The following is a 54928-nucleotide window of genomic DNA, read 5'->3' on the forward strand; positions in this document are numbered from 1 at the left end:
GCCGGCTTCGACGGCCACCACGACCCTTCACCGGTCAGGCCTCCAGGTCGTCCGCCACCACACGCAGCACCTGGGCGACCCTGCCCGCCTCGCGTTTGTCGGGGTGCCGGCCCCGACGGTAGTTGTTGGAGACGTTCTCCAGGAGTTTGATGAGGTCCTCGGTGATGACCACCATCTCGTCGGGCTTCTTGCGCCGCGCCTTGGTCACGGAGTGCTGGGTCTCGAGCAATCGCACCTGCAGCGCTTGGGCACCCTTGCGCCCCTCGGCCACACCGAACTCGACCCGTTGGCCGGGACGCAGCGAGGTGGTGTCGGGGGGCAGGGACGTGGAATGGACGAAGACCTCACCGCCGTCGTCCCGGGTGAGAAAGCCGAAACCCTTGTCGCCGTCGTACCACTTGACCTTGCCGGTGGGCACGGTAGAGACCTCATGCTTTCACTGGCGGGCGACGCGAGGGCGTGGAAAACGGTGTCGTCCACCTTTCCCCCGCCCCGGCGACCCCTGGTTTCCATAGTCGGGGTCAAGGCTAGTACCCGGGCGCTTCCCAAGGCGAGAGGGAATTGTGCGTGGCCGGGTCGGGGAGAGGAAGTAGGGGCCGCATACGAGAACGAGGCCCGGATGTGGCTCACCCGGGCCTCGTTGGTGTCGACGTCGCCCCCGTCACCGCTGGGTGCGGAGTGTGGGACGGGACTCGGCGGAGTCGGGGACTCCGTCGACGGTTCGGTGCCCGAGCTGGAGGCCGGACCACCTGACACGACCGTCCTGTGGCGAGAACGGCGGTATACCGATCTGACTACCCGAGTCGTCGACCGTGGAAGCTCCGTAACGGGCCGACCGGAAAAGGTATTTCCCAGGATTTGCCAAGCGATGACCAGCGTGACCGGCGTGACCAGCGGGGACGGGTCCGGGACGATGGCTCCCGGCTCGGTCGGTCGGTCGCTCGGTCCGGGTCAGTCTCCGGACCGGTCGGCGGCCCGAGCGGAGCGGGCCGCCTTGGGAAAGAGGTAGAGCACGCATACGAGGGAGGCGATGCCCAGGGCCGGAACCCCGGTCGAGGGCAGGGCCTGCTGGATGTAGAGGTCGATGAACTTCGCGTCACCGTCCCACAGGGCCACCCCGACCACACAGGCCAGGAGCGGAAGCCCCACCCCGATCCACTTGTCGCGGGCCCCCCACACGTGACTGAGCAGGAGGAGCGCGGCTCCGAGGACCCACACGAAGGCCGCGTCCCACCACACGCCCGCGAGCACGAACACACCGAGCGCGATCGCTTCGGGGGTGTGGTGGCGGACCAGGAGGAGGCCGTTGCGCATCGTCCCGGACCTGCGGTGCCTGGTCCGACCGTCCATTCGCAACTCGGTCTGAGCGGGGCCCTCCAGCAGGGACATGAAGCCTTGGCTGGGGCCACCACGCCAGGGCGGTGGGGGCCGATCCGCGTGCCTGGGTTTGGCCGGGATCATCTCGTCGTCCTCCAGGTCGAAGGCCTCCCCGGTCAACTCCTCCCGTACGAGGTGTTCTGGGGCTCCGAAGCCACGGAGGATCCGCCGCACGGTGTCGACGTCGTCACCGGCCGCATCTCTGCGCTCGTCGATACGCGCGCGCAGAGCCGTCAGATAGGCGGTCCGTTCCTTCGCCGAGACACGACCGTACAGCGCGAGTCCGACCTCGGAGAGATAGTCGAGTACCAATTGTTCCGAGCGCTGGGTCATGGCCCCATATTGGCCCACATTGACCTGCCTTTTAACCCCTCCCCACCGATTTTCGGCCGGTGAATTCTCACTGGAATCGGCCTGAAGTGGTGTGATCACGGTGTCGTGGGAGCCTGTTGGTGAGGCGGTGCGATCCAAGGAGCAAGATCGCTTAGCGTTGAAACCGATGACGCACAACGCACGGCCCGAGTCCTCAAGCGACAGCCCCGACGGTTCGACGTCGGGGCGTCCCCCCACGTTCACGTCCTGGCTGCGATCCCGCTCCGACGAGGAACTCACCGCCCTCCTGCGTGGCCGGCCCGACCTGGGTCGCCCGATCCCGGTGGACATCGGTGCGCTGGCCCACCGTGCGACCTCGCGCAACGCGACGCTGCGCGCCCTGGAACGGCTGGACCGGTTCACGCTCCAGGTATTGGAGTCCGTGGTCGCCCTGGGCGACGACCGACTCTCGGAACCGGTCGGTGCGCTCCCTTCCGACCTCGCGCACGGGCTCGGGTTCACCCCCGCCGGAGTGCTCGGAACGGAACCTCTCGACGCCGCCCTGGACGCCCTACGGTCCTTGGCCCTGATCTGGCCCGACCAGGGCCGGCTGCGCCCGGTACAGGTCCTGCGCGAACTACTGCCGCACCCCGCACGCTTGGGTCCGCCCGCGCGGGTTCCGTTGGCGGCCCTGCCGCACGGGACGGTCGAACGTCTGGCCGACGACCTGGTCCCCCACTCCACCGCCGGGTCGGCGGTGGAGTCGGTCGCCACCGTCCTATCCGACCCCGACCGGGTACGCGCCCTCGTCGAACAGGTCGACGCCTCCGCCCATCGGCTACTGGACAGTCTCACCTGGGGGCCGCCCAACGGCACCGTCACGGACGCCCGACGAGAGGTCTCCCTCGCCACGGCGTCCTCGCCGGTGGATTCCCTCATCGCCCGTGGCCTGCTCCTGCCCACCGGCGACGACACGTTGACGCTGCCGCGCGAGGTCGGGCTGTTCCTGCGGTCGGGGACGCTGTTCCAGGACGTCGGCAGCTCCCCACCCGGCTTCGATGGGCGTTCCGTCGATCCCGACACGATCTCCCGAGCCGCCGCGGGACAGGCCTTCGTGGTGCTGCGCGCCGTCGAGGAACTCTTGGAACGCTGGTCCCAGGAGCCCGCCGCGGTGCTGCGCAACGGGGGGTTGGGCGTGCGCGACCTGCGCCGCGCCGCTCAGGCCATGGACACCGACGACACGACCGCCGCCCTGTTCCTGGAGACGGCCCGCGCCGCCGGACTGCTCGCCACCGATGACCGACTGTCCGGGGAGTGGCTGCCCACCCGCGAGTACGACCTGTGGCGGGAGAGCCCTCCGGAACGTCGCTGGTCGCGTTTGGTGCGGGCCTGGGTGGATTCGGACCGGGTTCCGTCCCTGGCCGGGGCGCAGGACTCCGGTGGACGCTCGTACAACGTGCTCGGCCCGGGACTCGCACGCCCGGCCGCGCCGCAGGTCCGTCATGACGTGCTGAGCGAACTCGCGTCGGCGGTTCCGGGGACCGCCCCGGAGACCGACTCCCTGAAGGCCCGTCTGGCCTGGCGGTATCCCCGCCGCCAGACGCCCCTGTACACCGAACTGGTCGATGCGACGGTGGCCGAGGCGGCCGTCCTGGGCCTGACCGCGATGGGCGCACTCGCCGCCCACACCCGCCCCTGGCTCTCCGGCGACGAGGACGCCTCCTCGGCGCTCCTGGCCACCGAGTTGCCCCAGCCGCTGGACTACGTGCTGGTGCAGGGCGACATGACCGCGGTGGCCCCGGGGCCGTTGGTGACCCAACTGGCGCGCGAACTCGCCTTGACCGCGGACGTGGAGTCCACCGGCGGTGCCACGGTCTACCGATTCACCGAGTCCTCCGTGCGCCGGGCACTGGACGCCGGACGCGGGGTCGCCGACCTCACCGCGATGTTGGAACGCCACTCACGTACGCCTCTGCCCCAGGCACTGCGTTACCTGATCTCGGACGTGGGGCGCAGGCACGGCAGGCTGCGCGCCGGGTCCGCCGCCAGCTATCTGCGTTGCGACGAGCCCGCCCTGCTCACCGAACTGGTCGGTGACCGTCGGGCCACCGACCTGGACCTGGTGCTCTTGGCCCCCACCGTCGTGGTCAGCGGGCTCACCCGTGCCGCCCTGATGGAGCGCCTGGACCGACTCGGTTACCACCCGGTCGCAGAGAGGGGCGATGGGACCATCAGGTTGAGCCGGCCCGAGGTACGCCGCGCCGAACCGGACGTGCTCCCCGTCTCCGAACACTCCAGCGATCCGGAACTCGCCCGCGCCGCCGTCCGCGCGCTGCGCGCCGGGGACGAGGCCACCAACGTCGCACGGGTTCCGGTGGAGTTGCCCGAGAGCGACAGCCCGGCGGCGCGCGCGAACGCGCTCGCCGAAGTGCTCGAACGGGTCCTGGCCGACGAGCGGCGGGTGTGGATCGGCTATACCGACACCGACGGCCGTCAGGTCAGCCGGATCGTGGTGCCCACCCGTGTGGACGGGGGTTTCCTCACCGCCTACGACACCACCCGTGACGCCGTGCACCGGTTCGCGCTCCACCGGGTCACCGGTGTCGCCGAACTCTCCCCCGACTCCTGACCCCTCACCCCGCTCACACCCCGAACGACACGGACTAGAGTGGCCCTGTCGACCACCAACGGCGAGAGACACCCCGAATGAGCAACGCTTCGCTGCCCCCCGGAGCCTCTTCTCCCCGTGACCGGGGAAGGGAGGACCGCGAACCCGTGGGACGGGACCGGGCGCCCGAAAGGGAACGCGACGAGGACCGCTCCACGTCCTCCTCGCCCGTCGCGGGCGGAGGCGCCAACAGTTCCACCATGGCGCTGATCCTGCACCTGGTGACGGCGTTGTGCTGCGCCAACTGGATCTTCGGCATCGCGGGGATCACCTTCGCGGTCCGAGCCGCGCACGCCCGGGACCGGGGTCGCCCGGACCAGGCCGAGGTCCTGACCCGCTACTCCTGGTACTGCCTGGGCGCCGCGGCGGTGATGTTCTTCGTGATGGCGGTGTTGACGTTCGTCATGTTCACGCAGGCGGGCGACTGGATCCAGGGCATCGTCGATGTGACGCAGTACTGACCGCCGGTTGGCGGAACCGAGGACCTCCGTTCCGCGTCCGAACCCATGGTGGCGGGTATGCGAGCAAGGGATCGGACCCGACATTTCCGTCTTTGGACAGGGAGGCGCGGTAGGCCTTGCGCAGCGATCGGAGCGATCCTCGAGCCTTCTGGGAACGAGGGCAGGGCACATCCCACGTGGCGGCCACACGCCGACGCCCCATGCGTACCGTGGGCGCCGCACCCACGGGGACCCCCTCCCCACCGACGGCGCCCCCCGCCGCCACCGGCTCGCCGAACGTCTCGGAGCCGCGCTCGGCCCCGGCGGTCCCGGGCCCTTCCGGCCCCCCGGCCAGGGTCGGCGGAGCCGTCGCCGCGCTGGTCGTCGCCGGGCTCACCCTGATCGTCCCGGCACTCGGTCTCTCGCTCGGGTTGTGGTTCTTCGTACTCGTCGCCAACGTCCCAGGCGTCATCCTCGGGATCATGGCCCTGTGGAGGATCCCCGACGCGGTCCAGGTGGAGAGGTACATCCGCTTCACCTGGGCCTGTAACTTCGCTTACGTGGCGCTGTCCGTGGTCTTCGTGGTCCCCGTGATCGTCTTCGCGGCCCTGGCCATGCTCCTCGGATTCTGACCGCCCTCTCCCCCGGCTCCCGACGTGGAGCCCGAACACCTAAGGCACGGCATGTACGACGACAGGAACCCGGGACCGCCGGAAGGCGACAACACGGGTGGTTACTCCGCTCCCGACCCGTACGGCGGGCCAGGGTACGGACCGGGTTACGGGCCGCCCCCGCCCGGCCCCTACCAGGCCCCTTACCAGGATCCCTACACGGCACAGCAGCCCGCCTACCCGCCCCCACCGCCGCAGGCGTACCCGGTCTACCCGATGTATCCGGCGCCGCTGTCGAAGGGCGGTGCGATCGGTGCGCTGGTCACGTCGATCCTCCTCGTGATCTCCTGCTATGGGATCTTCGCCGCGATCGGACTCATCTTCTCGATCATGGCGGTCAGTGAGACGGTCGACCAGGAGAAGGTCTCCCGTTTCACCCGCTACGCCTGGATCGCCAACGGCGTGGTCATAGGTCTCCTGGTGCTGTTCTTCGGATTCGTCATCACCATGATCGCCATCGATTCCTGACGGGCATGTTCGGGCGGCGTCCGGTGTTGCACCGGAGGCCACCCCTCTCACCGCGCTTCGGAAGGTCCCTGCGTGTCCTGTTTGATCGTCCAGTCCGACAAGACCCTCCTCCTCGAAATCGACCACGAACAGGCCGGCGAGTGCCGCCGGGCCATCGCCCCGTTCGCGGAGCTGGAGCGTGCTCCCGAGCACGTGCACACCTACCGGATCACCCCGCTGGCCCTGTGGAACGCGCGGGCCGCCGGGCATGACGCCGAGCAGGTCGTGGACGCCCTCATCCGGTTCTCCAAGTTCCCGGTACCGCACTCGCTGCTCGTGGACATCGCCGAGACGATGGGAAGGTACGGGCGGCTGAAGCTGGTGGGAGACCCCCGGAACGGTCTGCTCCTGGAGTCCTCCGACCGCGCGGTCCTGGAGGAGGTCGTCCGGGCCAAGAAGCTCAAGGGAATGCTGGGCGAACGCCTGAGCGAGGACTCCGTCTCGGTGCACCCGAGCGAGCGCGGCAACCTCAAGCAGGCACTGCTGAAGATCGGTTGGCCCGCCGAGGACCTGGCCGGATACGTCGACGGTGAGAAGCACCCGATCGACCTGGCCGACGGCGACTGGGACCTGCGCGGCTACCAGCGAGAGGCCGCCGAGAGCTTCCACGCCGGCGGGTCCGGCGTGGTGGTGCTGCCATGCGGCGCGGGCAAGACGATCGTGGGCGCGGCGGCCATGGCGATGACCGGCAAGACCACGCTCATCCTGGTGACGAACACGGTCTCGGTGCACCAGTGGAAGTCGGAGCTGCTGCGCCGCACCTCCCTCACCGAGGACGAGATCGGCGAGTACTCGGGCACCAAGAAGGAGATCCGGCCGGTCACCATCGCCACCTACCAGGTGATGGCCTCGCGCAGGAAGGGCGTGTACACGCACCTGGAACTGTTCGACGCGCGCGACTGGGGCCTGGTCGTCTACGACGAGGTGCACCTGCTGCCCGCGCCGATCTTCCGGATGACCGCCGACCTACAGGCCCGGCGGCGCCTCGGACTGACCGCGACCCTGGTCCGTGAGGACGGCCGCGAGGGTGACGTGTTCTCCCTGATCGGACCCAAGCGCTACGACGCCCCCTGGAAGGACATGGAGAACCAGGGGTGGATCGCCCCGGCGGACTGCGTGGAGGTCCGGGTGGACCTGACCGAGTCCGAGCGGCTGGCGTACGCGACCGCCGAACCGGAGGACCGGTACCGGTTCTGCGCCTCCACGGAGTCCAAGACCTCGGTCGTGCGCGAGATCGTGGACCGCCACCCCGAGGACCAGGTGCTGGTGATCGGTTCCTACATCGACCAGTTGGACGAACTCGGGGAACGGTTGGGCGCCCCGGTGATCAAGGGCGAGACACGCAACAAGGAACGCGAGAGGCTGTACGACGCGTTCCGCTCCGGTGAGCTGCGCACCCTGGTGGTGTCCAAGGTCGCGAACTTCTCGATCGACCTGCCCGAGGCGGGTGTGGCGGTACAGGTGTCGGGTTCCTTCGGTTCCCGGCAGGAGGAGGCCCAGCGGCTGGGCCGGGTCCTGCGCCCCAAGACGGATGGCCGGACCGCCCGTTTCTACGCGGTGGTCGCCCGCGACACCCTGGACCAGGACTACGCCGCCCACCGGCAGCGGTTCCTGGCCGAGCAGGGGTACGCCTACCGGATCGCCGACGCCGGGGACCTGCTCGCCGGCGAGGAGATCTGACCACGCCGCCGGCGAAGCGGAGGCGCAAAACTACAGGGAGGGCAGGCCGCCCATCACGTAGGTTCCCACGGCGATCCCCCAGGCCACGAGGGAGTAGCTGAGGGTCCGGGTGCGCAGCAGTCGGTCCCCGCGCACGGAGGGCGCCGTGAAGGCGGCCACCAGCAGGGCCAGGCCGAGCAGTGCGGGGATCACCGAGGCCAGCGCGAAGAGCTGGGTCTGGGCGGCGCACGCGGAGTAGCCGGCACTGCCGGGATCACCACAGAACACGTCGTCCCCCGATCGGATCGTTCAAGCGAGCGTATTCCTTCGACCGTACCGTTTCGGCGATGCCGGATCGCCGCCGACTCCGACCGGGTCCCGCCCTCATCAGGCGATCCGTGTGGAACCCGGGCCTGCGGTGACCCGGACCACCTCCAGGGGTTTACACGGAAGGCCCTCGTGTCCAATCATGAGTGCGACCCCACCCCCCACGGAGGTATGCGACATGGCCACGACGACCCCCGACAGACCCCGGCGCGACGGCTTCCACTCACTGCGCGGCGGCGGCCTGAACTGGGACTCGCTCCCCCTCAAGCTGTTCGTCAAGGGCAACGCGAAGTTCTGGAACCCGTCCGACATCGACCTGGAACAGGACGCCGAGGACTGGAAGAAGCTCGACGACGAGGCCAGGACCCGGATCCTGCGGCTGTGCTCACTCTTCGTGGCCGGCGAGGAGGCCGTCACCGAGGACATTCAGCCGTTCCTGCGCGCCATGGCCGCGGAGGGCCGTCTGGGCGACGAGATGTACCTGACCCAGTTCGCGTTCGAGGAGGCCAAGCACGTCCAGGCCTTCCGCCTGTGGTTGGACGCGCTCGGAGTCCACGACGACCTGCACGGGTTCGTCGACAAGAACCCCGGCTACCGTGCGCTGTTCTATGAGGAGCTCCCCCGCTCCCTGGAGGCGCTCCTGGACGACCCGAGCCCGCGCAACCAGGTGCGCGCCTCGGTCACCTACAACCACATCATCGAGGGTTCCCTCGCGCTGACCGGCTACTACGCCTGGAACCACGTGTGCACCGTGCGCGGAATCTTCCCGGGGATGCGGCGGATCATCCGCCGGATCGGCGACGACGAGCGCCGCCACATGGCCTGGGGGACCTTCACCTGTCGGCGCCACGTGGCCGCCGACGACCGCAACTGGGACGTGGTGAGCGAACGTCTCGAAGAACTGTTGCCCCACGTGCTGGGCACCGTCGAACAAGGTGAGGTCCCTTCCCAGGACCCCGAGACACAGCGGTACGAACTGCCTCCCGGCAAGCTGCTCGACTACGCCTCCGACCGGGCGACCCGACGATTGGGCGCCATCGAGTCCGCCCGGGGAGTGCCGGTGGCCCGAATCGACCTGGACGCCTCCCCCGAGGCCCTGGAGGAACGTTTCGGTGAAGAGGACCGCGCCGCCATGGCCGCCCTGGAGGGGTGAACGGTCCGGGCCGCGCGAAGCGAGTGGACCCGGGCCGGGGCCGAGGCCGGGCCCGCCGGGTCACTTGCCTTCCTTCAGGACCAGGTCGATGACGATGGCGGCGGCCACCACCAGCGTGCCCAGGGGCTGGGGCAGCGAAGGATAGCGCTGGTGCAGCGCGTAGCTGTCGGCCGCGGTGAACATCTCTCCCAGGTCGGGCATACGACGGTCCACACGGGCGATCTCGTGGTCGGCGTGGTCCTTGATCCGAAAGTCCATACCGATGAAGTCGCCCTCGATACCGCCGACCACTCGCTTCCAGGGGTCCATCAGGGTGAACTTGGAGCCGAAGAACTTCAGGTCCTGTTCGATGGTCCCCACCGACCGGCCGTCCGGCAGGTTCACGCTGGTGGAGGCGGTCATCCAGGACCAGTGCTTCTGGATGACGAGCCCGGTCCGTCCGTACATGTCGTTGACGTGCACGCGCCGTTCGAACCCCCCGGTGTTGCGGGACAGGGCCCGGAGCACCTGCATGCCGCCGTCGGCTCCCTGTTCGCGCACCTGCGCGATGGGGCGGCCGTAGGCGTCGTACACCTCGTAGTCGGAGACGTCGACCATGAAGCGCTTGGGTTGGCGTACCACCAGGGGATTCGCGTTGAAAATGTCCATGGGCAGGGATCCTAGACGTCGTCCTCGACGCGCCAGAGTTCGCGTCGGCCCCTTTCGGCCTCCAACGCGATCCGGCCGAACGGCTCCCGATACCACTCTCCGCCGTCCCGGTGGTCGGCGTAGAGCACCTCGCCCTCGCGGGACATCACGTACATCGAGTCGACCAGACGATGGGTCTCCAGGAACTCGATGCTGTTGGGAACCCCGAGGTAGAAGCGGTCATGGTGGGTCTTCGGCAACCATCGACCGAAACCCTGGTCGCGGGTGGCGCGGGCGTGCCGGTCCACGATCGCGAAACCGCTGTTGGAGGAATGCGTGGCCACGAACGCCACCTCGACCCGGTAACCGGCCTCCTTGAAGCCCGACACCCAGGAGGCGGCCCAGTCGGCGCGACCCAAGGGGTGGCTGCACACGACGTCGTAGCGACCACGACGAACGTGTTCCACGGCCCGCCGGTGCAAGGCGCCCACCTGCTTGGACACGGATGCGGTGGCGACCTTGTCGTCGGCGCCCATCGCCCATTCGTAGTCGGGGGACAGACGCAGCAGGTCGTCCCCGTCGTAGCCGACGGTGCCCTCCGGCAGGACCGGTAGGAGCAGGCGTTGGAGCGTGGACTTGCCCGATCCCGGCTGGCCGCCGAACAGCAGCAGTCGCGGATGCTCGCGCGGGGTCCCGGTGAGCCGGTCCCGCAGGGCCAGGTCGAACAGGGAATCAAGCGTTTCCTCGGACAGCTCACGCAGGTCGTCCGGGGTGGAACCGGCGGGTCCTCGCACCGGTGCGCCGCGCAGCTCGGCGATGGCACCGGGCAGGACGGCACAGGCCCGGTCGACCTCCTCGGACGTCAGGAACGGCAGGCGTGCTTCCTCCGCCAGGAGAAGGGCTGCGCGTTCGACCAGTCCCGGATCGTCCTCTTCCCGGGCCAGGCAGGCGCCGATGGCCGCGCTGTAGAGGTTGTAGGCGCGTTCGCCGGCCTGACGTCGCTCGGTGGCCTGGGGTGGGACACCACCACTGGAGCTCTCCGAGAGCAGCGGGGCGACCCGCGTCAGGGGGGTCCCACCGGTGGGGTCGGGGCCGAGTCCGGGTTCGGTTCCGGTGCTGGAGGGGGTCATGTACGTCCGATCTCTGCCGTGGCACGCCTCCGTCGGACGCGCGAGTGGACTACCGCCGGCACCCCGGATTTTAGTGCTTCGCGTCACCTCGGGTCGGCGAACGGCCCGGTTCCCGTCCGGCCTAAAGTGGCCACATGTCTTCGACCTCCTCCACCGCCGAAGCGCCCGTCGTCATCGAGGCGCTCTCCTGGGTCCACGTACGTGACGGGCGCCTGTTGTGCGTTCGCCCTGAGGACCGGGACCGGCTGTACCTGCCCGGCGGCAAGCGAGAGCCGGGTGAGACGGATGAGCAGGCAGTGGCGCGCGAGGCGTTGGAGGAGGTCGGCGCGGTACTGCGCCCAGGAACGTTCGAACGTGTGGCGGTGATCGACCAGGAGGCGCACGGTCAGGCACCAGGGACACGCGTGGAACTGGTGTGCTACACCGCCGAATACGACGGGGAACTCGTCGCCGACAACGAGATCACCGAACTGGAGTGGATCGGCCACGCCGAACGCGAGCGGTGCGCCCCCGCCGTCCGCGACCTGGTGGGGCTGCTCCACGCCCGCGGTCTGGTCACCTGACCGACTCCTCCACGGGGTCGGGGGCCCTCTTCGGCCAGGAACCGGTGTCGCGAAGGAGCAGCATCGCGACGGTCACCCCGAGCACGAACGGGAGCAGGAAGACGGTCCCCACCAGCGCGATCCGGATCCACGTTCCCGCCTCCCCACGGCTCGAACTCGCCTTGACACGTTCTCGCCATGTACCGGGTGGTCCATGTGCACCATTGGTCCCATGAGCGAAATGCGGGTGGAGACCATCCGTCAGGTACGCGATCACATCGCCGATGTCGTCGACCGAGCGGATCGTGAGGACTCACCGACGGTGATCACCAGACGAGGAAAAGAGGTGGCAGCGGTCGTACCCATCGACCTCCTGCGTCGATACCAGCAATTCGAAGAGCAGGAAATCATGCGCATGGTCCGGGAACGCATGGGCAACCCTGCGCAGGGGACCCCGATGGAAGAAGTCATGGCGCAGATCTTGGAAGGTCCCGGTGAACCACCGGACGATCTTTCGACCGGAAGCCCGTTCGGAACTTCGCGAACTTCCACGCAATATGGCCATGGTGGTGTTCCGTAAGCTCACTGAACCAGAGCATGACCCCCTCGGTCACGGAACCACGGCATTGGTCGGAAACCCCGAGGTACGTCGTCTCAGGGTGGGCGACTATCGGATCATCTACACGGTGGAAGACCGAAAACTCGTCATATGGGTGGCGCACGTCGGGCACCGCTCCACGGTGTACGACTGATCTCGCGCGGGCCCCTCATCCGGTACGCGAGAAAATCGGTGGCCGTCTCCGGCCCCCCTGGTGAGAGTCCCTGAACGTGCGCCACTTGCCTCAGCCCCGGGCACCCCCGAGCACCGCTCGGCCGACCACTACCTGCTCTGGCCGGCCCGGCGGGAGTAGGGCTCCCTGCCGTGGCACGCCTGGCACGGCGACGCCTAGGTTCGCGAACTCACGAAGGCCACTGCTCCGGACGAGGGAACCGGGAGGTGTCGATCTCCAGGTCGAAGGGTTCCGGAAGCCGGATCTTCTCGCCGAAGTCCACGGTGGTGGCGTGGTTGTAGCGACCGTTTCCAGGTTGTTCGTACAACGTGACGGAAGGTCCGGTCTCGTCCCAGGCGTCGACCAGCAGGTAGAGCGGAACAGGAGCGTGCGCGTAGCCCCACAGCTTCTTCTTACGGTCGATGTCCATGCTGCTCTTGGAGACGATCTCGACCACCAGTTCAGCCTCGTCGGCCGGGTTGGGAGTCTGTCCAGGATCGAGAACGACCGATTCCGGCATCACCACCAAATCCGGAACGTAGAGCCGCTCAACGACCGGCAACTGAATGCCCAATGTCTGATAGAGCCCCCAATCGTCGGGCACCGCACGGAGCAGCGCGCGGTTCACTCGATCCGCGATGATGTTGTGGGGGTCAGATGGGGGCGCCACGAGCAAGACTCCGTTGTCGTCAACGATCTCAGCCCGCCAGCCGTCGGGCACGTCCAGTTCCTTCCAGGTGCTCAGGGCGTGGTCCCATCGCGACATCCCCGTCGCCGGAACGGTCTCCGTCATCGTCAGACTCATTTCCTCGCACCTCCGGACAGGAACCTAGCGCCTTGCGCGCCTGTCCACCCGACACTTCGCACAATAACCCTGACGGGCACGGAAAAACATTGGACGGGCCCGTCGGAGCGAAGGACACTGCTCGGATGGCCTCCCCGGCGGTTCCTCCCATGCACCGCGATCTCGACTTCAACGGCCCCCTCTCAGACGAGCGGGCCGCGCGTCTGATCCACTCGCTCGGCCCCTTGAAAGGGCACCATGTCGTGGACCTGGGCTGTGGTTGGGCCGAACTCCTCCTGCGCACCCTGTCCACCGAGCCCACGGCCACCGGGTTCGGCATCGACCTCGGGGAGGAGAACATCCGGCATGGTCGGGTCGGAGCCACGGCCCGGGGGTTGGCCGACCGGGTGGAGCTGGAGGTCGGGGACGCCGGCGAGTGGCGGGGCGAACCCTGCGACGTCGTGTTCAACGTGGGTGCCACCCATGTGTGGGGTGGTGACCCCGTCACGCACACCGGGAACGCGCTCACCGCCCTGGCCGACCTGACGCGTTCGGGCGGCCGGGCGCTGTTCGGTGAGTGCTACTGGAAGCGTCCGCCCACCGAGGAGGAGATCACCGCGATGGCGGTGGTCCCCCGTGACCAGTACCGGTCATTGCCCGACCTGGTCGACTTCGCGCTCTCCCATGGTTTCCGGCTGTACTCCCTGTCGGAGGCCACGGTGGACGAGTGGGACCACTTCGAGAACGGCAACGCGTGGAGCGTGGAGGACTGGATCCGGGACAACCCCCGCTCCCCCGACTTCGAGGAGGTCATCCGGCGCACCGACACCCACCGGCGACTCCGTCTGCATGGTCGGGATGTGCTCGGCTTCGCCTACCTGCCCCTGCTGCGGGCCTGAGAAGGCTCGTCCACAGGTGCCCCGGGCGCCGGTTGCGCACGCGTCCCGGCACACGCATGCTCGTTTCCAGGGGAGCCGACCGGCTCCCGGTGAGGAAGCCTATGGACACGCGTGCACTCGTCGACGACGCCCGACGGTCGGGGATCGAGGGGTTCTCGGCGGGCGCGATCGTCCACCGGGACTCCGGTCGGGAGATCCTCCTGCTGCGCCGTCGCGACGACGAGACCTCCTTCCCCGGAGCGGAGAGCCTGCCCTCGGGTGGGGTGGAACCGGGCGAGACCCTCCTCGGCGGGTTGGCCCGAGAGCTGCGAGAGGAGATCGGAACACCCGTGGGCGCCACGCTCCGGTTGGAGCCCTTCGTGACCTGGTTCGACTACGACTCACGGCACGGCGAGCGCAAACGCCAGTTCACGTTCGCGCGGCCACATGACGGCACGCCCGTGCGGTTGTCGCAGGAGCACACGGACTTTCGGTGGTTCCCGGCCGAGAAGCACCCCGACAGCGATCTCACCCCGCAGGTGAAGGAGGCGGTCCGGGAGTGGCTCGATCACCGCGACACCCTCACCGAAGGCCCCCGCGAACGGCGAAACCGGGCGGCCCCGTGAAGGGCCGCCCGGTCGTCGCGGGCGAGGTCGCGTATCCGGACCTCGGACTCCTGAACCGCTTAGAAGTCCATGCCGCCCATGCCACCGGTCGGGTCGCCGGCGGGAGCCGCGGCCTTCTCCGGCTTCTCGGCGATGACGGCCTCGGTCGTCAGGAACAGACCGGCGATCGAGGACGCGTTCTGCAGAGCGGAACGGGTGACCTTGGTCGGGTCGATGACGCCGTCCTTGAACAGGTCGGTGTACTCACCGGAAGCGGCGTTCAGACCGAAGCCGGGCTCCAGGTTCTTGACCTTCTCGGCCACGACGCCGCCCTCGAGGCCGGCGTTGATCGCGATCTGCTTGAGCGGCTCGGCGATGGCGCGGCGGACGATGTCGGCGCCGATGGCCTCGTCACCCTCCAGCTCGAGCTTCTCGAAGGCGGGGACGCTGGCCTGCAGCAGCGCGACGCCACCGCCGGGCAGGATGCCCTCCTCGACCGCGGCCTTGGCGTTGCGGACGGCGTCCTCGATGCGGTGCTTGCGCTCCTTGAGCTCCACCTCGGTGGCGGCACCGGCCTTGATGACGGCCACGCCGCCGGCCAGACGGGCGAGACGCTCCTGGAGCTTCTCGCGGTCGTAGTCGGAGTCGGTGCGCTCGATCTCGTTGCGGATCTCGTTCACGCGACCGGCGATGGCGGTGGCGTCACCGGCACCGTCGACGATGGTGGTCTCGTCCTTGGTGACGACGACCTTGCGGGCGCGGCCCAGCATGTCGAGCTCGGTGCTCTCCAGCTTGAGGCCGACCTCCTCGGTGACGACCTGGCCGCCGGTCAGGACGGCGATGTCGCCGAGCTGAGCCTTGCGACGGTCACCGAAGCCCGGAGCCTTGACGGCGACGGACTTGAAGGTGCCGCGGATCTTGTTGACCACCAGGGTCTGCAGGGCGCCGTCGGCGACGTCCTCGGCGATGACCATCAGCGGACGACCGGCCTGCAGGACCTTCTCGACAACGGGCAGGAACTCGTTGTTGTTGGAGATCTTGGAGTTGACGATGAGGATGTAGGGGTCCTCGAGGACCGTCTCCATGCGCTCAAGGTCGGTGGCGAAGTAGGGCGAGATGTAACCCTTGTCGAAGCGCATGCCCTCGGCGAGCTCCAGCTCGAGCCCGAAGGTCTGCCCCTCCTCGACGGTGATGACGCCTTCCTTGCCGACCTTGTCCATGGCCTCGGCGATGCTCTCGCCGATCTGGGCGTCGCCGGCGGAGATCGAGGCGGTGGAGGCGATCTGCTCCTTGGTCTCGACCTCCTTGGAGAGGTTGCCGAGCTCCTCGTTGATGCGAGCCACGGCGGCCTCGATGCCGCGCTTGAGGCCGACCGGGTTGGCACCGGCGGCGACGTTGCGCAGACCCTCGCGTACGAGGGCCTGGGCCAGGACGGTGGCGGTGGTCGTACCGTCACCGGCGACGTCGTCCGTCTTCTTGGCGACCTCCTTGACCAGCTCGGCCCCGATCTTCTCCCAGGGGTCCTCGAGCTCGATCTCCTTGGCGATGGAGACACCGTCGTTGGTGATCGTGGGGGCGCCCCACTTCTTCTCCAGGACGACGTTGCGGCCCTTCGGGCCGAGGGTGACCTTCACGGCGTCCGCGAGCTGGTTCATGCCACGCTCGAGGCCGCGACGGGCCTCCTCGTCGAACGCGATCAGTTTGGCTGCCATTGAGTTCTTGTCCTCCCGTGACCGGGCTGATACGCGATGGGACGAGGCGTGCGCCCGCGACGGACGACCGTGGTCGATCCGGCAACCCTGCTGCCGGAGGCCCACGATCTCGCAGCCTCGATCCGATTAGCACTCGGCCATGCTGAGTGCTAACCACTCATATTTTTAGCACTCGACCATGGAGAGTGCAAACGATGTGGTCACGATTTCCACGACCCCGAAAACAGCCATCACCTGCTATGACATGCACGAACCAGGGCATTTGAGCGTTGGGCGAACAGAAGACGAACCCGTGATCCAGGCTCCGGACGACCCTCGACGAGGAATGAGATGAGGGGGCGGGCGCTCGGTGCGTCCGCCCCCTCATCGTTCGTACGGTCAGCAGCCCCCGGCGACCGCGGGGATGATCGACACCTGCTGCCCGGCCTTGACCTCGGTCTGTAGACCCTTCTCGAAACGCACGTCCTCGTCACCGACGTAGACGTTCACGAAACGACGTACCTTGCCGTTGTCGTCGAGGATGCGGGCCCGGATACCCGGGTGGTTGGCCTCCAGGTCGTCGAGGATCTCCGCGAGGGTGGCGCCCTCGGCGGTGACCTCGGAGGCTTCGTCGGTGTAGGTGCGCAGGATGGTGGGGACGCGGACGCTGGCGCTCATGTGCGGATCTCCTGGTGAGTGCGATGGTGGGTGGTGGCGCGTGGCCGGACGAGTCAGACCAGGCCCTGGGCCTTGAACGCGTCCAGGGAGGGCTTGATGGTGGCGGTGACACCGGAGTCGACGGCGTTGAGGGTCTTGAGCCCGTCACCGGTGTTGACGATGACGGTCTCGGCCTCGGGGTCGATCCTGCCCTCGCGAACCAGCTTGTGCAGGACGCCGGTGGTCACGCCGCCCGCGGTCTCGGCGAAGACGCCCTCGGTACGGGCCAACAGCTTGATGGCGTCGACGATCTCGTCGTCGCCCACGTGCTCGACCGAACCACCGGTGCGCTCGGCGATGTCCAGGACGTACGGCCCGTCCGCCGGGTTGCCGATGGCCAGGGACTTGGCGATCGTGTCCGGCTTGACCGGCTGGATGACGTCGTGGCCGTTCTCCCACGCCTTGGCGACCGGGGAGCAGCCCGTGGCCTGCGCACCGAACACCTTGTAGGGGCGGTCCTCGACCAGTCCGACCTTGATGAGTTCCTGGAAGCCCTTGTCGATCTTGGTGAGCTGGGAGCCGGAGGCGATCGGTACGACGATCTGCTCGGGCAGCCGCCAGCCGAGCTGCTCGGCGATCTCGTAGGCCAGCGTCTTGGAACCCTCGGCGTAGTAGGGCCGCAGGTTGACGTTGGTGAAGCCCCAGCTCTCACCGGCCTCGTCCCCGATGAGTTCGGAGCAGAAGCGGTTGACGTCGTCGTAGTTGCCGTCGATGGCCACGACCTTGCCGCCGTAGACGGCGGCCATGACGACCTTGCCCTCCTCCAGTCCGGCGGGGATGAACACGCACGACTCGAAGCCGGCCCGCGCGGCCGCGGCACCGACCGCGCCGGCGAGGTTCCCGGTGGAGGAACAGGACAGGGTGGTGAACCCGAAGGTGCGAGCGGCCTCCACCGCGATCGCGACCACGCGGTCCTTGAAGGAGTGCGTGGGGTTGGCGGAGTCGTCCTTGACGTGCAGGGACTTCAGCCCGAGTTCGGCGGCGAGGCGGTCGGCCCTGACCAGGGGCGTGAAGCCGGGGTTCATGTTGGGCAGCTCGGCCACGTTCGTGGGGACCGGCAGCAGGGAGCGGTAGCGCCAGATGTTCTTGGGGCCGCTCTCGATCTCCTCGCGGGTGACGTTCCCGAAGTCGTAGGCGATCTCCAGGGGGCCGAAACAGAACTGGCAGGCGAAGCTCGGCGACAGTTCGTAACGTTCGCCGCACTCTCGACAGGAGAGGGCGGTCCCGGGACCGAAGGCGCGGACAGCGGTGGGTTCAGCGGCGGCGATCGCCATGGCGAGGTGTCTCCCCTCATCTTCCCTGGTGGCCACCTTGGCCCCAGGCCGGAGTTGGCACCTGCCTCGACCGGTACGCGATGGTGCGTCCACATGTCGAGATGGTTGCCGGGGCTTCGTAGGGCCGGTCCCTCCACCCCTCTGGATGAGCAATATGAAGTTGTGGCGTCTCCCCTCGGGGAACGCACCGTCACTGTAACCGACGTCCTGACCGGTTTTCCATGCCGGGTGATCCGGATTACACCAGCCGTCTCAGTATGCGATACATGATGAGACGGCCCTGATCGGTGTCGTCCGGCGCGCGTCCCGTGCCGGTGGAGCGTGACGACCCTCCCCGTTGACCAGGGGTGGGTTTGGGGCCCGGGTGCTCCGGCGAGACCTAGGGTGCGCCCCCGGATCGCCGGGGGTGCATCCACGACTTCCCCACATTCCCACCGCGGCACTCGTTCGCGCACTTGAGAGGACCTCACACGTGGACAAGGCACAGATCCTCATCGCCTCCAACAGAGGACCGGTCTCCTTCTCCACGACGGCCGAGGGCTCACTGGAGCACCGCAGGGGCGGCGGTGGACTGGTGTCGGGGATGAGTTCGGTGGCGACCGAGATCGACGCCCTGTGGGTGTGCGCGGGCCTGTCCGACACCGACCGGCGCGCCGCGGCCGAGGCCCCACAGGCCCGTCTGGACCGGGCGCACGACCTCGACGGCATGCGCGTCCACATGCTGGACATTCCGGAGGAGACCCTGACCGGTGCCTACACCGAAGTGGCCAACTCGATCCTGTGGTTCGTACAGCACATGTTGTACGACACCCCGAACAAGCCCTCCTTCGGCTCGGACTTCCGCAGGCGTTGGGAGGACTACTCCGCCTACAACAACGCCTTCGCCGAGGCCCTGGTGAGCGGGGCCGCGGACAACGCCCGCGTGGCCGTGCAGGACTACCACCTGGCCCTGGTGCCGCGTATTCTGCGGACCCGCCGCCCCGACCTGCGGATCGCGCACTTCTCGCACACCCCTTGGGCTCCCCCGGAGTACTTCCGGATGCTGCCGACCCATGTGGCCCGGGAACTGCTGGAGGGCATGCTCGGCGCCGATCGGCTCGGTTTCCACAGCCCTCGATGGGCCGAGGCCTTCCTACGTTGCTGCGCCGAGATCCTGCGCGCCGACGTCGATCTCGGGCAGCGCACGGTGGAGTACGGAGGCCGCGTGGTCGAGGTGGGTGTGCACGCCTTGGGCGCGGACGCCGAGGGGCTGCGGGAGAGCGCTTCGGAACCGGCCGTGGCCGAGCGCCGGCGGACACTGATCGACCTGGTCGGCGACACCAAGCTGATCGTTCGGGTGGACCGCACCGAGTTGTCCAAGAACATCGTGCGCGGTCTGGAGGCCTACAGGGAACTCCTGAGGGCGCACCCGGAGTGGCGTGGACGGGTCACCCACCTGGCGTTCGCCTACCCCAGTCGGGGCGACGTGCCCGAGTACCGGACCTACACCGATTCGGTGCTGCGGACGGCCAAGGAGATCAACGAGGAGTTCGCCACTCCCGAGTGGACGCCGGTGGTGCTGGAGGTCAACGACGACTACCCGCGGTCGCTGGCCTCGTTCCAGATCGCGGACGTGCTACTGGTCAATCCGATCCGGGACGGAATGAACCTGGTCGCCAAGGAGGGCCCGGTGCTCTCCGAGCGCGACTCCGTCCTGGTGCTGTCCCGAGAGGCGGGCGCGGCCGACGAGTTGGGCGAGGACGCACTGCTGGTCAACCCCTATGACACGGTGGAGACCGCGGAGGCGCTGCACGAGGCGTTGACGATGCCGGAGGCGGAGCGGAGCAAGCGTCGGGAGCGACTGGCGGAGGCGGCGGTGGCGTCGCCGCCTCGGCGCTGGTTCCAGGACCAGATCCGTTCCCTGGGCTGAGCGGCGCCGAGGTCAGTTCGGACTCCGGGACGCCTTCCAGGCCTCGGCCTCGGCCATGAGTTCGGTGATGATCTCCGTCTTGGCGCCGGTGTAGTCCTGGAGACGTTCCCATTCGCGCTCGCCCAATTCGCGCTTGACGGCGGCGTAGCGTTCGCGCGCGCCGGCGTCGGCGATCAGGTGGTCGCGGAACAGGCTCATGCGTTCGAGCGCCGGGCACCCCCTCGTACCGACGTAGAGGCTCACGTTGACGCGTGAGCCCTTGAGGAGTCGGTGGTCGTGCTCGCCCTCGAAGCGGGCGAGGACGCCGTATCCGATCTCCTCCAGTTCCGGCAGGTAGGCGGGCTCGTCCGTGGGGTCGGCCACTCCCAGACGGATGTCGATGCAGGCCTTGGCGTCCAGGCCGGGCACGGCGGTGGACCCGACGTGCTCGATCGCCAGGACACGATCGCCGAGGACCTGACGGATGCGGTCGGCCTCCCGTTGGAACAGGTAGGGCCACTTGGGGTCGTAGGGGACGACGTTGACCCGCCCGTTGACCAGGTTGTGGTTGTGCGGATCGGTCCGGGTGGCGCCGCGCGAGGGCAGGGACGGGGATTCCAGGGAGGACATTTTCAAAGCCTTGCCGTCCGCGCTGTGGGAGTCAAGGGCCTTCGCGTGGCTTACATATGCACGCGCATTTACGACGTGACCATGTGTCGACCTGCGGTGACGTTCGGCGATGGCGCTTTCCGTCGGTTTTTCCCTGGTACCGGGAACCGACTTTAACCACACCCATCGAAGGCACTCGGACGGTCACCCGAAAGTCCTGGATGCGACGTCGAACGACCCCGGGCGACCACTCGTCTCATTCGGGAACGGAGACCAGCAGGATGAGGGAACCCTCCAGTTCCGGAGTCGACCGAAGGTGGCCGTGGTCTCGATCCCATGTGCCATCGTCCAGGGCGCGGGACAGGTCCGCGTGGAAGCGTTCGTGGACCTCCTCCGAGACGAAGCTCCACGCCGAGCAGGCCTGTCGGGCCGTGGAATCCAGCAGCGTCTCCGGCCGCCCGTAGTAGGCCTCGTTGAAACCGTCCGAGCAGTCGAAGGGGATCGGTACCCGGGTGACCGTGGTGCGTCCGCCCAGCCCCCCCCGGCCAGGTCGGACGTGGTCGGGTAGCGCCGCGCCTCGGTGTCCAGGACCTGCGGGGCGTATTCGTACAGCCAGAAACGGCGCACCAGGTCCGGGTCGCAGGTGAGCACCGCGACCGGCCCATCGGTGACCCGTCGCAACTCGGCCAGTCCGGCCGGGAGATCCGACCACTGGTGGACGCTGAACGTGGTCATGGCGGCTTCGAAGGAACCGTCGGGGAAGGGCAGGGACTCGGCGGTGGCGTTCACCGCTTCTGGGAGGTCGGCGGGCCTGCGGGCCCGCATGCTGGACGAGGGTTCCACCGGGGTGACCTTCCGGTCCGCCGGCTCGTAGGAACCCGCCCCGGCCCCGACGTTGAGCACGGTGCGCGCGTCGCCCAAGGCCGCGTGTACGAAGGAGGCGATCCGGGGGTCGGGCCGACGGTGGTCGGTGTAGGTCCTGGCGATCACGCCGTAGTCGGCGTCACCCGCGCTTCCGTCGGCCTTACGCGCCATGCGGCTTCTCCCGTCGTGGAAGGGGTGGGGGTCGACGCCACTCTAGACCGTGTCCCCTTCCCGCCCCCAGGGGTTTTCCACAGGCTCCGAATCGCCCCTGTTCCAGGGTCCGCATGGCGCCGTAACCTCGTATTCGAGGGACTCTGGGCCCCGTCCACCTCGTGCTGCCCACGCCCCACTTCGAACACACGAAAGGGGGCGCTCCCCACCCGGGAACGCCCCCGCACCACACGTCATCGACCTTCTCGACCAGTGACCTTCTGGACCAGCGGCCTTCTCGACCAGTGACCTTCTCGACTACTTGACCTTGCGTCGGCGGCCGCCCTTCCTGCGCCGGGACGGGCGTTCCTCGGCCTTGGCCTGCTCGGCCCGGGCCGCCGCCAACTCCGCGTCCTCGGCCTCCCGCTCGGCCTTCACCCCGTACGGGTCGGCACTGCTGCGACGCACCCACAGCACCAGCACGAGCACGACGATCACGAACACCACACCGACCAGGGCGAACCAGATCCACACCGGGACACCCTCGTCCTCCTCCTGGACCAGGTTCTCGTCGATGAGGGGGACACCCTCGGCCGTACCGGACGCCTGGGCCACCGCATCGCCCACCTGCAACGACGGCAGGCCGTCGGGACCCGGCTGAGCCCCATCGACCAGGGCTTCGCGCACCTGGGCCGGGCTCAGTTGCGGGTACTCGGCGGACAGCAGCGCGGCCGCTCCGGCGACGACGGCGGCCGCGTAGGGCGTCCCGGTCACGTCGGCCTGGCGCAGCTCCTGGCCGGCGGTCCGTAGTTCGGCGCCGGGCGCCACGAGGTCGATCTCGGAGGCGTCGGGCGAGTTCGGGACGAGCGCGCCGTCCTCGTCCACCCCCGCCACCGTCAGGACGTTCTCGTCCGTGTCCCCACCCGCGGGCCCCACCACCAGGGCGCCCCCACTGGCGGCGGCCGCGATGGCCTCGGTCAGGTCCTCGTCGCCGCCGACCTCATCGGGCAGCAGGACGACCTGAACGTCCTCGTCCACGGCGTGACGAATGGCACCGGCCAGGTCGTCCTCGGTGGGCAGCACCAGGACGTTCGCTTCGGGAGCGACCCCCAGTACACCACCGTCGGCGTCCATGCCGTGGCCGTGCGCCGCCACCAGGCCGGCCGCCGCGGTCCCCTGCTCGTCGTCGGCCCCGTTGGAACCGAATCCGTCGTCGATCTCCACGTTGTCGCGCAGGTCGGGGTGTTCCTCATCGACCGACACCCCGGGCAACGCCACGGTGATGCCCTGCCCCTGGGTCTCCTCCCAAACGTCCTGTGCCCCGATGGACGTCAAGGCCCACTGGTCGGGACGGAAGTCGGGGATCTCCGAGGAGGCGGCGGGCGCCGCCGTCAACCCCAGTACGACCAAGGACGCGCAGGTCCCGGCCGTGGCGCCCAACAGATGGCGCGAATGTGTCCTGCTACGGCTGTTGCCCCCGAGCACGTCAGGCTCCCTCGAACGTTGCGGTCGGCGTTCTGCCGGGCCCTCCCCGGACCCTCGCGATTCTGTCACGGGCACAGGTGCCAGGCTTGGACAAGTGACCACCCGGGTAGGGAAGGCAACTGTGGCCCTGGTGCCACTCCTGAGTTTTCCGCTCCTCATCCGGCATGTCGAGTCGCTAGCATGAGACGCGCCGATCCGGACAAACCAATTACCCGTCCAGGGGGTGTCCCATGCCGAATATCGGTCCGTCCAAGGGCGGTCAGTCGGCCCTCGCCGAACGCGAACAGCGCATCCTCGCCTTCGAACGCCAGTGGTGGAAGTTCGAGGGCTCCAAGGAACAGGCGATCCGCGATGAGTTCGGGTTCTCCGCGACCCGGTACTACCAACTGCTCAACGGTCTGGTCGAGCGCCCGGAAGCGCTCGCCTTCGACCCCATGACCGTCAAGCGTCTGCGCCGTCTGCGCGCCGACCGTCGACGACAACGCAACGCCCGCCGCCTCGGCATTCAGATCTGACCCACCGGTTCCCGGTTCCACCGACATCCGGCCACCGGTCCGGCACGTGCGCCAGGGACGATCCCCGCATCCGCGCGAAGCCGAACTTGCGCGCCCTCCCCTCGGCGGAGACCACACGTCCACGCCAAGGCCCGCGCCGCGCGGCCCATCGACGACTACGACGAGGTCTTCCGCATGTCCCCAACCGAGCCCGGTACCCCGCCCGCACCCGGCAGCGAGGCCGGACGCGCCGGCCTGCGGGCGCTGCTCGACGAGCCCTCCACCGCGCTGACCGGCTTCGACTTCGACGGCACACTCGCGCCCATCGTCGCCGACCCCCGCGCCTCCACACCCCAACCCGGGGTCGTGGAGGCACTGGCCGCGCTGGCCGCACTGGTCGGAACCGTCGCGGTGATCACCGGCCGCCCCGCCGCCACCGCGGTGCGTCTGGGCGGTCTGGACCGGGTGCCCGACATCGTCGTCCTCGGCCATTACGGGGCCGAACGCTGGGCGGACGGCCGTGTGGTCGCCGCGGATCCGCCGCCGGGGGTGGCCCTGGTTCGCGCCGAACTCCCCGCGCTGGTCGACGCATCCGGGGCTCCAGCGGGTACCTGGATCGAGGACAAGGGCCGTTCGCTGGCCGTGCACACCCGCCGCGCCGACGACCCCGACCGGGCGTTGGAAATGTTGTCCGGACCACTGGCCGACCTGGCCGAACGCGCCGACCTCAAACTGGAGCCCGGGAGGATGGTGATCGAGCTCCGTCCACAAGGTGTGGACAAGGGCGCGGCCCTCACCTCGCTTGCGGAGGAAAAGGCCGCACGTTCGATCCTCTACGCCGGTGACGACCTCGGTGACCTGCCGGCCTTCGCGGCCGTCACGGCCCTGCGCGAACGCGGGACACCCGGGCTCACCGTTTGTTCGTCCTCCGACGAGGTCACGGCGGTGGCCGAGGCCGCCGACCTGACCGTCCCCGGACCCGCCGGGCTCGCCGTGTTCCTTCGGGAGCTCACGGAGATGATTCGTGGGCCTGTGGCGTGAGCGCCGACCGGGCGGCGCCGCGCAGGTCCACCAGGCCGGTGCGGTCCCGCCCGTAGTGGACCGCGTTGGTGAGCACGCCCACGTACCGTCCACTCTCGGGGTGCATGAACAGGCTCGTCCCCGTGAACCCGTTGTGGTAGACCACCCCTTCCGGAGTGACCAACCAACCCAACCCGCGGGAGAGCCGCCCTCCGGCGTCCACCTGCGGGGTCCAGCTCTCCCGCACGTACGAACCGGGGATCGCCCCCTCCGCCCCGATCTCGTGCAGGCGCAGCATCTCCCGGGCGAAGGCTCCCAGGTCGATGGCGGTGGTGAACGCCCCGGCGTGCCCGGCCACACCACCCATCAGCGCCGCGGCCTCGTCGTGCACCACGCCCCAGGTGGGAGCGGTTCCGACGAGTCGACGCTCGGTGGGGGCCACACCGGGCGAGCGTGGCAGCGGACCGAAGGTGGTCGAGCGCATGCCCAATCCGGCCCAGAGGTCGGCGGCCAATCGGTCCAGACCCTTGCCGTACAGGCGCTCCAGCAGCAACCCCAACAGGATGAATCCGCGGTCGACGTAGAGGTAGCCGGGGTCCTCCAAAGGATCGGACAGGATGGCCTCGGCCAGGTCCTGGTCGGTGCCCACGTACCGTTCCAACCAGGTCACCTGGTTGAGTCTGCTGGTGTGCGTGAGGATCTGCCTGGTGGTCACCCAGGCCCCGGGGAGGTCCTCCCCGTCGAAGTATTCGGACATCGGAGCGTTGAGGTCCAAAATCCCCTCGGCGATCGCTCTACCGACCAGCGGCCAGGTCGCCATCACCTTCGTCAAACTCGCGACGTCGTAGGAAACGTCCGGCGCGGTGTCGTGTTCGTCGTCGATCCGACCGACCGCGACGAACTCCCACATGCCACCGGTACCGACCACCGCGGCCCCACCGGGTAGCCAGTCGGCGTCCACCATCACCTTCAGGACCCCACGGATCCGCGCCCCCGTCTCCGTGAGCCAGTCACCATCGTGCACCACACGCCTCCCCCCGAGCGGTCTTCCCCCACTCTCGGCGGATACCCCGTTCGATCCGGCTTGTCACACCAGTGTCGTCAACGAACAGTACGAAACCCTCGCAGGTGGAGGCCGTAATCGAGGTGGTCGGGCGTGGCGAAGTAGGCTGGCGGTCAGGAGTTTTCGAGGAGGACGATGAGCAGCCAGACCCCCGTTCCCGCCGGTTTCGTCGGCGTGTCCGGAAACATGGGGATCAAGGACCCCGACGACGATTTCTTCGCCGTCGTCTCCCAAGCGCCGGCGGTGGTGTCCGCCGTGTTCACCAGGTCCCGGTTCGCCGGGCCGAGTGTGCGCCTGAGCCGGGAGGCGGCCTCGAACGGCCGTGCCCGCGGAGTCGCCGTGATAGCCCGCAACGCCAACGTGGCCACCGGACGGATCGGCGCTCGGGACGCGCGCGAGGTACAGGACCGGGTGGCCCGAGCCGCCGGCGTCGCCCCCGAGGAACTCCTGATCGCCTCCACCGGGGTCATCGGACGCCCCTACCCGATGGAACGGGTCCGTTCCTACCTGGACGGGCTGCCGGCCGAGTTCCCACCGGCCGACCTGGATCGCGCCGCGTCGGCGATGATGACCACCGACACCCACCCCAAGATCGTCAGCGCCAAGGTGGGCGGGGCGACCCTCACCGGCATGGCCAAGGGTGTGGGCATGATCGAGCCGAACATGGCGACCATGCTGGCCTGGTTCTTCACCGACGCCGAGCTGGAGCAACCGGTTCTGGACGAGGTGTTCCGCCGGGTGGTGGACCGCACCTTCAACGCGCTCAGCATCGACACCGACACCTCCACGAGCGACTCCGCCGCGATCATCGCCAACGGCGTGGCCGGCCCGGTGGACGTCGCCGAGTTCGAGGAGGCCCTGTACGAGGCGGCGTTGAGGCTGGTCCGGATGATCGCCTCCGACGGCGAGGGCGCGGGCAAGCTCATCGAGGTACGGGTCACCGGGGCCCGCGATGACGCCCAGGCCAAGCGCGTGGGCAAGGCCGTGGTGAACTCTCCGCTGGTCAAGACCGCCGTGCACGGGGCCGACCCCAACTGGGGCCGGGTCGCGATGGCCGTGGGCAAGTGCTCGGACGAGACCGACGTGCTGCCGGAGAACGTGCGCATCGTCTTCGGTGACGTGGAGACCTTCCCCGCCGAGGCCACCGAGGAGACCCTGGAGCGCGCCGCCCGACACATGAAGGGCGAGGAGGTGCTGATCGGTGTGGACCTGGGCATCTCCGACGGTGACTTCACCGTCTACGGCTGTGACCTGACCGAGGGCTACATCCGGATCAACGCCGACTACACGACCTGAGTCGCACGGCGCGTTCGACGACGTGGCCCCGAAGGAGCGGATTCCTCCGGGGCCACGGTACTTCGGGGGCGCGCCGCTCTGGGGGCCGCGCCGCGGTCAGATGTGCACGGCGGGGCCGTCGGCCATCCTCCCCCCGCGCATGAACAACGACAGGATCGCGCCCGCGAACAGCAGCCCCGCCGCGATGAGGAAGGCCAGGTGCAGGCCGTCCAGGAAGGCCAGGTTGCTCGCCGTGGTGACCGCGGAGACGGTGTCCGCGTCGGCCCCTTCGGGCATGACCGCGCCGCCCTGGGCGATGACGCTCTGCATGGCGCTCAGTTCACCACCGGAGGGCGCGTCCTGGCCGAACGCGCCGTAGTGGTCCGGCAGCCTCGTGACGATGGTCGCGGACATGACCGCGCCCAGGACCGCCGTGCCCAGCGAACCGCCGAGCTGCATCGCCGCCTGTTGCACGGCGGAGGCGACACCGGCGAAGCGCACCGGCGCGTTTCCGATGATCGCGGCGGTGGCACCGGTCATCACCAGGCTCAGACCGACGCCCAGCAGGACGAACCCGATCGACAGGTACACCACCGAGGTGTCCAGGGTCAGTCGGGAGAGCAGGAACATGCCCGTCCCCGCCGACAACAGGCCGATCGTGGTGGGCAACCGTGCGCCGACCCGGTCGAGGATCCGGCCCGCGATCGGCGAGACGATGGCCATCGTCGCCGTCATCGAAATGAGCTGCGTCCCGGTCTGGGCGGGGCTCATCCCCCGCACGCCCTGAAGGTAGAACGTGATGAAGAACAGCGAACCCATCAGGCTCACCGCCATGAACACCATCAGCACCACACCGATGGCCAGTGACGGGTTGGCGAACAGCGCGAGCGGGATGAGCGGTTGCTCGGGCTTGCGCTCCCAGAGCACGAAGGCGAGAACGAACAGGATCGCCGCGCCGAGGGAACCCAGGGTGACGGGGTGGCCCCAGCCGATGCTCGGCGCCTCCACCAGCGCCCACACCAGGGCGAAGACGGCGATGCTGACGAGGACGATGCCGGGCAGGTCCATGCGGCTGCCCGGGTCGGTGGGCCGGTTGGCGGCCAACAACCACAGGCCCAGACCCAGGGCGATCACGCCCACCGGAACGTTGATGTAGAAGACCGCCTCCCAGCTGAGCGCGTCGACGAGGACGCCGCCCAGGATGGGACCACCGGCGGTGGCCGCGCCGATCAGGCTGCCGAACACCCCGAAGGCCCGGCCGAGCTTGCTGGGCGGGAAGCTCGCGCGCATCAGACCCATGGCCGACGGCAGCAGGAGCGCTCCGAAAACGCCTTGGACGATCCGGAAGGCGACCAGCATGATGACCCCGGAGGACAGGGCGATGGCCATCGATGCCACGACGAAGCCGACCACGCCCGCCAGGTAGGTGTTCCGGTGGCCGAAGCGGTCGCCGAGCTTGCCCGCGGTGATGAGGAAGACGGCGAGGCCCAGCAGGTAGCCGTGGGTGACCCACTGCAACTCGGCGAGGGAGGCCCCCAGGCTCGCGCCGATCGCCGGGTTCGCGACGGCCACGATGGTCCCGTCCAAGGCCACCATCATCACGCCGAAGGCGATGGCGACCAGCGTCGCCCAGGGGCTCCGGGTGAGGCGTTCAACGGCCCGTCCCGGTGGTGCGGCGGTCTGTGCGGTCATGGATTCCCCGTCTTCCCCGATCGGTCCCCGTTGGTTACCGGGCGAGATTATGTCAGCCGCTGACACTTGGCAATCTGTGCAATAAGTCAGTGACTGACGTCATACCGACGCGCGTGTATCCTCGAAGGAGGCGCGAGACCCGACGCCGCGAAGGAAGGGGACCGTCCATGACCGTGACGAGCTCCGAGCCGACCGGTCTGCGTGAGCGCAAGAAGGCGCGCATGCGCAGGGACCTCATCGACGCGGCGATCCGCCTGTTCCACGAGCGAGGGTTCGAGGGGACCACCACCGAGGAGATCGCCGCCGCGGTCCACGTCTCACAGCGCACGTTCTTCCGGTACTTCGCCTCCAAGGAGGACGTGGTCCTGGAGGCCGCGGAGGGTGTGGACCGGATCCTGTTCGACTCCCTGCGGGCACGCCCCGCCGACGAGGCGCCCTTCCGCGCCCTGCGCAACGCCACACGCGACCACTGGGAGCACCTGGAGCGTGAGGACCTGCGTCTCCAGGGCAGCGCGGGCAACCTCATCGCGCGCAGCCCCGGCCTGATCGACGCGAACATGCGCTACTGCCACCGGCGCCAGGCCCACCTCGCGCAGGTCCTGGGGGAACGCGCGGGGGTGGATCCGACCACCGACCACCGCCCGTCGCTGGTCGCCTCGGTGTACTTCGCGGCCCTGAGCAACGGACATCAGATCTGGTGCGCCTCCGGTTGCGAGGACGTCGACCGCCTGCTCATCTGCTTCCTGGAGCAGCTGGACCTGGTCCCCGAAGCCGTCGGCGGCGGCTGGGGCACCTCCACCGACACCTGACCGGGCCCACCACCCGACGATCCCGGAGCCGATCGGGGCCGGAGCCGATGGGGCCGCACGTGGTGAGGGCGCGGCTCCGCAGGGCCCGGACGGTGGGCCCTGCGGAGCGTTCCGGTGTCACTCGGCCCGTGGGTCAGAGCCGCAGGGCCTCCGGATGCGCCGCCTCGCGCACCACCTTCCTGGCCCGCTCCGGATCATCGGCCGCCAAGGCCAGCTCGGCCAGGCGTCGACACTCGGCGTGCGAGTGCCGGGACAGGACGTAGCGCACCGCGGGCAGCGCCGGGGACGCCATGGACAGGCTGGTAGCCCCGAGACCCACCAGCACCACGGCGAGCAGTGGGTCGGCCGCGGCCTCGCCGCACACCCCTACAGGTCGGCCCAGTGTCTCCCCCGCCCGGCCCACCTTGGCCAGCAGGTGCAACAGCGACGGCTGCCAAGGGTCCAACAACTCCGGCAGGCTCTCCAGCGTCCGGTCGGCTCCCATGGTGTACTGCGCCAGGTCGTTGGTACCGATCGACACGAAGTCGACACGGCGCAACAGCCGGTCGGCCAGCAGCGCGGCGGCCGGTACCTCCACCATCACGCCGGCCTCGGTGATCCCGGCCGATCTCGCCAGTTCGGCGAACTCGCCCGCCTCCGCCGGGGTGGAGACCATCGGAGCCATCACCCGGACCCGGGCGGAGGCCCCGTCGGCGGCGGCCGCGTGTTCGGCCGCGGAGATCGCGGTGAGCTGGTCGGTGAGCAGTCGCGGATGAAGCTTCGACGTACGGAACCCGCGCACGCCCAGGGCCGGGTTGGCCTCCTCACCCGTCGGCGCGAACTCCAGGGGCTTGTCCGAACCCGCGTCCAGGGTCCGCACCGTCACCACCCGGCCGGCGAACGCCCGGAACAACCGGGTGTAGGCCTCGGTCTGCTCGGCCACCGTGGGTGGCTCCGCCCGGTCGAGGAAGAGGAACTCGGTGCGCAACAACCCGATCCCCTCGCTGTCGTGCGCGCCGGCCTCATCCGAGTCGCCCTCACCCGCGTTGAGCAACAACGCGATCGGCACACCGTCGGCGGTACGGCCTGGCCCGCCGGATTCGGCCAACAGGATCCGGCGCCGTTCGGCCCGCCCCTGGATACGCTCGACGATCTCGGCGTCCGGGTCCACCTCGACGGTGCCGGCGTCACCGTCCACCGCCACCGTCGCACCGTCCACCAGGTGTTCCGCGCCCGAGCAGCCCACCACCGCGGGTAGGCCCAAGGAGCGGGCCAGGATCACGGTGTGGCTGGTGGGGCCGCCGAGTCGGGTGACGATGGCCTTCACTTTCGCCGGGTCGAGCCGCACCGTATCGGCCGGCGCGAGGTCACGGGCGACCAACACGTACGGATGTCCGGGGTCGGGCAGTCCCGGCATCGGGAGTCCGAGCAACACCGCCACCGCCCTGTCCCGGATGTCGGCCAGGTCGGCGGCGCGTTCGGCCAGGTACCCTCCCGCGGCCAGCAGGAGCTCCTGGTAGCGGCCGCACGCCGTATGGACCGCCCAGGCCGCCGGTCGACCTCCCCGGGCGAGCTCGCCGATCTGCCGACGCAGGTCGGGGTCTCGGGCCATCAGGGCCAGGGTGCTCAGCACCGCGGCGGCCTCGCCCTCGACATCGGCCGCCCGCGTGTCCAGTTCCGCGCCCACCTCGTCCAGGGCTGCGAGTGCGGCGCCCTCCTCCGCCGCGGGATCGTCGACCACGGGTTCTTGGGCGGGCAGGGCGGGCGGGTCGGCCATCCGGGCGACGGGCGCCACCGCGGCACCCGGACCGGCGGCGATGCCCCTGAGCGGGCCTTCGGGGTCGGGGCCGGAAGCCGGGTTCTGGACGGGTTCCGTCTGCGCCATGTGTGCTCTCCTGCGACTGGTGGGGGCCGGCTGTGATGGTGGAGGCGATGATCCGTCAGGTCCAGCCAACCCTGAAAACGGCGCCGACGCCGGCCCCGACTTCCGAATCCGTGGACGACCGGGCGGGGCCGGCGTGCGCACCTACCGTGGTCAGGCGTGGGTGTCTCCCGGAACGGTCAGGGCTCGATGGTCACCTTGACCGCGGTGCCCGCCGCGACCGTCTCGATCGCCTTGTGCACGTCGGCCAGCGACATCCGTTCGGTGATGAGGTCGGCGACCGGCACCGCCCCGGTGGAGATGAGGTCGAGGGCGCGCTTGTTGTGTTCGGGGCTGGAGCCGTTGGCCCCGAAGATCGAGAGCTCCCGGTAGTGGACCGCGTTGGCGTCCAGCGCGATGATCGGCGCGTCCTTGGGCAGCCCACCGAAGAGGCTGATCCGGCCGCTGCGCGCCACCATACGCACCGCGTCCTCCTGGGCCTTGCCGGACGCGGCCGCGGTGATGACCAGGTCCGCGCCCCGGTCGCCGGTCAGCTTCAGCACCTCGGCGACGGCGTCGGTCTCCGACCCACAGATCGCGGCGTCGGGACGCACCAGTTCGGCGGACATGTCCAGGCGCCCCCGGTTCAGGTCCACCAGGTACACCTCGGAGGCGCCCTTGGCCCGGGCCAGACGGACGTGCAGACAGCCGATGGGTCCGGCGCCGATCACCACCACCTTGTCGCCCTCGCCGACCCCGGCGATCTCCTGACCGTTGAGCACGCAGGCGAGGGGTTCGGCCACGGACGCCTCGGCGAGGGAGACGTTGTCGGGCACCCGGTTGACGCCGTCCACGGCCAGCACCGCTTCGGGAACGATCATGTACTCGGCGAACCCGCCGTCGTAGTGGTAGCCCATGGACTCCTGGCGTGAGCACACCGTGAACCGTCCGTCGGCGCACTCCACGCACGTACCGCACGGGATGGCGGCGATGACCTGTACCCGGTCCCCCTCGGACCAGCCGGTGACCCCCTCACCGACCTCCACGATGCGGCCGGAGATCTCGTGTCCGATCACCCGGGGCGGCCGGATGTGGTGGTGACCGTGTCGGGAGATCTTGACGTCGGTACCGCAGGTGGAGCAGTTGGCGACGGCGATCTTGAGCTGCCCCGCCTCCGGCGTGGGTTCGGGCGCCTGTTCCAGGCGGATGTCCCCGGGAGCGTAGAAACGGGCGACGAGCATGGTGGGGCCTTTCTTGTGGGGGCCGGGGGCGGGGTGTCCGCCCCCGACCGTTCGAGGAAGCGGTGGAACGGGTCCACCGGAGGTACGCGGAGATCAGCCCGCGGCGGGGGCGAGCAGTTCGATGACCTCGTCGGGGTCGTCCGCCGACCGGAGCCGCGCCGCCCTTTCGGGGTCGGTGAGGACCCCGGCCAGGGAGGACAGCACCCGCAGGTGTTCCTCGCCCGACGCGGCGATGCCGATGGCGACGTGCACGGTGGGGCCGCCCCAGTCGACCCCCTCAGGGAACTGGACGACGGCGAGCGCCGCCTTGCGCACGAGCGAACGGGAGGCGTCGGTGCCGTGTGGGATGGCCACGCCCTCGCCCACAAAGGTGGGGATGGAGGCCTCCCGTTCGTGCATCGCGGTCACGTATCCGGGGTCGACCGCCCCCAACTCCACCAGCAGGGCTCCGCACTGATCGATGGCGTCGGCACGGTCGCGGGCGGTGCGCCCGAGTCGGACGGCGTCCGCGTCGAGGACGAGATCAGTCGCCAAGGGTCCCACCGTCCCGGATGGCCGCCTCCACCTTGGTGAACACGGGGTCTCCGAGGAACATCTGGAAGCCGATGACCACGGTGTCGGGCACGCGGGTCCGGGCCCGGGCGACAAGGCCGGAGTGGCAGAGCACGAGGTCGGCGTCGTCGGGCACACGGTCCACCGGGGAGTGCTCCACGGTGACGTCGTAGGGGGCGAGGGTCTTCTTGAGCTGGGTGGTAAGCAGGACGCTGCTGCCCATGCCGGCGTCACAGGCGACGACGACCTTCTTGACGGCGGATCCTTCGATGGTGGCCATGTGGCCCTCTCTGTACTGAATCTGGTCTGGGGGTGGTCTCACGGCCCGGATGGACCTGGACGGTTAGGAGTCCTTCGCCTTGGCGGACGCGGCGGCCTCGCGTTCGGCCTTGCGTTCGGCGCGCCCGAAGCCGAGGAGCGCGGAGGCGATGAGGAACGAGAAGACCGTACCGACGACGACACCGGCGAGGACCGCGATGTGGTCGCCGCGCGGGGTGACCGCCATCAGGGCGATGATGCTGCCCGGCGCCGGTGTGGCGACGAGTCCGGCGTCGAGGAGCATGAAGGTGGTCACGCCGGACATGCCGCCGCCGATCACGGCCAGGAGGAGCTTGGGCTGGGCGAGGATGTACGGGAAGTAGATCTCGTGGATGCCGCCGAGGAAGTGGATGACGATCGCGCCCGGGGCGGTGGCCCGACTGAGCTTGGGACCGAACAGCATGCAGGCCAACAGGATGCCCAGACCGGGACCGGGGCTGGTCTCGACGAGGAACTCGATCGCCTTGCCCTGCTCGGCCACCCGGGCCACGCCCAGGGGGCCGAGGACACCGTGGTTGATGGCGTTGTTCAGGAAGAGGATCTTGGCGGGTTCCACGATCAACGACACCAGCGGCAGCAGTGACATGTCGATGAGGAACTGGACCCCGGAGCCCAGCCAGCCGGCGACGGTGGTCACGATCGGGCCGATGGCGTACAGCCCCAGGCCGGCCATGACGCCACCGAGGATGCCGGCGCTGAAGTTGTTGACGAGCATCTCGAAGCCGGACGGCGTGCGCGGCTGGGCGACACGGTCGAACTGCTTCATCAGGTAGGCGGCGAGTGGACCGACGACCATGGCGCCGAGGAACATCGGGATGTCCGCGGAGACGATGACACCGATGGTCGCGATCGCGCCGACGACGCCACCGCGCTTGTCGTAGACCAGGTGACCGCCGGTGTAGCCGATGAGCAGCGGCAACAGGTAGGCGATCATCGGGTCGACGAGCTGGGCGAGGTGTTCGTTGGGCCACCAGCCGTCGGGGATGAACAGCGCGGTGATCAGGCCCCAGGCGATGAAGGCGCCGATGTTGGGCATGACCATGCCCGCGAGGAAGCCGCCGAAGCGTTGGACTCCCGAACGGACCGAGGCGAATCGGCTCTCGCTCTGCTGGGTGGACATGGGGGGGCCTCCTGAGAGGTGCGGCGGTGGTGGCCCGCCGAGGAGTGGACGGTGTGGGGTCAGACCACTTGGACCGCCGGTCCCGCCGACTCCAGTTCGTCGGCCAGACCAGCGGCGAGTCCGCGGTCGGTGACGATCAGGTCGAGGTCCTCGACGTTGGCGAAACGGGCGAAGTGGTCGTTGCCGACCTTGGTGTGGTCGGCGAGGAGGACTGAACGTCGGGCGGAGGCGATCATGGCCCGCTTGACCTCGGCCTCGGCCGGGTCGGGGGTGGTGAGACCGCGCTCGACGGACACTCCGTTGGTGGCCATGAAGGCGACGTCGACGTAGGACTCGGCGAGGGATCGTAGGGCCCAGGCGTCGACGCTGGCCTGGGTCCGGTTCCGTAGCCGACCGCCGAGCAACATGAGGCTGATGTTGGGACGGGTGGTGAGGGTGAGGGCGATGGAGAGGGAGTTGGTGACGACGATGAGCTCCCGGTCCGTGGGCAGCTGTTCGGCCATGCGGCCGGTGGTGGAGCCCGCGTCGAGGAGGACCGCGCCCTCTTCGGGGAGTTCGGCCAGCGCCGCCTTGGCGATCCGTTCCTTCTCCTCTGTCATGACGGAGTCGCGCACGTTGAGCGCGGGTTCGAAACCCAGACGCTCCACGGGGATCGCGCCACCGTGGACCCTGCGCAGGACCCCGTGCCGTTCGAGGGCGGTGAGGTCGCGGCGGATGGTCTCGTAGGTGACGTCGAACTCCGAGGCGAGCCCCGTGACGTCGACCCGGCCGTCACGGCGGGCGCGTTCGAGGATCACCTGCTGGCGCTCTTCCGCGTACATGTGGGATCACCTGTGTTTCGGTGTGGTTTTGGGTGAGCATAATCGTGTTGCGTGGGACACACAAGGGGTATCTCAACCCAATATCCCAGTACTCACGACGATCACGCCATCTCAGGAAAACTCTGGTCAGCGACATCCGCCATCATGGCGCCCAGGGGCACTCCTACCCGCCCCCGCGCTCCCCCCATCACGCCGCACCCTATTGACAGGCACAAGCAAACACACATAATCAAAACCATTCCCACACGCAGGCCGGGCAGCCCCATCCTCGAAAAGAGCTCCCATGATCCTGACCCTCACGCCGAATCCGAGCGTCGACCACACCCTGGAGGTCGACGGCCTCGTCCGAGGCGAGGTCGTGCGGATACGCGCCACACACGCCCAGGCCGGCGGCAAAGGCGTCAACGTCGCCCGAGCCCTGCTCGAGGCGGGTATCGACGTCCGCGCGATCCTTCCCGTCGGTGGGGGCGGCGGCGCCGAACTCACCAACCTCCTCGGTGACCTGCCCCGGGTCACCGTCCCCATCGAGGGCGAGACTCGCGGCAACGTCGCCGTCACCGAGTCCGACGGCACCACCACCAAGCTCAACGCCGCGGGCCCCACGCTCTCCAGCACGGAGGTCCAGGCCCTGCTCCGAGCCGTGGAGGACGAACTCGCCAAGGGCCCCGACTGGATGGTGGCCAGCGGCAGCCTGCCCGTGGGCGCCCCCGACGACCTCTACGTTCGAGTGGCCGAACTCGCCGCCGGCCACGGGGTGCCGCTCGCGCTGGACACCTCGGGCGCCCCGCTCGAAGCCGCGGCCCGAACGGGTTCGGTGAAACTACTCAAGCCCAACCTGGAGGAGCTGTCCGGGTTGGTCGGCCGCACGCCGACCACCATCGAGGAGGTCACCGACGCGGCGCGCGAGGTCCTCGCCGGAGGGGACGGCGCCGTCCTGGTCACCCTCGGCGGACACGGGGCCCTGTACGTGGACGCCGAACAAGTGTTGTGGGCCAGGGGTCCCCGGGTACGCACCCGGAGTACCGTGGGCGCGGGTGACAGCGCGCTGGCCGGTTTCCTCGCCCTTGAGGGCACCTCCGAGGAACGGCTGCGTCGGGCCGTGGCCTGGGGCACCGCCGCCGTGTCCCTGCCGGGGACCACCGTCCCCCGCCCCGAAAACGTGACCGACGACGGCGTCGTCTCGATGACCGGACCCGACCCCCTGTGGCGGATCGACAAGCTCTGACCGCCCATCGGCAGCCCTGAACCACCCGACCACCGGCCACGAACCACGAGACCCCGAGGACCGACATGTCCGAACGCACCGTAACCATCGGCTCCCGGCTGGGCCTGCACGCCCGCCCCGCGGCCCTGTTCGTGCAGGCCGTCAACGAGACCGGCCTGCCAGTGATGATCTCCCGCGAGGGCCACAAGGAGGTGGACGCGCGCAGCGTCCTCGCCGTGATGTCCATGGGGGCCTCTCATGGGGAGACCGTCACCTTGACCTGCGACGCCGAGGGCGCGGACGAGGCGCTGGACGGCCTCGTGGAGCTGCTCGGCAAGGAACTCGACCCGAAGTAGTGGCGAGTGGCCCCTTCCCCGTCGGGTGGGGGCCACCCGTTTCGCGTTCGTGTCACCCGAGGAGGCGGATGGCCTCCTCCCGCATCTGGACCTTGCGCACCTTGCCGGTCACCGTCATCGGGAACTCGTCCACCACGTGGACGTAACGCGGAACCTTGTAGTGGGCGATACGCCCCTCGCAAAAGGCCCGCAGTGACTCGACGGTCAACGGGTCGGCCCCGTCCCGCATGCGGACCCACACCATGAGTTCCTCGCCGTACCGTTCGTCCGGGACCCCGATGACCTGGGCGTCCATCAGGTCAGGGTGGGTGTGGAGGAGTTCCTCGATCTCACGCGGGTAGACGTTCTCCCCACCTCGGATCACCATGTCCTTGATCCGGCCGGTGATGCTCACGTACCCGTCCTCGTCCATGACGGCGAGGTCACCGGTGTGCATCCAGCGTCCCGCGTCGATGGCCTCGGCGGTCTTCTCCGGTTCGTTCCAGTACCCGAGCATCACCGAGTAGCCGCGGGTGCACAGCTCACCCGCTACGCCGCGTGGGACGGTGACCCCGGATCCCGGGTCGATCACCTTGACCTCCAGGTGCGGACCGACGCGGCCCACCGTGGACACGCGTCGTTCCAACGAGTCGTCCCGCCGGGTCTGGGTGCTCACCGGAGAGGTCTCGGTCATGCCGTAGCAGATGGAGACCTCGGACATGCCCATCCGGTCGATGACCTTGCGCATGATCTCCGCCGGGCAGGGCGAGCCGGCCATGACGCCGGTGCGCAGCGAGGACAGGTCGTAGTCGTCGAAGTCGGGCAGGGCGAGCTCGGCGATGAACATGGCGGGAACCCCGTACAGCGAGGTACAGCGTTCGGCCTGGACCGCCTCCAGCGAGGCCGCCGGGTCGAATCCGGGTCCGGGGATGACCATGCAGGACCCGTGGCTGGTGGCCGCGAGGTTCGCCATCACCATGCCGAAGCAATGGTAGAAGGGAACCGGGATCGCGATTCGATCCCGTTCCGTGTATCCCAGCAGCTCCCCCACGGAGAACCCGTTGTTGAGGATGTTGTGGTGGGACAGGGTCGCACCCTTGGGGAACCCGGTGGTGCCCGACGTGTACTGGATGTTGACCGGGTCGTCCGGGGACAGGGTCGCCTCCACCTCGGCCAGACGCGACCGATCACCGCGACCGCCCGCTTCGAGCAGGGAGTCCCAGTCGGACCCACCGAAGAGCACGACCTCACGCAGGTCCGGGCAGTCGCCGCGTACCTCCTCGATCATGCCCGCGTAGTCGGAGGTCTTGAAGGAGGGAGCGGCGACCAGCAGGGAGATCCCCGACTGATCGAGGACGTACTCCAGTTCGTGGGTGCGGTAGGCGGGGTTGATGTTGACCAGCACCGCGCCGATCCGCGCCGTGGCGTACTGGATGAGGACCCACTCCGCACGGTTCGGGGACCAGATCCCCACGCGGTCGCCCTTGACCACCCCGAGATCGAGCAGGCCGAGGGCGACGCGGTCGACCTCGGCGTCGAACTCCCGATAGGTGAGCCGGAGCCCTGCGGGCCGGTCGATCAGCGCGTCCTGGTCGGGATGGGCGGCGACGGTACGCGCCAGGTTCACGCCGATCGTGTCACCGAGCAAGGGTGTGGACGACGTTCCTGAGGCGTAACTCGGTCGGGGTTCGGTTGTGCTCAAGTCCGGGCTCCTGGCTGTGAGAGACGGAGGGCGCCACATGGACGGGGACTCGTCGTCACCTTTGTGACTATGTGTGCCGGATCACACGTATCACGAGGGCCGGGTGCCTGTGAAGCGCCGAGGGCCTCCCCATCGGAGAGCGGCGGGAAGGCCCTCGGAACCGCAACGCCGGACTACTCCTTGACCCGGTGGACCTTGTGCTGGGCGGCCTGGGCGCGCGGGCGGACCACCAGCAGGTCGATGTTGACGTGCGAGGGACGGGTGATGGCCCACACGATGGTGTCGGCGACGTCCTCGGCGGACAGCGGGTCGGGAACGCCCTCGTAGACGGCGTCAGCGCCCTCCTTGTCGCCGCGCAGGCGATTGAGTGAGAACTCCTCGGTCTTGACCATGCCGGGGGCGACCTCCAGCACGCGGACCGGTTCCCCGCACAGTTCCAACCGGAGGGTGGCCGCCAGGGTGTGGGCGCCGTGCTTGGCCGCCACGTATCCGCCGCCGCCCTCGTAGACGACGTGCCCCGCCACCGAGGAGACCACGAGGACGGTACCGTCACCGCTCGCGATGAGCCGGGGCAGCAGGGCCTGGGTCATGTTGAGCACCCCCAGGACGTTGACCTCGTACATCCGCCGCCAGTCGACGGGGTCGCCGGTGGCCACGGTCTCCGTGCCGATCGCGCCGCCCGCGTTGTTGACGAGCACGTCGCAGGAGCCCAGTGCCTCGGCGAAGGCGTCGACGGCGGCCCTGTCGGTGACGTCGAGGACCTGTGCCCGCGCGCTCTGGCCGGACCCGGTGATCTCTTCGGCCAGGGCCTCGATCCGGTCGGCGCGGCGGGCGACCAGGACCACCTCGTAGCCCTCGGCGGCGAGTCCGCGCGCGGTGGCCGCGCCGATCCCGCTACTGGCTCCGGTGACGACCGCGGTCGCTGTCATGTTGGTTCCTTCCAGGGTTTCCGCTCTCGCGCCGAGCGTATCCGGGCCGGTGGGACGACGAACGGAAGGGTTCGCGCCACGCGGGCACCGCTGAGAAAGCCGACCAACCACCCGGTCAGCTCTCCGCTGAGCGGCTAGGGACGCGCTTTCAGGCGGGAACGGACCATGCTTCCCTCGGCGCCCGACCGCCCACGGCTGTCCGCCGTACCCGCCACACCCGCACCGACGCTCATCGCGCACGAACCCGGCGACTTCCCCGGCCGGCGGGCGTGGGCGGCCTCCGCCCAGGACACGTCCGTACGTTGGGCCAACGGCTACCGCGAGGCCGATTCGGACGAGGACACGGGTCCCCTCGTCCGCCCCTACATGCCCCCACCGCCCGAGGTACGGCCATGGGTCCCCCGGCCCCGAACGCCCGAGGGCGATCTACTGTGGCCGATCCGCCGTGGAATCCACACCGGCCCACGCCGGAGCACCCGGACGACTTGGACGACCTCGCCGCCGTGATCCGCACCTACCTCGCCTCTCGGGCCTGAGCCGGACCGAGATCGCGGAATAACCCGTGGCCATCGGAGAAACACCATGGTATTTTCGGCGGAATTCATCCTCCGCCGAAATCCCACCGCTCCGGAAGAATTCCCATGGCCGAAACCGAATTCCCCACACCGCCCGGAGAACGGTCACTGATTCGACGATTCACCGCCTACTCACTCGGCACATCCCTCGCCGACTTCGTTTACGGTGCGGTCTTCGTCACGATTTTCCTGGGGCGCGGCGCGGAACCATGGATGGTCGGATCGATCATGGCCGGCGCCAACCTCGTCGGTCTCCTCATGGAAGCGCCGAGCGGTGCGCTGGGCGACCGCTACGGACACCGAAGGCTGCTGTTCGTCGGGCTGCTGAGCTGGGGCACCGGTTTCATGCTCGTCGGCGCCGCGCCGACCCTGCCCCTGACCCTGATGGGCATGTGCTTGGGCACCATCGGTTTCGCGCTGCACTCGGGCACCATGAGCGCGATCCTCATCAACCGGGTCGGTGCCCGGGACCGGACCGCCCGGATCGCGCGGATCGTTCGTGTGGGCGCTCTGTCCGGCCGGATCGGTTCGGCGCTCGGCGCCGCCCTGGTGATGGTGGCGGGCACGTGGCTGCCGGCGGGACCACTGGTGGCCTGCGGTGGGCTACTACTGTTGTCCCTCGCCGCCCTGGCACCGTTGAGTTTCCCCGACGCTCCTGGACGACCGGACCGGCGGATCGGTGTGATCGTGCTGGAGTCGGTCTCCCAGGTGCTCAGCCGGCGCTTCGCCCCGATGGTGGCGTTGGCCATGGGCGCCATGTCGGCGACGGTGCTGTTGGTGGCCTCGTGGCAGCCGATGCTATTGGAACGCTTCGGGCAGGACGTTCGCCTCAATGGCCTGTTCCTGCTGGTGATGACGTTGTCTTTGGCCGCGGGCGCCACCGCCGCGCGGTGGGTGCACCCGCGCAGGCCCCACGTGTGGGGTCCACCGGCGGTCATCGCGGTCGGAGTCCCCCTGGTGCTCGCCGCGCACGGTGTGGTCCCGTTGATAGTCGGCCTGATCGCGGCCGAGTTCCTCATCGGCCTCGCGGGCGTGGTGGCGGGGGTCTGGCACCAACTGATGTTCACCGACGCCGACCGCAACACCATGTTCTCGACGATATCGACCCTGGCCCTGTTGGCCGGTGTCGCGACCAGTTTCGGTTTCGGCCTGCTGTGGGACCTGTGGGGCATTCCCATCGCGGTTTCCGTCATGGCGTCGGTCTCGGTTATCGGGGGAATCGCTTCGCTTGCCCTGATCCGCTTTTTCCCCGAGTCCACAGAATTCACCGAAGCGAAAATGGACGATTCCGACAGAAGCAGTGAACCCGAGAGTTCATGACCCGCACGCCCCTCCCATTCGCCACCTTGATAATCTGCGGGCGATCGATGTGGGGGAAGTGAGTGATGATGGATCTGTCGCGGTTGTGCGAGGAACGTCCGATCGTCCAGGCGCCGATGGCCGGGGGCACCACCACCCCGGCCCTGGTGGCCGCGGTGAGCGCCGCCGGCGGCCTGGGATCACTCCCCGCCGGATACCTGACCGCCGACGCGCTCGGCGCTCGGATCGACGAGGTGCGGGGGCTGGGCGCCCGAACGTTCGCGGTCAACCTGTTCGCCCCCTCCTCTTCCCGCTCCCCGGAGTGCGACGACGCATTGGCCGCCTACCGCTCCGTCCTGGCGGCGGTCGCCCACCGCCTGGCTGTGGAGGTGGGGCCGGCCCGGTACGACGACGATGACTGGGACGCCAAGGTCGACCTGCTGGTCGAGGCCCGAGTGCCCGTCGTGAGCTTCACGTTCGGTTGCCCTTCCGAGGAGGTCCTGACCCGGCTGCGCACGGCGGGGTCGGCGACGATCGTCACCGTTACCACCGTGGCGGAGGCCCGCACCGCCGTGGCCCGGGGCGCCGACGGTGTGTGCGCCCAAGGCGTGGAGGCGGGCGGTCATCGCGCCACCTTCGACCCCGAGCACGCCGACGACCGTCCACTGGCCGAGCTGTTGCCCGACGTGGTGCGGGCCGTGGACGTTCCGGTGATCGCCGCCGGCGGGATCATGGACGGCGCCGACGTCGCCGCGGCCCTGTCCTCCGGAGCGGTCGCCGCCCAGTCGGGTACGGCGTTCCTGCGTTGCCCCGAGAGCGGCGCGCAGCCGGTCCACAAGGCCGCGCTCACCGACCCCGACTTCACCGAGACCTCGCTGACGTGCGCGTTCACCGGTCGACCGGCGCGGGGACTGACCAACCGCTTCATCCTCGACCACTCCGACGCCCCCTGCGCCTACCCGCAGGTGCACCACATGACCAAGCCACTGCGCGCCGCCGCGACCCGGGCCGCCGACCCCGAGGGGATGGCGTTGTGGGCGGGGACCGGGTTCCGTCGGGCACGGGAGTTGCCGGCGGGCGAACTGGTGGCGGTGCTGCGTGAGGAGGCGGCCGGCGCGGGCGCGACCCTCTAGCGTGCCCTCTCGCCACGGCTCCCTTCTCGACTGGGTTGTCGGCGGACCGGGGTACGGTCGCCGCCTCCCCCACTTCCGGAAGGCGGCGCGGTGCCCCCGACGAACACCCGCGAGTCCCCCTGGCGATTCAGTCGCGACGAGCGCACCCTCGTGTTGGGCGCCCTGCTCAACTCGATGGCGTTCTTCGCCGCCCTGCCGTTGTCGGTGCGGCCTCTGGTGATCCGACTGTCCGAACGTCTGCCCCATGGCCCACTGGTGACGTCGGGTTGTGCGTGTTTCGCGGTGGCGTTCGCCTTCGTGTGGCTGGGGACGAGCGATGTGGTGGCGCTGTACGTGGCCATCGTGTTCTGGACCCTGGGCGAGGCGATCCTGCCGCCGTTGCCGGACATCGCGGTACACGCCATCGCCACCGACGACCGCAAGGGCACCTACTTCGGCCTGTCCGAGCTGCGTTACCTGGGGTTCTTCGCCGACCCCGTCCTGGGCGGGATGTTGCTGGACCTGTCCGCCCCGGTCTACTTCACCGGCATGGCCCTGGCGATCTTCCTCTGCGTACCGCTCCTGTCACGTACCGCGAAGCCGGACCTACCACTTGGTAACAATTGACAACGGCAGGCCATGAGACCTAGAGCACGTGTCCTGGGACACTCTAGGGTTCCGCCATGGGTGTATTGCGTAAGCGTGTCCTTATTCGTGTCGTTTTGGGGTTTGTCGCGGTCGTCGCGTCGCTCGCCTTGGTCGCCGCTCTCCTCGGCGTGTGGGCGATACGAAGCTCCTTCCCCACGACCGACGGTGAGCTCTCCCTGTCGGAGCTGAACTCGCCGGTGAACGTCCTTCGGGACGAGTACGGGGTCGCTCACGTCTACGCCGACAACACCGACGACCTCTTCGTCGCCCAAGGATTCACCCACGCCCAGGACCGCTTCTGGGAGATGGACTTCCGTCGCCACGTCACCGCCGGCCGTACCGCCGAACTCTTCGGCCCCGACCAGGTCGACACCGACGTCTACCTGCGCACCATGGGCTGGCGCCGGGTCGCCGAGCAGGAGTACGACCTGCTCACCGAGGAGACACAGGGCTACCTGGACGCCTACGCCGCCGGGGTGAACGCCTGGATCGAGGACAACGAAGGGCTTTCCGCGAGCCTGGAGTACGGGCTCCTGGGCATCACCGCCGACGACTACACCGTCGAACCCTGGACCCCCACCGACAGCCTCGCCTGGCTCAAGGCCATGGCCTGGGACCTGGGCGGCAACCTCCAAGAGGAGACCGACCGCGCCCTGCTGCTCGCCAACGGCCTCGACCGGGAACGGATCGAGGAGCTCTACCCGGCCTACCCGACCGAGCGGCACGAACCCATCACCGACACCGACGAGCACAACGGCGCCGCACCGGAGGCCGACCTCTCCCAGGGTCCGGAACTCCCGCAAGAGGCCCTGGACGCCCTCGAGGGTCTGCCCGCCGTCCGCGACGCCGTGCCCGACCTCCTCGGCCCCTCGGACAGCCCCGACATGGGTTCCAACTCCTGGGTGGTCTCCGGAGAGCACACCGACACCGGCTCCCCCCTGCTGACCAACGACCCCCACCTGGGCGCCTCCATGCCGTCCACCTGGTACCAGATGGGCCTGCACTGCACGGAAATCTCCGAGGAGTGCCCCTTCGACGTCAGCGGGTTCAGCTTCTCCGGGCTGCCCGGCGTGGTCATCGGTCAGAACGAGTCGATCGCGTGGGGCTTCACCAACCTCAACCCCGACGTGATGGACCTGTACCTGGAACAGGTCGAGGGCGACAACTACATCGTGGACGGCGAGGAACGTCCCCTGGAGATCCTCGAGGACACCATCGAGGTCTCCGGTGGTGAGGACATGGACATCACCATCCGCTCGACCCACCACGGCCCCATCCTGTCCACGACCGCCGCCGGCGCGAACCTGCGCGAGATCGGTGAGGAACCCTCCGAGGGCGACGACTCCCCCTACGCGGTCTCCATGCGCTGGACCGCGCTCCAGCCGGGCACCACCGCCGACTCCATCTTCGCCATGAACCGCGCCCGCGACTGGGACGACTTCCGAAGCGCCGCATCGCGCTTCAAGGTACCGGCGCAGAACCTCGTCTACGCGGACAACGAGGGCAACATCGGCTACCAGTCCCCCGGCCTGGTGCCGGTACGTGGTGAGGGTGACGGCCGTTGGCCGGCCCCCGGCTGGGACTCCGACTACGACTGGGAGGAGGAGTACCTTCCCTTCGACGAGCTGCCCAGCGTGCTCAACCCCGAGTCGGGGATCATCGTCACCGCCAACCAGTCGGTGGTCGACGAGGACTACGCACACTTCCTCACCACCGACTGGGACTACGGCTACCGCAGTCAGCGGATCAACGACCTGCTGTCCGAGGCGGTCGACGACGGCCCGGTGACCATCCAGGACATGGAACGCGTCCTGATGGACTCCCACCACGGCGCCGCCGTCGACATCACGCCCCACCTCCTGGACGTGGACGTGGACGGAACCACCGCCGAGGCGCAGGCCGAACTGGCGGACTGGGACCACTTCAACGAACCCGACTCCGCGGGCGCGGCCTTCTACAACGCGACCTGGCGCCACCTGCTCCCCCTGCTCTTCGACGAGTTGGGCGAGCTGGACATGAACAGCAACTCACGCGGCATGTACGTGGTGACCGGCCTGTTGGAGGACCCCGACTCTCCGTGGTGGGAGGGCGAGGAGGTCAGCGGTCGTGACGAGGTGCTGGCCGCCGCCATGGGCGAGGCCGCCGAGGAACTCACCGAACTGCTCGGCGACGACCCGTCCGCCTGGCGATGGGGCGATCTGCACACCCTCACCGCCACGCACGAGTCGTTCGGCAGCTCGGGGATCGGCCCGGTGGAGTGGCTGTTCAACCGCGGCCCGGTGGAGAGCCCCGGTGGTTCGAGCATCGTCAACGCGACCGGCTGGAACCCGGCCGAGGGATACAGCATCACCACGGTCCCGTCCATGCGGATGGTCGTCGACCTGTCCGACCGGGACTCCTCCACGTGGATCCATCTGACCGGCAACTCGGGCCACGCCTTCCACCCCAACTACGACGACCAGCTGGAACTATGGTCCGAGGGAACGTCGCTGCCGTGGGCGGTGACGGAGGAGGCCGTACGCGAGGCGAGCACGGACGAGCTCACCCTCACCCCCTAGGGAACACCGAGATCGGGGCGGGGACCACGAGGTTCCCGCCCCGCCGCTTGGAGTCATAGCGGGAACGAGGTTCCGGTCGCCTCCTCCGACAGCTTCCACAACCGGCGGGCGGCGTCGCTGTCCTGGGCGGGTCCGCTACGACGGACCAGACCGGGCGCGCCGCCGGCACCGAACATCCCGGTGGGACCGGCGTAGGCCGCCCCTGGCACGTCCTGGGTGGCGGCGTAGATCGTGGGCAGGGCACCGGCCGCGGCGCTCTGCCCGACGGCCTTGTTCAGCACCCGCATGAACTTGTCCTCCAGCGCCTTGCCGGTACGTCCCTGAAGGTTGGTGTCGGCGTAGCCGGGGTGGGCCGCGGTCGCCAGTACCGAGGACCCCACCTCCTCCAGCCTGCGCTGCAACTCCAGGGTGAAGAGCAGGTTGGCCAGCTTGGACTGACCGTACGCCCGGTAGGGGGTGTACCCCTTCTCGAAGTCGACGTCCTCGAAGTGGATGCCGCGCGCGGTGACGTGCAACCCGGAGGACACGGTGACCACGCGCCCGGTGACGTGTTCCAGGAGCAGGTTGGTGAGGGCGAAGTGGCCCAGGTGGTTGACGCCGAACTGGGTCTCGAAACCGTCCACGGTCCTGGACCTGGGGATGGCCATGACCCCGGCGTTGTTGATCAGCAGGTGGAGGTCGCCCTTCCAGTCCTCGGCGAAGGCGTGCACCGAGGAGAGGTCGGCGAGGTCGAGACGGCGGACCTCGGTCTCACCGGGGATCGTCCGAGCGGCCTCGTCCCCCTTGGCGGTGTCGCGGACGGCCAGGACCACACGGGCCCCGCGACCGGCCAGGACCTTCGCGGTCTCCAGACCGAGGCCGCTGTTGGCCCCGGTGACGACGGCGGTCCTGCCACCGAGATCGGGCAGGTGGACGTTCTTCTCTGTCATCCCCTCACGGTAGGGCGGCCCCCGGAAAGCTGTCCACGACCGCCATGATGACGCCGTCAACATCCCTCTATGCTGGTGAACATGGCCGAACGCCCCTACCACCACGGAGACTTGCGCGCCGTTCTCCTGTCCGGCGCGGAACGCACCCTGGCCGACCGCGGACCCGCCGCGATCTCACTTCGCGAACTCGCCCGTGAGGCGGGTGTGAGCCATGCCGCCCCCGGCCGGCACTTCAAGGACAAGGGGGCGCTGTTGGACGCCCTCGCGCTCAGCGGTTTCCAACGCCTCAAGTCCGCGCTACAGGAGGCCACCTCCGAGGGCACCGGGGCTCGAACCCGCATCCTCGCCCTGGCCCGGGCCTACGTGGACTTCACCCTGGCCAACGGTGCCCTGCTGGACCTGATGTACTCCCGCAAGCACGACAGCGACGTCCCCGATCGGCTCATCACCGCCATCGAGGAACTGCTCGACATCGTCCTCGCCCCGATCCTCCAGGGCCAGCACGACGGCGAGATCGTCCAAGGCGACCCGAACTCGATCGCCCACACCGTCGTCTCCACCCTGCACGGCTTCGCGTCCCTGACCGCCGACCACTCCAAAGAGAAGTTCGACGGCGCTCTCCCCGAGGTCGTCCACCACCTCCTCCACGGCCTCGCCCCTCGTTGACCCACGGACCGGACCCTGTCGACCTCCTGCCCTGTTCGGTCCTCGGTCGACCCGACCTCGTCCAGGACCCCGTCCGCCCACTTGTGCTCAGGCGGTGCTCAGGGAGAGTTTCACGGCGAACCCGAGGAACAGCGCGCCCGCAGCGGAGGTCGCGCCCGCCGAGAGGCGCCTGCGCCGCCCGAAGGCCGCGGAGACGCGGGTGCCGCCGAAGATCAGGGCGGACAGGTACACGAAGCTGACCAGCTGCATCAGCAGGCCCAGGACCAGGAAGGACAGCGCCGGGTAGGCGTAGGTCGGGTCGACGAACTGCACGAAGAAGGAAATCAGGAACAGGATCACCTTCGGGTTGAACAGCGAGACCACCAAGGCGCGGCGGTAGGGGTGCTCCCCCTTGACCGGGGTGGGCGCGGCGTCGGCTGCGCGTTGTTCCTCGGCGCGCTGGTGCCTTGAGGTCCACATGGCGTGCGCGGTGCGCAGCATCCCGACCGCCATCCACACCAAATAGGCGGCGCCCGCGAACTTGATGACCGCGAAGACCACCGGGTTGGTCTGCAACAACGTGGCGGCGCCCGCGGCGGCGAGGACCATCAACACGGCGTCTCCGGTGAAGACCCCGGCGGCGGCCGTGTACCCGGCCCTTGTCCCACTGCGCGCGGCGACGGAGAGCACGTAGATCGAATTGGGCCCGGGGAGGAGAACGATGAGGATGAGCCCTGCCAGGTAGGTGGGCAGGTCGGTGATACCGAGCATGGTGAAAGTGTTTCATCCGGCGGTCGGACACCACCAGGGCTGTTCCAGGTGGCGAGACCCACTCCCCGGCCGGACACCCTTCGCCGGGGGAACGGTGTCCGGCCGGGTACACCCCGAGGCGAGGGAAGGTCTCTCCCTCTCGGGCCCGTAGCCGGCGCTCAGAGCGGGAGGCCCTCTTTCAGCAGACCGCTTGCCTCGTACCCGTGTTCCCGGACGAGTCGCCACGCCTGGCGGCCGATCTCCGCGCGTGTGGCGGCCTTCTTCTGTTCTCTCAACCCCATGGACCACATCATGACGCGACCGGGGCGGGATCCTCATCGGGTAATGAACCTTCCGGCCCGATTAGTCACCCCCGCCACAGGAAACGACTCAGGAACGCCCTCCCGACACGAGGGCGTTCCACGAACGTTGGTCCTCGCCGCGTGGCGGCAGAGAGGTGGAAGGGAAGATGACCGGCAACAGAGGAGTGGTCTACCAAGGCTCCGGGCGAGTCGAGGTGCAGGACATCGCCTACCCGGAGTTCGAACTCAAGGACGGCCCCGGCGTGAACCCCGCGAACGTGGGACGCAAGATCCCCCACGGGGCGATCCTGAAGGTCGTGGCGACCAACATCTGCGGCAGCGACCAGCACATGGTCCGTGGTCGCACCACCGCCCCGGAAGGGATGGTGCTGGGCCACGAGATCACCGGAGAGGTGATCGAGACCGGACCCGACGTGGAGTTCGTCAAGGTCGGCGACCTGGTCTCGGTACCGTTCAACATCTCCTGCGGGCGATGCGTGAACTGTAAGGCCAGGCGCACCGAGATCTGTCTGAACGTCAACCCCGATCGGCCGGGGTCGGCCTACGGCTACGTCGACATGGGCGGTTGGGTCGGTGGCCAGGCGGAGTACGCGCTGGTGCCCTACGCGGACTGGAACCTGCTGAAGTTCCCCGACCGGGACCAGGCCATGGAGAAGATGCTCGACCTGACGATGCTCTCCGACATCTTCCCCACCGGCTACCACGGTTGCGTGACCGCCGGGGTCACCGTGGGGTCGACCGTGTACATCGCGGGCGCCGGCCCGGTCGGTCTGGCCGCGGCGGCCTCCGCGCAGCTCCTGGGCGCGGCGGTGGTGATCGTCGGCGACTCCAACAAGGAGCGCCTGGCCCAGGCCCGCGGGTTCGGCTGCGAGACCATCGACATCTCCGAGGGCGATCCCGGCGACCTGATCGAACAGGTCCTGGGCTCACCGGTGGTGGACAGCGCGGTGGACGCGGTCGGCTTCGAGGCTCACGGCAGCGGGGACAAGGCCGGTGAGGAGGCGCCCGCGAGTGTCCTCAACGACGCCATGAACGTCACCAAGGCCGGTGGTTCCATCGGTATCCCGGGCCTGTACGTGACCGGCGATCCGGGTGCGTCGGACGAGGCCGCCAAGGTGGGTTCGCTGTCGATCCGCTTCGGACTGGGCTGGTCGAAGTCGCACGCCTTCTTCACGGGCCAGTGCCCGGTGATGAAGTACCACCGGGAGTTGATGATGGCGATCCTCAACGACCGAGTGCAGATCGCGAAGGCGGTCAACGCGATAGCGATTCCGTTGGAGGACGCCCCGGAGGGCTACCGCTCGTTCGACGAGGGGGCCGCGAGCAAGTACGTGCTCGACCCGAACGGCTACCTCGGCACCGGCTGAACGGTCGTCGCAGGCCGTTCGGTCATCATTCCAAGAGCCGGCCCACGTACAGGATGGCACCCGCGACCAGGGCGGCCAACGCCGCCGAGGCGATCATCGAGGCCAGGCCGAGGACGACGCCTTCGAGGGCCACCCACGCTTCCAGGAAGTTCCGGACGGGGGTCCTCGTGACCACGAAGACCAGCATGAAGACGACGAACGCGATGATGGGGGCGACCTTGTTCACCCGAACATCCTAGGTCGTGCCCGAGTCGCCGTGATGGGAGGAGCCACATGCGAGCGACGGTCGGGGATCATCTGCACACGCACGGGGTCGCCAGTGCCCGGGGCGAGCAGGAGGCGGAGATCATCGAGGTGCGCGGGGCCGACAACGGCCCGCCCTACCTGGTGCGGTTCGCCGACGGCGAGGAACGGGTCATCTACCCGGGCCCGGAGACCGTGGTCCGTCCACGGGAGTCGGAGGACTGACCGCCCCCAGGGTGGGCCGCCCGGCCCGTCGATGGTCACCGACCACGACGAACCGGCGGCCCCGCCGGACCGGCCCTACTTCAGACGCACGTTCAGGTGGGTGTGCGAGTTGACCACGATCGTGGGTGAGCGCGGCACGTCACCGACCACCGAAAGCTCGGGCCAGCGGGCGAAGAGGGCCTCCAGGGCGATCCGCGCCTCCATACGGGCCAAAGGCGCACCGATGCAGAAGTGCGCGCCGTACCCGAAGTTGGTGTGGGCCGCGTCCTCACGCTGGATGTCGAACTCACCGGCGGTGGGGCCGAAGCGTTCGGGGTCACGTCCCATCGAGATGTAGGAGACGAACACCGGGTCGCCCTTGGCGATCCTCACGCCCTCCGCGGCCGGGTGGACGTCCGTCCCGTCCACGTCCTCGGTGGCGAAGCGGGTGAAGAAGTTAGCGGTGGGCGAGTCCCAGCGCATGATCTCCTCCACCGCGTTCTCCCAGGGCACCTCGCCCGAGAGCAGGAGACGGAGCTGCTCGGGGCGGGCACTGAGCGCGCGCACGGCGTTGAGGAGCAGGTGGGTGGTGGTCTCGTGACCGGCCGCCAGCACCACGTACAGGGTCACGACCAGGTCCTGGCGGGGAAGACGGTCCTCCTCCGGCAGCGCCAACATGGCGCTGACCAGGTCGTCGCCGGGCTCGCGTTCGAGCTTGGCCACGTGGGCGTCCAGCCAGGAGTGCAGGCTCAGCTCGGCGCTTCGCCCCTCACTGGCGGTGTCGTCGAACAGGGCGTTGTACAGCCGACCCAGTTCGTCGTGGTCGGCCTCGTCCACTCCGAGCAGGTAACCGATCACACCCATCGGCAGCGGCCAGGCGAACCGCTTCCGGAAGTCGACCACCCCGTCCTCGGCCTCGTCCGCCGCCTTCTCCAGCTCACCCACGAGGCGCTCCACCAGGGAGGTGACCAGGGGGGTCAACGCCTCGACCCGGCGTGCCGTCAACGCCTGCGCCAGGGGACGACGCAGCTTCCGGTGGTCGGCGCCGTCGGTGTTCACGACCGAGTGACCGGAGGGCGCCGCGATGCTGATCAGCGGCCAGTCATCGGGGATCTCCCCCTCGGTGAGGGCCCTCCAGTGCCCGGGGTCCTTGGTGAAGCGGACGTTGTCCTTGAGGAGGTTGCGCCCGGCTTCGTCACCGGCGACGCCCCACATGGGGACGCCGCCGGGAAGTGCGATCGGCACGATGGGGCCGTGCTCGCGCATCTTCACGGCGTCTTCGTGCAGGTCGAGGCTGAGGGGATCGAGCTGGTGGACCGGTCTGGACAGGCTCAGAGCCACAGAGAGTCTCCTAGGGGATCAGCTGAGGTGACAGGCGGGGTGAAACGGACCGGCAGCGATTCCAGGGCCCGGATCAGGACCTGGGGCTGCCAGCGCAACTGGTCGGCGGGGATGGCCAGATGCAGGTCGGGGAGGTGGGTGAGAAGGGTTTCGATGCCGGTGACCGTGATGATCTCGGACAGGGTTCGGGCCGCGTGCGGGCAGCCGTGGGGGCCATGTGAGAAGGACAGGTAGGCCCGGCTGTGGTGGCGTTCCTGGCCGGGCGGACGGAACAGCGGATCCTGGTGGGTGGCGGCCAGGCCGAGCAGCACCAGATCACCGCTCTGGATGGTCGTACCCGCCAATTGGGTCGTACGAACCGCCCAACGCCCGGCGAAGATCTGGGTGGGGCTGTCGTCCTTGAGGACGTCACGGGCGGCGTCGGTCACCGAGCGACGACCACGCGTGAGCGCGTTGGTGTGCGTCTGGTCGGTCAACATCAGCCTGATGGTGTTGCCGATCCAGTTCGCACTGGTCTGGTGACCGGCGATGATGGACACGAAGATGTCCGCGCTGAGCTGTTCCCTGGTCAGCCCCAATCCGCTGTGCGCCAGGTGTGCGGCGATGTGGGGGCCGGGTTCGCGCATGGCGCGGTCGGCCAGTTCGTCGGTGACGGCCTGAACCTTGCGCATCCCCTCGTTGGGGTCTCCGCCGACCGCCCCCATGAGCTGGAGGAAACCGGTGACCAGGTCATCGTGGTACTCCTCCGGGGCGCCGACCGCCCACCCCAAGGCCATGACCGGCAACCGTTGCGCGTAGGCGAGGATCAGCTCGGCCTCGCCCTCCTGGGCGAACTCCTCGATCAGGCGTTGCGAGGACCTGCGGCAGAACTCCTCGAACTCCCACTGATCGATGCGGGCGAACCCGTCGCTCAGCACCGCCGAACGACGCCGATGCTCCTCACCTTCGGTGTAGAGCATCGACTTCGTGGCGAAACCGCCACCGACCAGCGGCCACATCGGCCATTCGGGGGGCAGGTACTCCCCCAGGTTCCACCGGGTGTAGGACCGGGCGAAAAGATCGGAGTCGGAGGTCACCTGGAGCAGCTCCGAGTAACCGACCACCAGCCAGGCCGGCACGTCCCAGGCCATCAGGACGGGGACCACTGGTCCGTGGCGCCGACGCATCTCGGCGAACAGTCCGGGCGAGTCCCGCTGGTAGCGCTCATCGAGCAGGCTCAACGCGTTCCGGTGCGTCTCCGGAAGCGGCGGCAGGCGCGGGTGTGCGGTCTCGGTGTTCGCTTCGGTCATCGGGCCGGCTCCTGTTCCAGGATCTGCTGACGGTGCACGACCAGTTCGGCGAGGGCCGTGCGAACCTGCTGGGGGTCGCGGGCGTCGCAGCGCAGCAACGGCGTACCCGGGTCGATGTCCAGGCTGGTCCGAATCTCCTCCAGACTCCACTCCCGGGCCTCGTCCCCAAAGGGGTTGTGGACCACCAGGTAGGGCAGACCCGCTCGTTCGACCCGGTCGAGCGCGGCGAACGAACCCTCCACGTCACGGGTGTCGACGAGCACGATCGCGCCCACCGCACCCTGGCAGAGCCGTTCCCAGAGCGCGTGGAACCGCTTCTGTCCGGGGGCGCCGAACAGGTACAGCACGATCTGGTCGTCGATGCTGATCCGACCGAAGTCGAAGGCGACCGTGGTGGTCGTCTTGTCCGGGCGCAGTTCCAGGCCCTCGTCCACACCGGCTCCGGCCTGGGTCATCTCGGCTTCGGTGGTCAGCGGCTTGATCTCGCTGATCGCGCCCACCATCGTGGTCTTCCCCACCCCGAAACCGCCGGTGACGAGGATCTTCATCGAGATCGCGGCGGACGGCGCCAGGGGTTCATAGGGGGAGGTTGATGAGCCCAACACGCAGTTTCTCCAAGAGTTGACGGTCGTCGGCCGGGGAGGCGAACGCCGAAGCGGACCGGTCTGCGGCTCCACCGGCGGAACGGATCACGATGTGTCCGCGGTCGACGAGGTCGGCCAGCAGGATGGTGACCGCGCCCAACGGGATCCCCAGGCGCGCACCGAGCTCGGCGGGGGCGATCGGCCGGTCGCATATCCGCACGATGTCGATCTGTTCGAGGGACAGCCCGGCCGTGTCGGAGCGTTCGGTGACCACCAGCGCGAAGGGATCCAGCCTCAAAGTGGTACCGCTGCGCCCACCGACCACCATGAACAGGCCATCGGGAACGTCGGGATCCATCACGACAGGCCCGCCTCGCCGGCGTGCCTGCTCGGAGTGGCGAGCTGCTCCGGCAGACGCTCGACCAGTCGGCCCATCTCCGTGGCGACCACGCCCAGGTCGGAGGAGGGACTCGTCAGGTCGGTGAGCACGGCCAGTGCCGACCCCGAACCGGCCCCCATCACCAGCAGGTGGTGGGGGTCCAGATCCACCGCGACGGTGCGGACCGGGTCGGTGATGCCGAACACCGAGTTGACCTGACCACCCGTGGCCAAAAGCCCACAGGCGGAGGCGGCCAGGCCATCGGCCTCGTCTCTGCCCAAAGTGCTGTCGGCCGAACGGACCAGACCGTCGGTGGACAGCAGGAGCACGTGACGCACTCCGGGAAGCTCGCGCAGCTTGTCCATGAGCCAGGTCAGGTTGGTCAGCATCAGGAGTCCTCACGATTCTCTGCGGCAGGGTTCGGTGTCGGCCGTGTGTGGGCGTGCCACTGGGCGATCCGAAGACTGGTCGCCACCCGGTCCCGGGGTGGCTCGACGGTCTTGGGGGCGGCCGTCTCGTCGGGGAGGGTGGCTCCGCGACGCCGCCGGGGAAGTTGCCGGGGACGTTCGGCGGAAGGTTCTGAAGAGGGCTCGACGGAAGGCTCGACCGGGGTTCGGGAGCCACGGGCCGGGAGGGTGGAGAGCGGCTCGGTGGCGGCGGAGTCCGCGACCGGCTCCGGGGAGGTCTGGATCGGCACCGGCGGGACGCTCGTGCCTCCCCTGGGGACGGAGGAGGACACCGGGGGAGCCGGAGGGACCACGGCCACGGCCGCGTCGTCGGTGCGCAGGAGCCCGTTGCGCGGGATCCACACGGTCGCACGGGTTCCGCCTCGGGGCGATGGGGAGATGTCGACCCGAATGCCCAGCGGGTCGGCGGCCCGACGGACCACCAGCAGACCCAACTGGTTGGCGGAGAGCTCGGAGATGTCCGGGGGTCGTTTCGGGTCGAGGCGACGACGTACCTCGGCCAGCTGTTCCTCGGTCATGGCCAGACCGCTGTCGTCGATGTGCACGCCGAGCCGCATGGCGGTGTTCTCGAAATGCACCACGACGGCCTCGGAGGGCGCGGAGAAGGAAGTGGCGTTGTCGATCAGTTCGGCCATGATCTGGATGATCGAGTTGACCGCGCGACCCTCGACC

57 protein-coding genes and 1 riboswitch (1 of these 58 cut by a window edge) are annotated in these 54928 nt (G+C 69.0%); of the genes, 26 read left to right on the top strand and 31 right to left on the bottom strand.

The window, feature by feature from the left end; genetic code table 11:
- Nucleotides 1–34: 34 nt before the first annotated feature.
- On the bottom strand, nt 35–418 hold the full coding sequence (locus tag NLI01S_RS12835) for a cold-shock protein (protein WP_067604019.1): 384 nt from the start codon (nt 416–418) through the stop codon (nt 35–37).
- Between the two features lie 533 nt (nt 419–951).
- Complete coding sequence (locus NLI01S_RS12840) at nt 952–1710, bottom strand: hypothetical protein (protein ID WP_067604020.1); 759 nt, start codon at nt 1708–1710, stop codon at nt 952–954.
- A 166-nt stretch (nt 1711–1876) separates the two neighbouring features.
- Between NLI01S_RS12840 and NLI01S_RS12845 the strand changes: the two genes are divergently transcribed.
- From NLI01S_RS12845 to NLI01S_RS12865, 5 genes are all read left to right on the top strand, one after another.
- Entirely contained in the window at nt 1877–4318 is a 2442-nt protein-coding gene (locus NLI01S_RS12845; protein WP_067604022.1) for a helicase-associated domain-containing protein, read from the top strand.
- A gap of 77 nt (nt 4319–4395) precedes the next feature.
- Nucleotides 4396–4818 carry a hypothetical protein gene (locus tag NLI01S_RS12850; protein ID WP_067604024.1) on the top strand — a complete coding sequence of 141 codons (423 nt, stop codon included), beginning with the start codon at nt 4396–4398 and terminating at the stop codon, nt 4816–4818.
- 176 nt (nt 4819–4994) lie between these two features.
- Nucleotides 4995–5429 (top strand): hypothetical protein, encoded by a 435-nt coding sequence (locus tag NLI01S_RS26675; protein ID WP_307601447.1) that lies wholly within the window; start codon nt 4995–4997, stop codon nt 5427–5429.
- A gap of 51 nt (nt 5430–5480) precedes the next feature.
- On the top strand, nt 5481–5936 hold the full coding sequence (locus tag NLI01S_RS12860) for a DUF6264 family protein (RefSeq protein ID WP_223809222.1): 456 nt from the start codon (nt 5481–5483) through the stop codon (nt 5934–5936).
- Between the two features lie 72 nt (nt 5937–6008).
- Entirely contained in the window at nt 6009–7655 is a 1647-nt protein-coding gene (locus tag NLI01S_RS12865; protein WP_067604026.1) for a DNA repair helicase XPB, read from the top strand.
- 30 nt (nt 7656–7685) lie between these two features.
- On the opposite strand, the gene NLI01S_RS12870 is transcribed toward NLI01S_RS12865, so the two are convergent.
- Entirely contained in the window at nt 7686–7922 is a 237-nt protein-coding gene (locus NLI01S_RS12870) for a hypothetical protein (RefSeq protein WP_067604028.1), read from the bottom strand.
- 217 nt (nt 7923–8139) lie between these two features.
- Between NLI01S_RS12870 and NLI01S_RS12875 the strand changes: the two genes are divergently transcribed.
- The gene (locus NLI01S_RS12875; RefSeq protein ID WP_067604030.1) at nt 8140–9114 is read left to right on the top strand and encodes a R2-like ligand-binding oxidase; all 975 of its coding nucleotides are present in this window, start codon (nt 8140–8142) and stop codon (nt 9112–9114) included.
- Between the two features lie 60 nt (nt 9115–9174).
- Here the strand turns inward: NLI01S_RS12875 and NLI01S_RS12880 are convergent, their stop codons facing one another.
- Nucleotides 9175–9762, bottom strand: coding sequence for an LURP-one-related/scramblase family protein (locus NLI01S_RS12880; RefSeq protein WP_067604032.1), 588 nt, complete (start codon nt 9760–9762; stop codon nt 9175–9177).
- Nucleotides 9763–9773: 11 nt separating this feature from the next.
- Entirely contained in the window at nt 9774–10871 is a 1098-nt protein-coding gene (locus NLI01S_RS12885) for a zeta toxin family protein (RefSeq protein WP_067604033.1), read from the bottom strand.
- Between the two features lie 134 nt (nt 10872–11005).
- Here NLI01S_RS12885 and NLI01S_RS12890 point away from each other — a divergent pair, with 134 nt between their 5' ends.
- From NLI01S_RS12890 to NLI01S_RS12900, 3 genes are all read left to right on the top strand, one after another.
- Nucleotides 11006–11434 (top strand): NUDIX hydrolase, encoded by a 429-nt coding sequence (locus NLI01S_RS12890; protein WP_067604035.1) that lies wholly within the window; start codon nt 11006–11008, stop codon nt 11432–11434.
- 211 nt (nt 11435–11645) lie between these two features.
- Nucleotides 11646–11993, top strand: a complete 348-nt coding sequence (locus NLI01S_RS12895; protein WP_084392561.1) for a type II toxin-antitoxin system Phd/YefM family antitoxin — start codon at nt 11646–11648, stop codon at nt 11991–11993.
- The gene (locus NLI01S_RS12900; RefSeq protein ID WP_263363316.1) at nt 11977–12165 is read left to right on the top strand and encodes a type II toxin-antitoxin system RelE family toxin; all 189 of its coding nucleotides are present in this window, start codon (nt 11977–11979) and stop codon (nt 12163–12165) included. Before NLI01S_RS12895 ends, NLI01S_RS12900 begins: the two co-directional genes overlap by 17 nt.
- Nucleotides 12166–12373: 208 nt before the next feature.
- Here the strand turns inward: NLI01S_RS12900 and NLI01S_RS12905 are convergent, their stop codons facing one another.
- Nucleotides 12374–12976 (bottom strand): Uma2 family endonuclease, encoded by a 603-nt coding sequence (locus tag NLI01S_RS12905; RefSeq protein WP_067604039.1) that lies wholly within the window; start codon nt 12974–12976, stop codon nt 12374–12376.
- Nucleotides 12977–13113: 137 nt separating this feature from the next.
- Here NLI01S_RS12905 and NLI01S_RS12910 point away from each other — a divergent pair, with 137 nt between their 5' ends.
- Nucleotides 13114–13866: an SAM-dependent methyltransferase gene (locus NLI01S_RS12910; protein WP_067604041.1), complete on the top strand. Its 753-nt coding sequence runs from the start codon at nt 13114–13116 to the stop codon at nt 13864–13866.
- A gap of 101 nt (nt 13867–13967) precedes the next feature.
- Entirely contained in the window at nt 13968–14471 is a 504-nt protein-coding gene (locus NLI01S_RS12915) for an NUDIX hydrolase (RefSeq protein ID WP_067604043.1), read from the top strand.
- Between the two features lie 59 nt (nt 14472–14530).
- Here the strand turns inward: NLI01S_RS12915 and groL are convergent, their stop codons facing one another.
- The 3 genes from groL to thrC all read right to left on the bottom strand — a co-directional run bounded on the left by groL (nt 14531) and on the right by thrC (nt 18132).
- Nucleotides 14531–16162: a chaperonin GroEL gene (gene groL, locus NLI01S_RS12920; RefSeq protein ID WP_067604045.1), complete on the bottom strand. Its 1632-nt coding sequence runs from the start codon at nt 16160–16162 to the stop codon at nt 14531–14533.
- 378 nt (nt 16163–16540) lie between these two features.
- A complete protein-coding gene (locus tag NLI01S_RS12925) occupies nt 16541–16819 on the bottom strand; it encodes a ubiquitin-like small modifier protein 1 (protein ID WP_067604048.1) in 279 nt (92 codons plus the stop codon).
- Between the two features lie 53 nt (nt 16820–16872).
- On the bottom strand, nt 16873–18132 hold the full coding sequence (thrC, locus tag NLI01S_RS12930; RefSeq protein WP_067604050.1) for a threonine synthase: 1260 nt from the start codon (nt 18130–18132) through the stop codon (nt 16873–16875).
- A gap of 13 nt (nt 18133–18145) precedes the next feature.
- A riboswitch (SAM riboswitch) is annotated at nt 18146–18284 on the bottom strand.
- A 320-nt stretch (nt 18285–18604) separates the two neighbouring features.
- Between thrC and NLI01S_RS12935 the strand changes: the two genes are divergently transcribed.
- Nucleotides 18605–20041 carry an alpha,alpha-trehalose-phosphate synthase (UDP-forming) gene (locus NLI01S_RS12935; RefSeq protein ID WP_067604052.1) on the top strand — a complete coding sequence of 479 codons (1437 nt, stop codon included), beginning with the start codon at nt 18605–18607 and terminating at the stop codon, nt 20039–20041.
- Between the two features lie 12 nt (nt 20042–20053).
- On the opposite strand, the gene NLI01S_RS12940 is transcribed toward NLI01S_RS12935, so the two are convergent.
- The 3 genes from NLI01S_RS12940 to NLI01S_RS12950 all read right to left on the bottom strand — a co-directional run bounded on the left by NLI01S_RS12940 (nt 20054) and on the right by NLI01S_RS12950 (nt 23128).
- Nucleotides 20054–20650: a GrpB family protein gene (locus NLI01S_RS12940; protein ID WP_067604054.1), complete on the bottom strand. Its 597-nt coding sequence runs from the start codon at nt 20648–20650 to the stop codon at nt 20054–20056.
- A 183-nt stretch (nt 20651–20833) separates the two neighbouring features.
- On the bottom strand, nt 20834–21664 hold the full coding sequence (locus NLI01S_RS12945; protein WP_223809224.1) for a class I SAM-dependent methyltransferase: 831 nt from the start codon (nt 21662–21664) through the stop codon (nt 20834–20836).
- Between the two features lie 297 nt (nt 21665–21961).
- Nucleotides 21962–23128 carry a S8 family serine peptidase gene (locus tag NLI01S_RS12950; RefSeq protein ID WP_067604056.1) on the bottom strand — a complete coding sequence of 389 codons (1167 nt, stop codon included), beginning with the start codon at nt 23126–23128 and terminating at the stop codon, nt 21962–21964.
- A 230-nt stretch (nt 23129–23358) separates the two neighbouring features.
- Here NLI01S_RS12950 and NLI01S_RS12955 point away from each other — a divergent pair, with 230 nt between their 5' ends.
- Complete coding sequence (locus tag NLI01S_RS12955; protein ID WP_067604058.1) at nt 23359–23643, top strand: DUF3263 domain-containing protein; 285 nt, start codon at nt 23359–23361, stop codon at nt 23641–23643.
- A 174-nt stretch (nt 23644–23817) separates the two neighbouring features.
- Entirely contained in the window at nt 23818–24663 is an 846-nt protein-coding gene (otsB, locus tag NLI01S_RS12960; RefSeq protein ID WP_067604060.1) for a trehalose-phosphatase, read from the top strand.
- On the opposite strand, the gene NLI01S_RS12965 is transcribed toward otsB, so the two are convergent.
- Nucleotides 24632–25666, bottom strand: coding sequence for a serine hydrolase domain-containing protein (locus NLI01S_RS12965; protein WP_067604139.1), 1035 nt, complete (start codon nt 25664–25666; stop codon nt 24632–24634). The genes otsB and NLI01S_RS12965 overlap by 32 nt on opposite strands.
- A gap of 174 nt (nt 25667–25840) precedes the next feature.
- Between NLI01S_RS12965 and argJ the strand changes: the two genes are divergently transcribed.
- The gene (argJ, locus tag NLI01S_RS12970; RefSeq protein WP_067604063.1) at nt 25841–27001 is read left to right on the top strand and encodes a bifunctional glutamate N-acetyltransferase/amino-acid acetyltransferase ArgJ; all 1161 of its coding nucleotides are present in this window, start codon (nt 25841–25843) and stop codon (nt 26999–27001) included.
- A 96-nt stretch (nt 27002–27097) separates the two neighbouring features.
- Here the strand turns inward: argJ and NLI01S_RS12975 are convergent, their stop codons facing one another.
- Nucleotides 27098–28672: an MFS transporter gene (locus NLI01S_RS12975; protein WP_067604065.1), complete on the bottom strand. Its 1575-nt coding sequence runs from the start codon at nt 28670–28672 to the stop codon at nt 27098–27100.
- A 167-nt stretch (nt 28673–28839) separates the two neighbouring features.
- Between NLI01S_RS12975 and NLI01S_RS12980 the strand changes: the two genes are divergently transcribed.
- Complete coding sequence (locus tag NLI01S_RS12980; RefSeq protein WP_067604067.1) at nt 28840–29481, top strand: TetR/AcrR family transcriptional regulator; 642 nt, start codon at nt 28840–28842, stop codon at nt 29479–29481.
- 133 nt (nt 29482–29614) lie between these two features.
- Here NLI01S_RS12980 and ptsP read toward each other — a convergent pair whose 3' ends face one another.
- The 6 genes from ptsP to NLI01S_RS13010 form a co-directional block, all read right to left on the bottom strand.
- On the bottom strand, nt 29615–31345 hold the full coding sequence (gene ptsP, locus NLI01S_RS12985) for a phosphoenolpyruvate--protein phosphotransferase (RefSeq protein ID WP_067604069.1): 1731 nt from the start codon (nt 31343–31345) through the stop codon (nt 29615–29617).
- A 176-nt stretch (nt 31346–31521) separates the two neighbouring features.
- Nucleotides 31522–32562, bottom strand: coding sequence for a zinc-dependent dehydrogenase (locus tag NLI01S_RS12990; RefSeq protein WP_067604071.1), 1041 nt, complete (start codon nt 32560–32562; stop codon nt 31522–31524).
- A 93-nt stretch (nt 32563–32655) separates the two neighbouring features.
- A complete protein-coding gene (locus tag NLI01S_RS12995) occupies nt 32656–33096 on the bottom strand; it encodes a PTS sugar transporter subunit IIA (protein ID WP_067604145.1) in 441 nt (146 codons plus the stop codon).
- The gene (locus tag NLI01S_RS26025; protein WP_067604073.1) at nt 33086–33394 is read right to left on the bottom strand and encodes a PTS lactose transporter subunit IIB; all 309 of its coding nucleotides are present in this window, start codon (nt 33392–33394) and stop codon (nt 33086–33088) included. Before NLI01S_RS26025 ends, NLI01S_RS12995 begins: the two co-directional genes overlap by 11 nt.
- Before the next feature lie 63 nt (nt 33395–33457).
- Nucleotides 33458–34552: a PTS mannitol transporter subunit IICB gene (mtlA, locus tag NLI01S_RS13005; protein ID WP_067604075.1), complete on the bottom strand. Its 1095-nt coding sequence runs from the start codon at nt 34550–34552 to the stop codon at nt 33458–33460.
- Between the two features lie 59 nt (nt 34553–34611).
- Entirely contained in the window at nt 34612–35373 is a 762-nt protein-coding gene (locus NLI01S_RS13010; RefSeq protein ID WP_067604077.1) for a DeoR/GlpR family DNA-binding transcription regulator, read from the bottom strand.
- 283 nt (nt 35374–35656) lie between these two features.
- On the opposite strand from NLI01S_RS13010, the gene pfkB reads away from it, so the two are divergent.
- Together pfkB and NLI01S_RS13020 are read left to right on the top strand one after the other, a co-directional pair.
- Nucleotides 35657–36598 carry a 1-phosphofructokinase gene (pfkB, locus tag NLI01S_RS13015; RefSeq protein WP_067604079.1) on the top strand — a complete coding sequence of 314 codons (942 nt, stop codon included), beginning with the start codon at nt 35657–35659 and terminating at the stop codon, nt 36596–36598.
- Nucleotides 36599–36663: 65 nt separating this feature from the next.
- Nucleotides 36664–36933 (top strand): HPr family phosphocarrier protein, encoded by a 270-nt coding sequence (locus tag NLI01S_RS13020; protein ID WP_067604081.1) that lies wholly within the window; start codon nt 36664–36666, stop codon nt 36931–36933.
- Between the two features lie 52 nt (nt 36934–36985).
- On the opposite strand, the gene NLI01S_RS13025 is transcribed toward NLI01S_RS13020, so the two are convergent.
- Nucleotides 36986–38614, bottom strand: a complete 1629-nt coding sequence (locus tag NLI01S_RS13025) for an AMP-binding protein (protein ID WP_067604082.1) — start codon at nt 38612–38614, stop codon at nt 36986–36988.
- A gap of 173 nt (nt 38615–38787) precedes the next feature.
- Nucleotides 38788–39543, bottom strand: a complete 756-nt coding sequence (locus NLI01S_RS13030; protein WP_067604084.1) for an SDR family oxidoreductase — start codon at nt 39541–39543, stop codon at nt 38788–38790.
- Nucleotides 39544–39708: 165 nt separating this feature from the next.
- Here NLI01S_RS13030 and NLI01S_RS13035 point away from each other — a divergent pair, with 165 nt between their 5' ends.
- The 5 genes from NLI01S_RS13035 (at nt 39709) to NLI01S_RS13055 (ending at nt 45735) form a co-directional block, all read left to right on the top strand.
- Nucleotides 39709–40050: a hypothetical protein gene (locus NLI01S_RS13035; protein WP_067604086.1), complete on the top strand. Its 342-nt coding sequence runs from the start codon at nt 39709–39711 to the stop codon at nt 40048–40050.
- Between the two features lie 134 nt (nt 40051–40184).
- Nucleotides 40185–41438, top strand: coding sequence for an MFS transporter (locus tag NLI01S_RS13040; protein ID WP_067604088.1), 1254 nt, complete (start codon nt 40185–40187; stop codon nt 41436–41438).
- Between the two features lie 68 nt (nt 41439–41506).
- A complete protein-coding gene (locus NLI01S_RS13045) occupies nt 41507–42550 on the top strand; it encodes a nitronate monooxygenase (protein ID WP_067604147.1) in 1044 nt (347 codons plus the stop codon).
- Nucleotides 42551–42640: 90 nt separating this feature from the next.
- Nucleotides 42641–43156: a hypothetical protein gene (locus NLI01S_RS13050; protein WP_067604090.1), complete on the top strand. Its 516-nt coding sequence runs from the start codon at nt 42641–42643 to the stop codon at nt 43154–43156.
- A 56-nt stretch (nt 43157–43212) separates the two neighbouring features.
- Entirely contained in the window at nt 43213–45735 is a 2523-nt protein-coding gene (locus NLI01S_RS13055) for a penicillin acylase family protein (RefSeq protein WP_084392556.1), read from the top strand.
- A gap of 53 nt (nt 45736–45788) precedes the next feature.
- Here NLI01S_RS13055 and NLI01S_RS13060 read toward each other — a convergent pair whose 3' ends face one another.
- A complete protein-coding gene (locus tag NLI01S_RS13060; RefSeq protein WP_067604094.1) occupies nt 45789–46664 on the bottom strand; it encodes an oxidoreductase in 876 nt (291 codons plus the stop codon).
- Between the two features lie 81 nt (nt 46665–46745).
- Between NLI01S_RS13060 and NLI01S_RS13065 the strand changes: the two genes are divergently transcribed.
- Nucleotides 46746–47330 carry a TetR/AcrR family transcriptional regulator gene (locus tag NLI01S_RS13065; RefSeq protein ID WP_067604149.1) on the top strand — a complete coding sequence of 195 codons (585 nt, stop codon included), beginning with the start codon at nt 46746–46748 and terminating at the stop codon, nt 47328–47330.
- A gap of 87 nt (nt 47331–47417) precedes the next feature.
- Here the strand turns inward: NLI01S_RS13065 and leuE are convergent, their stop codons facing one another.
- Nucleotides 47418–48080, bottom strand: a complete 663-nt coding sequence (gene leuE, locus NLI01S_RS13070; protein ID WP_067604096.1) for a leucine efflux protein LeuE — start codon at nt 48078–48080, stop codon at nt 47418–47420.
- A gap of 448 nt (nt 48081–48528) precedes the next feature.
- On the opposite strand from leuE, the gene fdhA reads away from it, so the two are divergent.
- Nucleotides 48529–49749 carry a formaldehyde dehydrogenase, glutathione-independent gene (fdhA, locus tag NLI01S_RS13075; protein WP_067604098.1) on the top strand — a complete coding sequence of 407 codons (1221 nt, stop codon included), beginning with the start codon at nt 48529–48531 and terminating at the stop codon, nt 49747–49749.
- Nucleotides 49750–49774: 25 nt separating this feature from the next.
- Here the strand turns inward: fdhA and NLI01S_RS13080 are convergent, their stop codons facing one another.
- Complete coding sequence (locus tag NLI01S_RS13080) at nt 49775–49975, bottom strand: hypothetical protein (protein WP_067604100.1); 201 nt, start codon at nt 49973–49975, stop codon at nt 49775–49777.
- Between the two features lie 47 nt (nt 49976–50022).
- Between NLI01S_RS13080 and NLI01S_RS13085 the strand changes: the two genes are divergently transcribed.
- Nucleotides 50023–50217 carry a DUF1918 domain-containing protein gene (locus NLI01S_RS13085; protein WP_067604102.1) on the top strand — a complete coding sequence of 65 codons (195 nt, stop codon included), beginning with the start codon at nt 50023–50025 and terminating at the stop codon, nt 50215–50217.
- Nucleotides 50218–50292: 75 nt separating this feature from the next.
- On the opposite strand, the gene NLI01S_RS13090 is transcribed toward NLI01S_RS13085, so the two are convergent.
- The 6 genes in view from NLI01S_RS13090 to NLI01S_RS13115 are tightly spaced (each overlapping or abutting the next) and all read right to left on the bottom strand, a layout consistent with a single transcriptional unit that may run on beyond the window.
- The gene (locus tag NLI01S_RS13090; RefSeq protein ID WP_067604104.1) at nt 50293–51537 is read right to left on the bottom strand and encodes a cytochrome P450; all 1245 of its coding nucleotides are present in this window, start codon (nt 51535–51537) and stop codon (nt 50293–50295) included.
- The gene (locus NLI01S_RS13095) at nt 51528–52826 is read right to left on the bottom strand and encodes a cytochrome P450 (RefSeq protein ID WP_067604106.1); all 1299 of its coding nucleotides are present in this window, start codon (nt 52824–52826) and stop codon (nt 51528–51530) included. Before NLI01S_RS13095 ends, NLI01S_RS13090 begins: the two co-directional genes overlap by 10 nt.
- A complete protein-coding gene (locus tag NLI01S_RS13100; RefSeq protein ID WP_067604109.1) occupies nt 52823–53431 on the bottom strand; it encodes a GTP-binding protein in 609 nt (202 codons plus the stop codon). Before NLI01S_RS13100 ends, NLI01S_RS13095 begins: the two co-directional genes overlap by 4 nt.
- Nucleotides 53403–53768 (bottom strand): DUF742 domain-containing protein, encoded by a 366-nt coding sequence (locus tag NLI01S_RS13105; protein ID WP_223809225.1) that lies wholly within the window; start codon nt 53766–53768, stop codon nt 53403–53405. The genes NLI01S_RS13100 and NLI01S_RS13105 overlap by 29 nt, the downstream gene beginning before the upstream one ends.
- A complete protein-coding gene (locus NLI01S_RS13110) occupies nt 53768–54178 on the bottom strand; it encodes a roadblock/LC7 domain-containing protein (protein WP_067604113.1) in 411 nt (136 codons plus the stop codon). Before NLI01S_RS13110 ends, NLI01S_RS13105 begins: the two co-directional genes overlap by 1 nt.
- On the bottom strand, nt 54178–54928 hold the end of the coding sequence (locus NLI01S_RS13115; RefSeq protein WP_190318457.1) for a sensor histidine kinase. It continues 761 nt past the right edge of the window; 751 of the gene's 1512 nt are visible here — the last part of the coding sequence; its start codon lies beyond the right edge, outside the window; it ends in the stop codon at nt 54178–54180. The genes NLI01S_RS13110 and NLI01S_RS13115 overlap by 1 nt, the downstream gene beginning before the upstream one ends.

It is taken from the genome of Nocardiopsis listeri NBRC 13360, from assembly GCF_001570765.1.
Lineage (GTDB): Bacteria > Actinomycetota > Actinomycetes > Streptosporangiales > Streptosporangiaceae > Nocardiopsis > Nocardiopsis listeri.

Bases quoted from the DNA above. Each gene is read 5' to 3' on its own strand.
- NLI01S_RS12840 (WP_067604020.1), bottom strand. From the start codon at position 1,710: ATGACCCAGCGCTCGGAACAATTGGTACTCGACTATCTCTCCGAGGTC.
- NLI01S_RS12845 (WP_067604022.1), top strand. From the start codon at position 1,877: ATGACGCACAACGCACGGCCCGAGTCCTCAAGCGACAGCCCCGACGGT.
- NLI01S_RS12850 (WP_067604024.1), top strand. From the start codon at position 4,396: ATGAGCAACGCTTCGCTGCCCCCCGGAGCCTCTTCTCCCCGTGACCGG.
- NLI01S_RS12860 (WP_223809222.1), top strand. From the start codon at position 5,481: ATGTACGACGACAGGAACCCGGGACCGCCGGAAGGCGACAACACGGGT.
- NLI01S_RS12875 (WP_067604030.1), top strand. From the start codon at position 8,140: ATGGCCACGACGACCCCCGACAGACCCCGGCGCGACGGCTTCCACTCA.
- NLI01S_RS12880 (WP_067604032.1), bottom strand. From the start codon at position 9,762: ATGGACATTTTCAACGCGAATCCCCTGGTGGTACGCCAACCCAAGCGC.
- NLI01S_RS12885 (WP_067604033.1), bottom strand. From the start codon at position 10,871: ATGACCCCCTCCAGCACCGGAACCGAACCCGGACTCGGCCCCGACCCC.
- NLI01S_RS12890 (WP_067604035.1), top strand. From the start codon at position 11,006: ATGTCTTCGACCTCCTCCACCGCCGAAGCGCCCGTCGTCATCGAGGCG.
- NLI01S_RS12895 (WP_084392561.1), top strand. From the start codon at position 11,646: ATGAGCGAAATGCGGGTGGAGACCATCCGTCAGGTACGCGATCACATC.
- NLI01S_RS12900 (WP_263363316.1), top strand. From the start codon at position 11,977: ATGGTGGTGTTCCGTAAGCTCACTGAACCAGAGCATGACCCCCTCGGT.
- NLI01S_RS12905 (WP_067604039.1), bottom strand. From the start codon at position 12,976: ATGACGGAGACCGTTCCGGCGACGGGGATGTCGCGATGGGACCACGCC.
- NLI01S_RS12910 (WP_067604041.1), top strand. From the start codon at position 13,114: ATGGCCTCCCCGGCGGTTCCTCCCATGCACCGCGATCTCGACTTCAAC.
- NLI01S_RS12915 (WP_067604043.1), top strand. From the start codon at position 13,968: ATGGACACGCGTGCACTCGTCGACGACGCCCGACGGTCGGGGATCGAG.
- groL (WP_067604045.1), bottom strand. From the start codon at position 16,162: ATGGCAGCCAAACTGATCGCGTTCGACGAGGAGGCCCGTCGCGGCCTC.
- NLI01S_RS12925 (WP_067604048.1), bottom strand. From the start codon at position 16,819: ATGAGCGCCAGCGTCCGCGTCCCCACCATCCTGCGCACCTACACCGAC.
- thrC (WP_067604050.1), bottom strand. From the start codon at position 18,132: ATGGCGATCGCCGCCGCTGAACCCACCGCTGTCCGCGCCTTCGGTCCC.
- NLI01S_RS12940 (WP_067604054.1), bottom strand. From the start codon at position 20,650: ATGTCCTCCCTGGAATCCCCGTCCCTGCCCTCGCGCGGCGCCACCCGG.
- NLI01S_RS12945 (WP_223809224.1), bottom strand. From the start codon at position 21,664: ATGGCGCGTAAGGCCGACGGAAGCGCGGGTGACGCCGACTACGGCGTG.
- NLI01S_RS12955 (WP_067604058.1), top strand. From the start codon at position 23,359: ATGCCGAATATCGGTCCGTCCAAGGGCGGTCAGTCGGCCCTCGCCGAA.
- otsB (WP_067604060.1), top strand. From the start codon at position 23,818: ATGTCCCCAACCGAGCCCGGTACCCCGCCCGCACCCGGCAGCGAGGCC.
- argJ (WP_067604063.1), top strand. From the start codon at position 25,841: ATGAGCAGCCAGACCCCCGTTCCCGCCGGTTTCGTCGGCGTGTCCGGA.
- NLI01S_RS12975 (WP_067604065.1), bottom strand. From the start codon at position 28,672: ATGACCGCACAGACCGCCGCACCACCGGGACGGGCCGTTGAACGCCTC.
- NLI01S_RS12980 (WP_067604067.1), top strand. From the start codon at position 28,840: ATGACCGTGACGAGCTCCGAGCCGACCGGTCTGCGTGAGCGCAAGAAG.
- ptsP (WP_067604069.1), bottom strand. From the start codon at position 31,345: ATGGCGCAGACGGAACCCGTCCAGAACCCGGCTTCCGGCCCCGACCCC.
- NLI01S_RS12990 (WP_067604071.1), bottom strand. From the start codon at position 32,562: ATGCTCGTCGCCCGTTTCTACGCTCCCGGGGACATCCGCCTGGAACAG.
- NLI01S_RS26025 (WP_067604073.1), bottom strand. From the start codon at position 33,394: ATGGCCACCATCGAAGGATCCGCCGTCAAGAAGGTCGTCGTCGCCTGT.
- mtlA (WP_067604075.1), bottom strand. From the start codon at position 34,552: ATGTCCACCCAGCAGAGCGAGAGCCGATTCGCCTCGGTCCGTTCGGGA.
- NLI01S_RS13010 (WP_067604077.1), bottom strand. From the start codon at position 35,373: ATGTACGCGGAAGAGCGCCAGCAGGTGATCCTCGAACGCGCCCGCCGT.
- pfkB (WP_067604079.1), top strand. From the start codon at position 35,657: ATGATCCTGACCCTCACGCCGAATCCGAGCGTCGACCACACCCTGGAG.
- NLI01S_RS13020 (WP_067604081.1), top strand. From the start codon at position 36,664: ATGTCCGAACGCACCGTAACCATCGGCTCCCGGCTGGGCCTGCACGCC.
- NLI01S_RS13030 (WP_067604084.1), bottom strand. From the start codon at position 39,543: ATGACAGCGACCGCGGTCGTCACCGGAGCCAGTAGCGGGATCGGCGCG.
- NLI01S_RS13035 (WP_067604086.1), top strand. From the start codon at position 39,709: ATGCTTCCCTCGGCGCCCGACCGCCCACGGCTGTCCGCCGTACCCGCC.
- NLI01S_RS13040 (WP_067604088.1), top strand. From the start codon at position 40,185: ATGGCCGAAACCGAATTCCCCACACCGCCCGGAGAACGGTCACTGATT.
- NLI01S_RS13045 (WP_067604147.1), top strand. From the start codon at position 41,507: ATGGATCTGTCGCGGTTGTGCGAGGAACGTCCGATCGTCCAGGCGCCG.
- NLI01S_RS13055 (WP_084392556.1), top strand. From the start codon at position 43,213: ATGGGTGTATTGCGTAAGCGTGTCCTTATTCGTGTCGTTTTGGGGTTT.
- NLI01S_RS13060 (WP_067604094.1), bottom strand. From the start codon at position 46,664: ATGACAGAGAAGAACGTCCACCTGCCCGATCTCGGTGGCAGGACCGCC.
- NLI01S_RS13065 (WP_067604149.1), top strand. From the start codon at position 46,746: ATGGCCGAACGCCCCTACCACCACGGAGACTTGCGCGCCGTTCTCCTG.
- leuE (WP_067604096.1), bottom strand. From the start codon at position 48,080: ATGCTCGGTATCACCGACCTGCCCACCTACCTGGCAGGGCTCATCCTC.
- fdhA (WP_067604098.1), top strand. From the start codon at position 48,529: ATGACCGGCAACAGAGGAGTGGTCTACCAAGGCTCCGGGCGAGTCGAG.
- NLI01S_RS13085 (WP_067604102.1), top strand. From the start codon at position 50,023: ATGCGAGCGACGGTCGGGGATCATCTGCACACGCACGGGGTCGCCAGT.
- NLI01S_RS13095 (WP_067604106.1), bottom strand. From the start codon at position 52,826: ATGACCGAAGCGAACACCGAGACCGCACACCCGCGCCTGCCGCCGCTT.
- NLI01S_RS13105 (WP_223809225.1), bottom strand. From the start codon at position 53,768: ATGGATCCCGACGTTCCCGATGGCCTGTTCATGGTGGTCGGTGGGCGC.
- NLI01S_RS13110 (WP_067604113.1), bottom strand. From the start codon at position 54,178: ATGCTGACCAACCTGACCTGGCTCATGGACAAGCTGCGCGAGCTTCCC.